Genomic DNA, 55,889 nt, shown 5'->3' with positions numbered 1-55,889 from the left:
GTGCGGCCGTAGGGGTCGTAGGTGGTGGCGGGGCCGGTGTCTTCGCCCCGCAGGATCTGCATCGAGACCTGCACGCGGCGCTGGTTGCGCTCGATCAGGCGGGCATTGCCCTGGTTGAGCTGGTTGCAGCGTTCGATGGTCGCGCGCAGTGCCTGCCAGCGATCGTTCAGGTGCTCGCCACCTTCCAGGCGCGCGAACAGACGCGCCACCCCTTCCGGAGTGAACGCGGCATCGTGCCCCTCGATCCATTCCTGCTGTCGGCGGGTTTCGGCTTCCAGGGCCCGGAGCAGATCCTGCTTGCGCTGGACCGCGGCCTGCAGTCGCTCCGGCTCACGCGATTCAATCGCCCGGGTCTCCTCCAGCAGGATGTCCTCCAGCCGTTGTCCGAGGCGGATGGATTCCTCCAGGGACCGACGAAACTGCGCTTCGTCCGTCACGGCCGGATCACCGCAGCAGGCCCTCGAGCTCCATCATGCGATCGGCCAGCTCCTCGTTGTCGATAGGGTAGTTCCCCTGAGCGATGGCTTCGCGGATCTCGGCGACCTTCGCCTCGTTGAACGGCGCGGCCTCGCTGGCTTCGCCGCCACTGTTCATGGCCTGGGCGGCACCGGTCAAGGTGACGGAGTCACCGCTGGCGGCTTCCCCGCTGCCGGGGCGGGCCGCACCGTTGCCGGTACGCGGATCGTCTTCGCGTCCGCGAACCCCGCCGTTCTGGCTCTCGGGGCGCAGCCCGTTGATGTTGGGGCCCTTGATGTCCATGGCTATGTCCTGTCGTTTTGCTCGTCTATCGCGTGTAACGGCCGGAATGACCGGAACTGTAGGCCAGGAAGTGAATTCGCGTCACGTTTTTCACAAGGGTACGCGGATCGTGCCCGATTCCAGAACCTCGCCTTCGACCTCACGGCCGGAAGAGGTGTTACGCACCCGGATGTGATCGCCGGCGACTGCATCTTCCAGGGCCTCGCCCTGCATGCGGATGGCGACACTCCCGTTCTCTGCCATGATGGTAACTCGCTGGCCTCGGCGAATCACCTGACGTTCATTGACATGCTGCTGTCCGATGATCTGCCCCTGGCGTAACGCGCGCCGGGTCTGCAGCCCGACCACCTCCGACATGTCCTCGAAGTAATGGCTGGCCTGGCGCGACGTTTCGATGCGTTCCATGCGCAGGTCGCCCTTGCCGAGAGTCTGCTGGCGCGAAAGGTTGCGCCGCGCGACGACAACCCTGGCGTGACGTTCGACCGTCGCCGGGACATAGAGGGACCAGGTCACCGGTCCGGCGCAGCGGATGTTGACCGCGGTGTTGCCGTCGGGCCGCCCGCCTGGCGGCAGGGAGGCCTCCAGGGGTTCTTCACAGCGGTGCAGGCGCAGGCGTTCGTCCACCCGGCCGATTTTGACCTCCACGTCGTCTCCGTCGGCCCCCAGCTGCCCGGCAAGGAATTCCTCGGCGGCGTCGCGTATGTGGTCGACGGGTTCGATGTCGGCCTGCGCGACCGGGGACAGCAGCAGGAGCAGCAGCATCACGGGCATCATGCTGCGACGGCGAGGGCCGGGCTGTAGTAATTTGAAAGTGTGCATGTCCGTCGACGTTGACCGTTCAGAGATGTCCGCCGGAATTTATGCAGCATTCATGCCACTGACTGTGGCGGCACGGGGCGGGTCCGGCTCAAGCTCTCGCCGGGGCCGCCGTTAGACGGGGCAGTAACGCAAGGGGCCGGGACCGTGAGCCAGTTCATTGACGATGTAAACCAGCGCACGCAGATGGTCGGGCAGAACCGGATGGAGCTGCTGTTGTTCTATCTGGGCGGTACCCAGACCTTCGGGATCAACGTGTTCAAGGTGCGCGAGGTGATCCCGCTGCCGCAGCTGCGCCAGATTCCCGGCGCCGCCGGCGTGGTGCGCGGGGTCACCACGCTGCGCGACAAGACCGTCCCGATCATCGATCTGGCGCGCGCGATGGGCATGTCGGCGACGCGCGCGGGTGCGGATGGCCAGCAGAAGGTGGTGGTGACGGAGTTCAACCGCTCGGTCCAGGGCTTCATGGTGTCGGCGGTGGACCGCATCGTGAACGTCAACTGGGATCAGGTGAAGTCCCCGCCGCGCGGTACCGGGCGGGAGTCCTTTCTGGTCGCGGTCACCGAGATCGACAACAAGCTGGTCGAGATCATCGATGTGGAGCGGGTGCTGTCGCTGGTCAACCCGTTGCCGACGGAGGTCTCGGAAGATGTCCGCTCGGCGGTGGAGAAGCAGGCGCCGGAGCGTCGGGAAATCGTCATCGCCGATGATTCGGTGGTGGCGCGCCGACAGATCGAAAGCGCCATCCAGGGGCTGGAATGGCCGTATGTCCTGTGCAAGGACGGGCGCGAGGCCCTGGAATATCTGGAAAAACGCGCGGAGGAGGGCCCGATCCAGGACAGCGTGGAGCTGGTGATATCCGATATCGAGATGCCGCGCATGGATGGCTACACGCTGACTGCGCGGATTCGCGAAAACGAACGGCTGCGCCCCCTGCGCGTGCTGCTGCATTCCTCGCTCAGTGGTGAGTTCAATACCGACATGGTGCGTCGAGCGGGCGCCGACGCGTTTCTTTCCAAGTTCAACCCGGATGAACTCGCCGGTGCGGTCCTGGAGCAGATCAATCAGGCCCGCTGACGGCGGCGCCCGGCTGCCGCGCCGGCGGCCGGCAGCGGCCGGGTCTTGCCGGCCGGGCCGTTCGGGCGGGCTCCCGCAAAGCGGGTCCGAGCCCCTATACTGTGGCGGCATGGAACCCATGAAACGTTCGACCACCGGGTGGCGGGTCTCCGGCACGCGACCCGCAGTGGAGTCCCGCGCGTGATCGATTCCCGCGACTACGAAGAATTCGCCCGATTCCTGTCGGAGTGCTGCGGCCTGGTGCTGGGCGACAGCCGGCAGTATCTGGTGTCCAGCCGGCTCTCGAGACTGCTGGACGAATTCGGCTTCAAGGACGTGCCGGAGCTGCTGCATGCGTTGCGCAAGGCTCCCAGCCCGAAGCTGCGCACGCGCGTGATCGACGCGATGACCACCAACGAAACCTCCTGGTTTCGCGATGGTTTTCCGTTCGAGATTCTGCGCCACGTGATCCTCCCGGAGCTCGCCGCCAGCCGTTCGTCGATCAAGGTCTGGTCGGCCGGCTGTTCCAGCGGCCAGGAGCCCTACAGCATCTCCATGGTGGTCTCGGAATGGGAGGCCTCGCGCCCGCGGCGGGTGGTTCCCGTCAGCATCCTCGGCACGGATCTCTCCGAGGGCGTGCTGGAAGACGCGCGCAAGGGCGTCTACGACGGCTTGAGCATCGTGCGCGGGCTCAGTGAGTCGCGCCGCGCGCGCTTCTTCCAGACCGTGCCCGAGGGGCACAAGATCATCCCCGAGGTGCAGCGTCGCTGCCGTTTCCAGAAGCTCAACCTGGTCGACAGCTACGCGGCGCTGGGCAAGTTCGACATCGTGTTCTGCCGCAACGTCCTGATCTATTTCTCGGCCGAGACCAAGCGTCAGGTCCTTGACGGTATCGCGAAGCAGCTGAACCCCGGCGGGTATCTGTTTCTTGGCGCTTCCGAGACGGTCGGGCCCTACAGCAAGGCCTACGAAACCGTGCGGACCGAGTACGGTTCGGTACTGCGTCTGAAGGGCTGAAGCCCGCCCGCGCCGGGCCTGTAACGGGGCCGGCGATTTCTTTCTTCTCTCTCCCCCGGTCCTGCCGCCCATGCGTGGCACGGCGATTGCATCTCTGCGTTCAGGCAACCAATGCCCGCCATGCGCGGGCCGGACGACACCGGATGAGCATATCGCTGGAGAACGCCCTCGGGATCCTGCCGCAGTCGGTCGATCTGCGCGCGCAGCGCATGGAGGTGCTGAGCTCGAACATCGCCAATGCGGATACCCCCGGCTACAAGGCACGGGATCTGGATTTTCGCAGTCAGCTGGAGGCGGCCGCCGGTGGCGGTGGCGGGCAGCTGGCCATGAGCCAGACGTCGGCCGGCCATCAGGATGGCAGCGGTGGCGCGGGCGGCGCCGGCGGGGCGGAGATGAAATACCGCGTGCCGTCGCAGCCGGCGCTGGATGGCAACACCGTCGACCCGCAGATGGAACGCGCGGCCTTCGCGGAGAACTCGGTCAAGTACCAGAGCAGTCTCGAATTCCTTAACCGCCGGGTTTCCGGCATTCGCGATGCCTTCCGGGGCGATCGCTGAACCTGACGGGAGGCCATTGCCGTGAGTGATCTGTTCAACCTTTTCAATACCTCGGCCTCGGCGCTGACGGCGCAGTCGGCGCGGCTGAATACGGTGTCCTCGAATCTGGCCAACGCCAACACGGCGGCCGGCAGTGCCGAGGAGGCCTATCGCGGAAAACACGTGCTGTTTCAGGCGGTGATGGACCAGGCCAACCGCGACGGGACGGCGACGCCGGTGCAGGTGGCGGGCATCGAGGAGTCGGATGCCGAGCCGCACATGCACTACGAGCCGAACCATCCGAAGGCGAACGAAGAAGGCTACATCTTTCGGCCCGCGGTCAGCGTGGTGGAGGAGATGGCCAACATGATGTCGGCGTCGCGCAATTACGAAGCCAACGTCGAAGTCATGGACACCACCCGCCAGCTGATGCAACGCACGCTACAGATGGGCGGACAGGGCTAGGAGAACGCAGATGAACGGACTGACTCCCGACATGCTGGAAGGGGCAGGGATTCGTACCGACCGCCAGGCCCAGCGCGATCGCCAGGCCACCGAGGGGCCGAATGATGAGCTGGGGCAGGAGGACTTCCTCAAGCTGATGACCACCCAGCTGCAGAACCAGGACCCGTTCGAGCCGATGGAAAACGGGGACTTCATCGCGCAGATGGCGCAGTTCTCCAGCGTGACCGGCATCCAGCAGCTGAACGAGTCCTTCGAGGGCTTTGCCCAGTCGATGGGCCAGAACCAGGCGGTGCAGGGCGCCAACCTCGTTGGCAAGGACGTGCTGGTGCCGGTGGAGTTCGGCCAGCTGGGGCCCGAGGGCGGCATGAGCGGCGCGTTCGAGCTGGGGGCCTCGGCCGAGTCGGTGGAACTCGAGATCCTGAACGGGGCCGGCGAACGCGTGCGCAGCATGAATCTCGGCGCGATGGGCGCCGGGCTGCAGGACTTCCAGTGGGACGGCCTGACCGACAACGGCCAGCACGCACCGCCCGGGGTCTACGAGGTGCGGGCCACCGCGCGCAGTGGCGAGTCCACCGAGTCGCTGGAGACCTTTCTCAACCAGCGCGTGGACAGCGTCTCCATGGGCGGCGGCAAGAATGGCCTGGCACTGAATGTGCAGGGTGTGGGCGAGATCGACTTTTCCGACGTACGCCGGATCTCCGGCTGACGTTCGACGAAAAACCTGACGGAGGAACGGAACATGCCCTTCAACATCGGATTGAGCGGACTGAACTCGGCCCAGGCCGACCTGGACGTGACCGGCAACAACATCTCCAACTCGGGGACCACCGGGTTCAAGCAATCGCGTGCCGAATTCGGGGACGTCTATGCACAGTCCTTCGGCGGGACCGCGCAGACCGCCACCGGTGCCGGGTCGCGCCTGCTGGCGGTGACCCAGCAGTTCACCCAGGGGCAGACCGAGTTCACCGAGAACGGTCTGGATCTGGCGATCGACGGGGAGGGGTTCTTCCAGCTCAATGACGGCGGCAACACGCTCTACTCGCGCGCCGGCGAGTTTCAGGTGGATCGCGAGGGCTTCCTGGTGAACAGCCAGGGCCAGAACCTGCAGGGGTATATCGCCGAGGACGGTGATACCGATCCCGCGGATCTGGGCGGTACTCCCGGCAATCTGCAGCTACAGACCGGTGAGGGGGCGCCTCAGGTGACGTCCGATATCGAGGCCCGGCTGAATCTGCAGTCCGATGCGCCGGTGATCGATGACGCATTCGAGATCGACGATCCGGAAAGCTACAACTTTTCGACTTCACTGACCGTGTTTAACGGACAGGGCGAGGCGCAGGACGCGGAGATCTTTTTCACCAAGACCGACAACAACGAGTGGGACGCCAACGTCGCGATCAATGGTGAGGTTGTCAATGAGGAACCCAAGGAGCTGGTGTTTGATGCCAACGGCGAACTGGATATCGATGATACCGGGCTGACCATCGAGTTCGACGCGGACCACGAGATCTTCGAAGAAGGCCATGAGATCACCATCGATTTCGCCGGTTCGACCCAGTACGGCTCGGATTTCGGGGTGACCGACCTCAATCAGGACGGGTTTGCGCCGGGCACGCTGACCGATATCGATATCGACAGCGAGGGCGTGGTGTTCGCGCGGTTCAGCAACGGGCAGTCGGACGTGCTGGGACAGGTGGTGCTGGCCAACTTCGACAACCCGCAGGGCCTTGAGCAGCTGGGCAACAACAACTGGGCGGAGACCTTCGCCTCCGGCGGACCCACGGTGAACGCGCCGGGTGCGGGCGGGACCGGGCAGATCCAGGCCGGGGCCCTGGAGGCCTCCAATGTGGATATTGCGCAGGAGCTGGTGAACCTGATCACGGCCCAGCGCAACTTCCAGGCCAATTCCCAGACCATCTCCACGGCCGACACCGTGACCCAGACCATCATCAATATCCGCTAGGGCGGTAACCGGAGGATCCTGCGGGAGGCCGAACCATGGACCGTTTTCTCTACATCGCGATGTCCGGGGCCCGGGAAACCGAGCACGCCCAGTCCGTCAACAACCACAACCTGGCGAACGCCAATACCGATGGCTTCCGTCAGGCGCTGGCAACGGCAGACACCGTGCCGGTGCGCGGACCGGTGTACGACACCCGCGACTACGTGCAGGTGGGGACCGAGGCGGCGGACTTCTCCAAGGGCACGCTGCGCAGCACCGGGCGCGATCTCGACGTGGCGATCAACGGCGATGGCTTCATCGCGGTGCAGGGCCCGGACGGTCAGGAAGGCTATACCCGCGCCGGCAATCTGCAGGTGGACGGCTTCGGACTGTTGCGCACCGCCGACGGCATGCAGGTGATGGGGGACGGCGGCCCGATCGCGATCCCGCCATCGGAGAAGGTCGAGATCGGCACCGACGGTACCATTAGCGTGCGCCCGCAGGGGGCGCCGGCCGATGCGCTGGCGGCAGTCGAACGCATCCGCCTGGTCAACCCGGACGTGGAGGACCTCGAGCGCGGGGATGACGGCCTCTTCCGCATGGCGGACGGCGGCGAGGCGCCGGCGGACGCCGACGTGACGCTGGTCTCCGGCTCGCTGGAGAGCAGCAACGTGAACACCGTGGAGGCGCTGACCCGGATGATCGAGCTGTCCCGGACCTACGAGACGCAGGTCAAGATGATGGACACCGCCAACACGCTGGAACAGAGCAGCAACCGGCTGCTCGGCATCGGCTGACCCGGGGTCCCCCCGGAGTCGCCGCGACTGACAGGAGAAACGCCATGAACCAGGCACTGTGGATCGCCAAGACGGGACTCGACGCGCAGGACACGCGCATGTCGACCGTGGCCAACAACCTGGCCAATTCGAGCACCACCGGCTTCAAGAAGGACCGGGCGGTGTTCGAGGACCTGATCTACCAGACCGTGCGCCAGCCCGGCGCCCAGGCCACTCAGGACCAGCAGCTTCCCTCGGGGCTGCAGATCGGGACCGGGGTGCGCACGGTCAGCACCGAGAAGCTGTTCGAGCAGGGCAACCTGCAGCAGACCGAGAACTCGCTGGACGTCGCCATCGAGGGCGACGGCTTCTTCCAGGTGCTGATGCCCAATGGCGACATCGGCTATACCCGCGACGGCAGCTTCCAGGTCAATTCCGATGGCCAGGTGGTGATGTCGAACGGCTATCCGCTGCAGCCGGGTCTGTTCGTCCCGGATGACGCCGAGTCGATCGAGATCGGCAAGGACGGAACGGTCAGTGCGCGCATCACCGGTCAGGCCGAACCGGTGGATCTGGGCCAGATCCAGCTGGCGGACTTCGTGAACCCCGCCGGCCTCGAGGCGGTGGGCGAGAACATCTTCAAGGAGACCGCGGCCTCCGGAGTGGCGCAGCAGGCCAATCCCGGGCTCAACGGCGTGGGCACGGTGATCCAGGGTTCGCTGGAGACCTCTAACGTGAACATTGCCGAGGAGCTGGTGAACATGATCGAGACCCAGCGGGCCTACGAGGTCAACTCCAAGGCCATCTCCAGTGCCGACCAGGCCCTGCAGTTCATCAACCAGACCATCGGGTGACGCCATGAATGCCGCGATTCCCGTCGCCTTTCGTCGCCTGGCGGTCCCCGTGGCCTTTCTGCTGCTGGGCGGCTGCACCAGCATGCCGCACGACGAACGCCCCGGCGATGCGCCCGAATATCAGGCCGTGGCGCCGCCCGAGCCGGTCCCGCAGGCGGAGAACAACGGCAGCATCTTCCAGGCCTCGCAGTCGCAGGGACTGTTCACCGACACCACCGCGAGTCGGGTGGGCGACGTGCTCACCGTGATCCTGGCCGAGAGTACGGATGCGCAGAAATCCTCCTCGACCAGCACCTCCAAGGACTCGGAGCTCGATCTCGGCAATCTGGAGGCGTTCGGCGGCGAGGCCACGCGCTCCGGGCGTCCCCTGTTCGGCGCCAGCAACAACAGCTCGCGGGAATTCGACGGCGGAGGCGATTCCAGCCAGAGCAATCAGCTCGAGGGCGAGATCACCGTCACCGTGGCCGAGGTGCTGTCCAACGGCAACCTGGTGGTGCAGGGCGAGAAATGGCTGGGCATCAATCAGGGAGAGGAATACGTCCGGGTGCGCGGGATCGTGCGTCCGCAGGACGTGAGCGCCGACAACACGGTGCTCTCCGGCCAGCTCGCGGACGCCCGCATCTCCTATGGCGGGACCGGCTTCATTGCTGACAGCAACACCCCCGGGTGGATCACCCGGTTCTTCAACAGCCCGATCTGGCCTTTTTAGCATAAGGACGAGGTGACGCATGCAGGCAGGAATCCGACAGGCGATGCGCGGGAGGCTGCGGCGGGTCGCGGTGGCGGCCCTCTCCGCCGGGCTGCTGGTCACCCTCGGTGGCCAGGGGGTCTCCGCACAGTCCGCGATTCAGCAGCAGGCCCAGCAACAGGCCGGAGCCCAGCAGGGCGGCTCCGGCATCGTGGAAAGGGTCAAGGATCTGGCCAGCGTGTCCGGGGTGCGCGAGAACCAGCTGATCGGGTACGGTCTGGTGGTGGGGCTGGACGGCACCGGCGACCAGACCACGCAGACGCCGTTTACCGTGCAGAGTCTCAACAACATGCTCACCCAGCTCGGTCTGAGCCCGGATGAAGCGGCCAATCCCCAGCTGCAGAACACCGCGGCGGTGATGGTCACCGCCGACCTGCCGCCGTTCGCCCGGCCCGGGCAGGATATCGACGTCACCGTGTCGTCGATGGGTAATGCCGACTCCCTGCGCGGCGGTACCCTGCTGATGACCCCGCTGAAGGGGGCCGATGGCGAGACCTACGGCATCGCCCAGGGCAACCTGATCGTCGGCGGCTTCGACGCCGAGGGTGCCGACGGCTCCAGCATTACCGTTAACGTGCCCAGCGTCGGGCGGATCCCCAACGGAGCCACGGTGGAGCGCGAGGTCCCCACCGCGTTCGCCGAAGGGGACACCGTGACCCTCAACCTCAATCGTCCGGACTTCACCACGGCCACGCGCCTGACCGAGGCGGTCAACGAGACCTTCGGTGCCGGGACCGCGCGTGCCGAGGACGGTACGTCGGTCACCGTGCGGGCTCCCACTGATCCCAGCCAGCGGGTCAGCTTCGTCGCCGAACTGGAAAACCTGCCGGTGGAGCGCGGCGAGGCCCCGGCGAGGGTGATCGTCAACTCGCGTACCGGCACCGTGGTGATCGGATCCAACGTCCAGGTGTCGCCGGCAGCGGTCTCGCACGGCAGTCTGACCGTGACGATCACCGAGGCCCCGGAGGTGGTGCAGCCGCTACCGCTGGCGCCGGGCGAGACCGTGATCCAGCCGGAGACCGACATCGTGATCGAGGAGGAGAACAACCCGATGTTCCTGTTCGACGCGGGGACCTCGCTGGACGAGATCGTGCGCGCGGTGAACAACGTGGGCGCGGCCCCCAGCGACCTGGTGGCCATACTGCAGGCCCTGCGCGAGGCGGGCTCGCTGCGGGCGGAGCTGGTGGTGATCTGATGATCGGACCCAGCGACCAGGGCCGGATGCAGGCCAGCCAGGCGATGGCGTCCGATCCCTCGGGCCTGCACGATCTCACGCGGGCCGCGCAGGATGGCAGCCGCGAGGGCATGGAGTCGGTTGCCCGCGAGTTCGAGGCCATGCTGGTCGGTCAGATGCTCAAGCAGATGCGCGAGGCTTCGCTCGGCGACGGGATCTTCGAGAACGAACAGACCGAGATGTATCAGGAGATGTTCGACCAGGAGGTCGCGCGTTCGGCCAGCCAGGGCGACGGTCTGGGCCTGCGCGAGGTGATCATGCGCGAGCTCGAACAGAACGCGCCCACCGATCCCGAGGTGCTGCACGACCCCGAACGGCTGGACAGCCTGGAGGCACCGCGGCGTAACGATTCGCTCCCGCCGCGCCGCGGCGTCGATGACGACGCCAGCACGCAGGTCGATCCCGCCGAGGCCCCCGCCGAAACGCCGATCGAGGCGCCGGCCGCTGCCCCGCCGGCTTCCGGGGCCGACCGTCCGGAGCCCGCGGCGCGGCCGATCCCCGCCGGCGACTGGCCACCGCGCAGCCCGGAGGAATTCGTGGACCGCCTGGGGCCGCTGGCGGAGGAGGCCGCGGAGGAGCTGGGCGTCGACCCATCGGTATTGCTGGCGCAGAGTGCGCTGGAGACCGGCTGGGGCCAGCACATGCCGAGTCGGGGGGACGGTGACCCCAGCTTCAACCTGTTCGGCATCAAGGCCGACCGCTCCTGGGACGGGGATGCGGTGTCGGTTGGGACGCTGGAATTCCGTGACGGCGTGGCCCGGCGCGAGCAGGCCCGCTTCCGTGCCTACGACGGTCCGGAACGGTCGTTCGCCGATTACGTTGATTTCATCCGCAGTAACCCGCGTTACGAAAAGGCGCTGCAGGCCGGCGATGACGCCACCTACGTGCGTGAGCTGCAGGCGGCGGGGTATGCGACCGACCCGGAATACGCGGACAAGATCCTGGACCTGCGCGAGCGGGTCACGCAGGTGCGCGAACCCGCCCATGCTCAAGTTTCGGCGGGCCCCGCCGATAACCCGGCCGAGGGGTAGAACATGCGTAACGGTGACAGATTGATCAGTGAACCCCGCGGGTCACGGAGGATGGCGTCATGAGCTCCCTCAATATCGGGACGTCGGGTCTGCTGGCCTACCAGCGGGCCATCGGCACCACCAGCAACAACATCGCCAATGCCTCCACCGAGGGGTATTCGCGCCAGGAGACCTCGCTGGCCAACCGCCCGCCGCAGTTCCTGGGGGGCAACTTCCAGGGCCAGGGGGTGCAGGTCGACAACATTCGGCGCATCTCCGATGAATTCGTGAACCGGCAGCTCACCGACGCGACCACCGCCGCCTCCGCTGCCGAGACCCGGGTGCAGATCGCCAACCGCATCGACGATCTGCTCGCGGACGAATCCTCGGGGCTGCAGCCAGTGCTGGAGAGCTATTTCGCCGCGGCCCAGGACGTCAGCAGCGATCCGACCTCCAGTTCCGCACGCGAGGTGTTCCGCACCGAGGCGGAATCGCTGGTGGAACGCCTGGGTTCCATCGACAGCCGCCTGCAGGAGCAGCGCGACATCGTCAATAACCAGATCAAGACCGGGGTGCAGGAGGTCAACGACCTTGCCGAGTCGGTGGCCGACGTGAACCGTGCCATCGTCTCCGGTTCCACCCAGGGATCACCCAACGATCTGCTCGACCAGCGCGACCGCCTGATCAACCAGCTGGCGGAAAAGGTGGACGTGCGCACCGTGGAGCAGGACGACGGCGCGCTGAACGTGTTTGTTGGCAATGGCCAGTCGCTGGTGCTCGGCGGGGATGCGCGCGAGCTGCGCGCCGAGCCGCTGTCGGGGGACCCCGACCAGCTGGATATTGGCGTGCCCAGCGGCGAAGGCACCGCCAGCATCTCGCGGTTCATCCAGGGTGGCGAGCTGGGTGCACTGCTGGAGACGCGTGGCGGCCTGATCGACGAGGCGCAGAACACGCTCGGCCAGATCGCGCATTCGCTGGGTGACAGCTTCAACCGGCAGAACCAGCTGGGGCTGGATCTCAACGGCGAGCAGGGCGAGGCGATCTTCTCGCTGGGCGAGCCGCGGGTGTGGGGCGTCGGGGATCCGAAGCCGGAGAGCAATCCCGAGGTGAGCATCGAGGACGCCGGGGCTCTGACCACCAATGACTACCGCTTGCGGCGCGACGACAACGGAGAATACGAGGTGCGTCGGCTGCCGGACAATCGGGTGGTTGATCAAGATGATTACGAGATCGACGACGATAACGACGAGATTCGTGTGGACGGCGTGGTCATCGACGTCGGCGAGCTCGAAGGCGGGGATGGCATCACGGGGGAGTGGCTGATCCAGCCCACGCGCACCGGCGCCAGCCAGATCGAAGTGCAGATGCAGGACGGTGACGAGCTTGCCGCGGCGGCAGCCCTGCGGGCCCAAACGGGGGAAGACAACTCAGGCTCGTCCGATGTCAGCCGCATCGAGGCCATCGACCCCGGCGGCTCGGCGTTTGATGCGGATGTAGACGGTCTGGAAATCACCTTCGTCAATGATGAGGAGGGTGAGGATGGTGTGTTCAAGCTGGACCCGGATGACGACGACGAGGACGGTGTTCCTCTGGGCGATGACGATACCGTCGAACTGGGCGTTAAACGTGACGGGGACAGCTACATTCTCGTCCCGAAGGATGAGGATAACGAATGGGCTGAAGAAGGCGTCGAGTGGGTTGTGGAGATCCGCGGCATGCCCGATGACGGCGATAGCTTCCAGGTCTTCACCAACGAGAATCGCGAAGGCGACAACCGCAACATGAAGGCGATGAACGCGCTTGCCGAGGCCGATCAGGTTGAGGGGCGGCGCAACTTCGGCGATGCCTACAACAGCCTGATCGCGAGCGTCGGCACGCAGACCCGTCAGGCGCAGGTGGCCGAGGAATCGGCCAGCGCCCAGCTGGATCAGGCGCGCGAGCAGCGCGAGGCGGTCTCCGGCGTGAACCTGGACGAGGAAGCGGCGGATCTGCTGCGCTATCAGCAGGCCTATCAGGCCTCGGCACAGGTGATCCAGATCGGCAACAGCCTGTTCGACAGTCTGCTGGGCGCGGTGCGCGGCTGATGGGCCCGCGTCCGACCGGCGGTTTACAGCAGTTGACGGGATGCCGCGGCATCCGGGGATGACACCATGCGCATATCGACCACACAGATCTTCCAGACCGGGATCGACCAGATCCAGCGCAACCAGTCGGAGCTCAACCGCACGTCGCTGCAGCTGGGCTCCGGCGAGCGGATCCTCAGGCCCTCCGATGACCCCAGCGGCGCGACCCAGACCAACCAGTTCGAGCGCATCATCAAGGCTACCGAGCAGTACCAGCGCAACATCGACAACGCGCAGCCGCGCCTGAAACAGCAGGAGTCGCTGCTGCAGTCGGGCACCGATGCCCTGCAGCGGGCGCGCGAACTGGTGGTGGCCGGCAACAACGACAGCCAGACCGACGAGACACGGCGCTACCAGGCGAACGAGCTGCGCCAGCTGCGCGACGAGCTGTTCGAGATCGCCAATACCCGCGATCCCAACGGCGAGTACATCTTCGCCGGGACCAATTCGCTGGAGCAGCCGTTCAAGCAGGACGGTGCGGGGGAGGTGCGTTACGAGGGTGCCGAGGGCACCGGCAGCGTGCGTGAGGTCGAGATCTCGCCGACCCGCTCGGTGCCGATCGGCGACACCGGCGCGGACGTGTTCATGAACATCCCGGAGAATGACGGCCGGGTCACCGCCGAAATTGGTGGCGAAAATGGACTCGGAGACGGCAGCTCGCTGGTGATCGACAAGGCCGAGGTGTACGACGTTCGCGAGCTGGACCGCAACGACTACATCATCAGCTTCGCCGAGAACGATGAGGGTGTGACGTACACGGTGGAATTCGAGGAAGGTCCGGATGATCCACCTGACCTTCCGGCAAATGAGACCTTTGTCCCGGGCGAATCCATCGAATTCGCCGGCCGCTCGGTGACGATCAGTGGGGATCCGGTCGATGGTGACGAGGTGGTGTCGCGTCCGGCCGAAAACAAGGACATCTTCTCCACCCTGGATGACATCATCGCCGCGCTGGAGGACGGCACCGGTACGCGGGAGAACCGGGCCAACCTGGCCACCGCCACCAATACGGCCCTGGCCGACATGGATGCGGCGCTGGAAAACTTCAACGAGGTCCGGGCCGACGTGGGCTCGCGGCTGAAGACCATGGACGACCAGACCGAGCTCAACGACGATCGTCTGCTGGATCTGGAGACCGCGGTCTCGGAGATCCGCGATCTCGACTATGCCGAGGCCATCAGCCGCTTCAACCAGCAGCAGGTCGCGTTGCAGGCGGCACAGCAGACCTACACCGAGACCAGCCGGCTGTCGCTGTTCGATTTCATTTGACGCGCCGCGACCCGGCGGCGACGATGCCGGCGGACCTACACCGAGACCCCTGACATGGCCCAACGCGATTCCACCGGCAAGGGTGTGGCCGGCTCCACCGGGCGCCCGCCGCGCTACCTGCTGATCCTGCTCGGCCTGGCGATCATCTGGGCCGGATTCTGGGGCTGGGTGCAGCTGCAGTCGGGCGAGCCGAAGTCCGTGGAGCTGGATGTCGAGGAGCAGCAGGCGCTGGACGACAAGCTGCAGGCCCTGGAGCGCACGCGTGAGCCGGCCGTGCCGCGTCCGGATGCCGAGCACGGCGGGGCGATCGTGGAGCTGGACGACCCGGACGCCGAGCCGCTGATCCCCGAACTCTACGAGGAAGACGCCGCCGCGCGCCGGATCGCGTTCTCCGAACGCGAACTCAACGCGCTGATCGCGCGAGATCCGGACCTGGCTGACCGCGTTTCGGTGCGACTGACCCCGGGGCAGGTCAGCACCCGGGTGCGGGTGGATGTCCCCGCCGACGTGCCGCTGCTGGGCGGACGCACCCTGAACGTCAATTCCGGGGTGTATTTCGAGACCAGCGAGGACGAGGGCGTGCGCGCGCGTCTGGTCGGGGTCAGCGTGGCCGGGATCCCGCTGCCGGATGCCTGGCTGGGCGGTCTGAAGGACGAGGATCTGCTGGCCCTCGAGCCGTTCCGGGGCCTGCAGGCGGGGATCGAGTCGGTGGAGGTGGACGAGGGGGCGATGACCCTGCAGCTCGCCCCCTGACGGGTCTGGCGGGTCGGGTTAATCCATGGATCAAGCCATGGATCAGGTGATTACGTCGGGACCCTCACGGCCGGTCAGCGCCGGGATGTTGCCCAGTTCGCTGGCGGCCTCGATCAGCGGGCGCAGTACCTCCTGCGCGTCCAGGGCAAGGCGGTCCGGAGCGGTCTCGTGCTGCTCGATGTACAGCCGCAGGGTCGCCCCCTCGGTGCCAGTGCCCGACAGTCGAAACACGATGCGCGCGCCGCTCTCGAACAGCACTCGCAGGCCCTGACCTTCGGCCACCGATCCGTCCACCGGGTCGGTGTAGGCGAAGTCGTCGGCGGTGCGGATCGTCTGTCCGGCGAGCGACTGCCCGGGCAGGGTGGCCAGTCGGTCACGCACGCGTTCCATCACCGCTTCTGCATGTTCGCTGCGGATCCCTTCGTAATCGTGCCGGGTGTAGTAGTGTCGGCCGAAGCGCTCCCAGTGTTCACGCACGATGGTCTCCACCGACTGCCGGCGTACGGCCAGCAGGTTGAGCCAGAAGAGCACAGCCCAAAGGCCGTCCTTCTCGCGCACGTGATCGGAACTGGTGCCGAAGCTCTCCTCGCCGCACAGGCGGATGCGCCCGTCGTCCAGCAGGTTGCCGAAGAATTTCCAGCCCGTGGGCGTCTCGTAGCAGGGGATTTCGAGGGCCTCGGCGACGGTGTCCACCGCCTGGCTGGTCGGCATGCTGCGGGCGACCCCGCGCAGGCCATCGGCAAAGGCCGGGATATGGTGGGCATTGGCCGCCATCACCGCGAGGCTGTCGGACGGCGTGACGAAGAAATGCCGTCCGAGGATCATGTTGCGGTCGCCATCACCGTCGGAGGCAGCACCGAAATCCGGGGCGTCGCGTCCGAACATCGCCTCGCGCAGCAGCCGCGCATGGGTCAGGTTGGGGTCCGGATGACCGCCGCCGAAATCGCCAAGCGGCTCGGCGCGCAGGATGCTCTCTGGGGCGGCCCCGAGGCGGTCCACCAGCAGGGCCTCGGCATACGGGCCGGTCACCGCGTGCATGGCGTCGAAACGCAGGCGGAAGTCGCCGGCCAGCAGTTCACGGATCGCGTGGAAATCGAACAGTTCGTCCATCAGGTCGGCGTAGGCGGCGACCGGGTCGATCACTTCCACGTCCATGCCGTTCAGGGTGGTCGCGTGCAGGTGATCGAGGTCCACGTGCACCGCTTCCTTGAGGATGCGGTAGTGGGTGATGGCCTGGCTGCGGGCGTGGATGGCGTCGGTGACCGAGGGCGGGGCCGGGCCGCCGGCGGCGGTGTTGAACTTGATGCCGAAGTCGCCCTCCGGCCCGCCAGGATTGTGCGAGGCGGACAGGATCAGGGCCCCGGCCGCGCCACGGCTGCGGATCAGGTGACTGGCCGCCGGCGTGGAGAGCAGCCCGCCACGCCCGACCACCACCCGGCCGACGCCGTTGGCGGCGGCCATGCGCAGGATGGTCTGGATCGCCTCGCGGTTGTGGAAGCGCCCGTCCCCGCCCAGCACCAGCTCGGCACCTTCCAGCGAGGGCTGGCTGTCGAAGACCGACTGGACGAAATTCTCCAGATAATGCGGCTGACGAAAACGCGCGACCCGCTTGCGCAGGCCGGAGGTCCCGGGCTTCTGGTCCTCGAACGGGTGGGTGGTTACGACGCTGATGTCCATGAAGGTGACTTCCTTTTTTTGCAGCCGAAATTATCAGAAAGCCCGGCGGGTGTCTGCTGCCGCGTTGCGGATCGTCCCACGCCGAATGCGGTGGTCGGAAGGGGGTGTCCCGGCCTGATAGACTCCGGCCCCATGTTGCTCGACACCCGCACGCCCGCGTACCTGCAGCCGCGCCCGGTCACCTTCGCCGCGCTGATGGAGCTCTACGAGGACAACTACCTGCAGCTGCGCCGGCTTTGCCCCGAACCGCCAGCGGCGGGTGCGGCGCGGGTCTCGAGGGTGAACGGGGCGCTGGATCTGCACCTGGAGGTGCTGGAACGTACGCGCTACACCCTGACCCTGCGCCTGACCTATCGCTTCGGCGAAGGCGACGGCCACGTGCGCGAGCAGCCCGATCTGCGGCTGCGGATGTTCCATGACGCGCGTCAGGCCGAGGTGCTGGGGCGTTACTGCCGGCGCACCGGCGAGGACCGCATGATCGATACCCTTGCCGGCCAGCCCGGGCTGGGTTGTCGCTGGCGCCACAACCGTTTCCTCAACAAGTGGCTGCGTTACTGCCTGCGTCAGGGGCACCGGTTCGCGGATGCCGGAGGGGCTTTGTCTGCGCGTGCCGAGGACGCCGGCGACGCGCATCCGGAGCTTCCGGCTCAGCCCGGCGAGTAATCCAGCGGCAGTGCCGTGCGGTCGAGCACCCGGCGCAGCACGAAGCTGGAATGCACGCTGTCCACCCCCTCCAGCCGGGTGATCCGGCGCAGCAGGAATTCCTGATAGGCATCCATGTCGGGGACCACCACCTGCAGCATGTAATCGGCCGCCTGGCCGGTGATCAGGTAGCAGCGCTGGACCTCGGGGTAGGTGGCCACCGTCTCCTCGAAATGGGCGAAGCGTTCCGGGGTGTGCCGGTCCATGCCGATATGGATCAGCGCGGTCAGCTCCAGGCCCAGGCGACGCCGGTCCAGCAGCGCGACCCGCTGCACGATGATCCCCGCGTTCTCCAGTGCACGCACCCGGCGCAGGCAGGGCGAGGGGCTCAGCCCGACGCGCTCGGCCAGGGCCTGATTGGAGAGGCCCGCGTCTTCCTGCAGGATCTCGAGGATCCGGCGGTCGTAGCGATCGAGACGGTACGGTTCGATATCCATGGGATAGATATTGCGCTTATGAATCAAGCTGCGCAATGTTGTGTCGCAAAAGGGTCGTCGGACCGCTAATTCGCAATTCCCTGCGGCGAACTCTGCGTTATTCTGTTGTCTCAACAGGAAAGCCGCAGCATTCGCATTCAGGAGAGCGATCGTCATGAGTTTCGATCACACCAAGTACGCCCCCTTCCCGCCGATCGACAAGGCGGACCGGCGCTGGCCGGCAAGCCGCACGACGGAGGCCCCGCGGTTCTGCGCGGTGGATCTGCGTGACGGCAACCAGGCGCTGGTGCACCCGATGAGCGTGGAGCAGAAGATGCGCTTCTTCGAGGTGCTGGTGGACATCGGGCTCAAGGAGATCGAGATCGGCTTTCCGGCCGCCTCGCAGATCGACTTCGACTTTACCCGCCGGCTGGTGGACGAACAGCGCATCCCCGAGGGCGTGTACGTGCAGGTGCTGACGCAGGCGCGCGAGGATCTGATCGCCCGCACCTTCGAGGCCCTGGAGGGCGTGCCGCGCGCGGTGGTGCATGTGTACAACTCTACCAACCCGGCGCAGCGCGAGCAGGTGTTCCGCATGGACCGCGACGGCATCCGCGGCATCGCCGAGAACGGCGCGCGCTGGGTGCGCGACTACGCGGCGCAGTACCCGCAGACCGAGTGGATCTTCCAGTATTCGCCGGAGAGTTTCTCCACCACCGAGCTGGACTACGCCGTCGAGGTGGTTGACGCGGTCAATACGATCTGGCGCCCGGATCAGGGCCAGAAGGTGGTCATCAATCTGCCGGCCACGGTGGAATCGGCGACGCCCAACGTGTTCGCCGACCAGGTCGAGTGGTTCTGCGACCACGTGCAGCACCGCGAACACATCTGCGTGTCGCTGCATACGCACAACGACCGCGGTACCGGCGTGGCGGCGGCCGAACTGGGCCTGCTGGCCGGGGCCGACCGCCTGGAGGGCACGCTGTTCGGCAATGGCGAGCGCACCGGCAACATGGACCTGGTCACCGTCGGCATGAACCTGTATTCGCAGGGCATCGACCCGACCATCGACCTGTCCGACATGGAGCGGTTGATGGAGGTGTACAAGGAGTGCACCGACATGCCGATCCATCCGCGCCATCCGTGGGCGGGCGAGCTGGTCTACACCGCGTTCTCCGGCAGCCATCAGGACGCGATCCGCAAGGGCCTGGCGCACTACCGCGAGAACGGCGGCCACTGGAACGTGCCCTACCTGCCGATCGACCCGGGCGACCTGGGACGGCGTTACGAAGAGGTGGTGCGCATCAACTCGCAGTCCGGCAAGGGCGGGGTAACCCACGTGCTGGAGCGCGACTACGGCATCGAGCTGCCGCGCTGGCTGGCGGTCGAGTTTGCCCGTATCGTGCAGCAGGACGCCGAGGCCTCCGGCGAGGAGGTCACTTCGCAGCGCATCCACGAGCTGTTCGAGAAGCACTACCTGGCACCGGTCCCGGGCTGGGATCTGGTCCGCTACGAGATCGAAAAGGAGGGCCCGGTGGTGCGCCTGGATGCCACCGTGGGCCCGCCCGGACAGGAGACCCGCCTGAACGGGGCCGGCCACGGCGCGGTGGAGGCGCTGGCCGAGGCACTGCACGCCAGCCGCGGCGTGGAGGTGCGCGTCAGCCACTTCGACGAACACGCGGTGGAGGCCGGGACCGAGGCGCGCGCGATGGCCGCGGTGGATGTCTCGGTGGACGGCGAGCGCTCGGTGGGCGTGGCCCTGGGCGAGGACACCACGGCCGCGACCCTGCAGGCTGTGCTGAACGCCGCCGGCCGGCGTCTGGGCAACGAGGCCCCGCGCATCCCGGATGCGGTGATGGCCGCGGCCAGCGCCTGAATGTCCGTCATGTGACGGTCCCGGGGGTGTTCACCGCAAACCCCGTGTCGCGCGAGCGATGCGGGGTTTTTTTGTTGTTTGGCGCCTTTGTTCCGTTGAGTGGTCTAACCTCTCGGAGAAGCGGCCGGAGGTCGCGCAACGGAGGGAGGTGAAATATGCAACGCTGGATTCTGTTTGTGCTGCTGCTGGGCTGGGCTCCGGTCCTGATGGCCTCGGCGCCGGACGACGCGCAGGAACCGGAACTCGATCGTGAAACGCTTCAGCAGCTGGTTCAGGACAGTGCCGAGGTTTTTCGGATCGAGGACGGTGTGAGCGTCGAGGAAGCCGTCGAGATGATGCAGTTGCGGGCCAACATGCGCAACTTCCAGGAAGTGGCGGATCTGCCACTGTCCGAACAGGTGACGGCCATGGGCGGCGAGGGCAACTACATGCGCATCCTCGCGTTCTGTGATGCCCTGATCGCCAACGAAATGGTGCAGCACGACATCATCTTCGCCAGCTTCCTGCCGTGTCGTATCGCAGTGGTGGAGGATGACGAGGGCCAGGGCTGGATCGTGACCACCAACATGGACATGATGCTGCATGCCACGGACCTGCCCGAGGATCTGGAAGAAACCGCCCGCGAGGTGAGGGACACGATCTACAGCATCGTCGAGGCCGGAAAAACCGGCGATTTCTGAGCATGAGTCGACGGCCACGGCGGGGTGCGTGTTGCCCCGCCGTGGCGTAATGCGGCGTTCATGCTTTTTCCCTACACTCCCCGCCGCGATGAGCAAGGCGGCCCCCAGGGAAATACTGATTCATGTACACGCTCGCGTTGGCACCCCGGGTTTTCGCAGACAAGGCGCGCTGCGCAGCGGGTAGTGGTTCTACCGGCAAGGGCCGCAACGCAGGATCGGGGAACCCGGGGTGCCAACGCCGAAGGGGCTCGGCCGGTTTTGTGCGCGCACGGCGTTGCGGCTCCCTTGTGCAGAATGACTGCACGGCGGTCCCCGCGCCTTGTTCGCACGCAAAAGCGACTCGAGCGCGAGCGTGTGCATGAATCAGTGTTTCCCGGGTCCCGATCCTGACGCTTCGCCGGTACTCGGCGTGGGCGCCTACGCGCGCATCACCGCGAACTACTGGGCGTTCACCATCACCGACGGCGCGATCCGCATGCTGGTCGTGCTGTTCTTCCACCAGCTGGGTTACAGCCCGCTGGAGATCGCCTTCCTGTTCCTGTTCTACGAACTGTTCGGAGTGATTACCAACCTCACCGGTGGCTGGCTGGCCGCGCGGCTGGGGGTGAACACCACGATGATCGGCGGGACGCTGTTGCAGGTCGCCGCGCTGCTGATGCTCACGGTGCCGGAGGCGTGGCTGGGCGTGGCCTACGTGATGTTCGCGCAGGCCCTGTCGGGGATCGCCAAGGACCTGAACAAGATGAGTGCGAAATCCGGCGTGAAGCTGGTCGCCGGCGACGGCGAAGGGCGTTTGTTTCGCTGGGTCGCGCTGCTCACCGGCTCCAAGAACGCGCTGAAGGGGGTCGGATTCTTCGTCGGTGGTGCGCTGCTGTACTCGGTCGGGTTCCAGCTGGCGCTGGTGATCCTCGCCGGGATGCTCGCCGTGGTGATGCTGTTCTCGGTGGTCGGGCTGCCGCGTGGCCTTGGCAAGGTCGGCGGCAAGCCGAAGTTCACCCGGATGTTCTCCAACTCCAGCGCGATCAACGTCCTCTCGGCCGCGCGCTTTTTTCTGTTTGGGGCGCGTGATGTCTGGTTCGTGGTCGCGTTGCCGGTGTTCCTGAGCGCGACTCTGGACTGGAACCACATGCAGGTAGGGGCGTTTCTGGCGCTGTGGGTGATCGGCTATGGCATCGTGCAGGCCTCGGTGCCGTACCTGCTGGGGCGCGGCGGGCTGCATCCAACCGGGCTGACCGCGCGCCTGTGGGCGTTCGTTCTGATGCTGCTGCCGCTCGCCATCGTGATCGGCCTGGAGGCCGGCCCGGACCCGGCGTGGGTGCTGATGGTCGGGCTGGGCGTGTTCGGTGTGGTGTTCGCCATCAACTCCGCCGTGCACTCGTTCCTGATCCTCGACTACGCCGAGGCCGATCGGGTCGCGATGAAGGTCGGCTTCTACTACATGGCCAATGCCGGTGGGCGTCTGGTCGGCACCGTCGCCTCCGGGGCCATCTTCATGATCTGGGGCCTCGAAGGCGCGCTCATTGCTTCCACTCTGTTCATTCTGGCCGCCTGGATGATTTCTGCCCTGCTCCCCCGCGAGGCCGCACGCGCCTGAGGTATCCGTGCGTCACACACCGTCGTGTCCCTCTGGCGCGCAAGCCGCAGGCGTGGGATCCTCGCCCGTTCGATATCCGTTTACAGGGGGAGCCGGTGACGGACCACCCGCGCCACACGCTGCATGGCAGTCTTCCCGTGTCGTTGCCGCGGCCGTCGCGCTGGACGGGCGGCTTTGCGGATGAGGAACTGGAAGCGCGCTTTCGCAGTGAACGCTCGCGTGCGATGCGTCGGACCTTCCTGGTGGTTCTGGCGTTGATCCTCGTCATGCTGGCGGCGCTGGTGCCCCTGGACCTGACCCGCCTCGAGGACGAAGGGCTGGGGGCTGCACTGGCGTTGCGGGCGGTGTTTGCCGGGCTGCTGGTGACCGCAGCGGTGATGGTCTGGCGGCGGCCGGAGCGGCTGATGAACGTGGCGCCCGGTACCGGGGTCGGGGTCACGATCCTCACGGTGGCGCTGACCTTCGTCTACGGGCTGGAACACGCCAACCCGGTGCTGGACATCAGCCAGTTTGCTTTCATCGGCCTGGTGTTCGTGCTGTTGCTGCCCAATACGGGTCGATGGCGGTGGGCGTTGACCGGGATCCTGCTGCTCGCTGTCTGGGTGGTGGCATACGGCAAGACCGATGCGGGCACCGGGGCCGAAGCCGAACTGGCGGGGCTGTTCGTCTCCGGTGTGCTGCTGGCCCTGCTGGCGATTGCCCATCGCGAGGATGTCCTGCGGCGCTGGCAGTTCACGGCGATCGATCGCCTGATGCGCATGTCCACCGCCGATCCCCTGACCGGCGTCAGCAACCGCCGTGGCTTCTTCGACGCGGCCGAGGCGGCAAGGCATCGGAGCCGGTTGGCGGACGAACCCCTGTCGGTGGTGCTGCTGGACCTGGATTTCTTCAAGCGCGTGAACGATCAGTACGGCCATGCCGTGGGCGACGAGGTACTGCGGCGTGTCGCTCGGGTGCTCGGAGACGCCCTCAAGCCCGGCGAAACCCTGGCCCGGCTGGGAGGGGAAGAATTTGCGGTGCTGCTACCGGGGTTGCCGCTGGAACGGGCAGAAAGGCGTGCCCATGCCTTGCGGGCCGAGGTCGAGGCGCTGTGCATTCGCAGTGGCGACCGGGTGGTGCGCATGACTGCCAGCGTTGGTGTGGCTTGCTGGATGCCCGAGGAGTCCATTGATGCCGCGCTGGCCCGCGCGGACCTAGCGATGTACGAGGCCAAGGCCGATGGCCGCAACTGCGTCCGTCGGGAAGTGGCGCGCACGGCCTGAGCCGGCGTCGCGCAGTCGCACTCAGGGCGGACCGGAGCCCTCCAGCTCGGCGATGACCGCCTGCTGGGCTCGCGGTCGGTAGCGCGTGGCGTGGCGCACCCAGCCGAGCGAGCGCCGCACCGGCGGGCCGGGCCACGGGAGAATCGTGAGTTCGTCGGTTGCCATGTCGCGCGGGAGGAAGCCGATGCCCAGTCCCGTGGCGATCATCATGCGGATCACCTCCAGATACGGGCTTTCCTGCGCCGCCGCCGGATGCAGGCCACGCAGGGTCAGTGCGCGGTCGATCGCGCGGCGCGTGGTGGAGTCCGCGGGCGGTAGGATCGCGGGCCAGCGGTGCAGCCGTTCCAGCGTGTCCGCGGGCGTGGAATCGGCGCGTCCGCGCGCGACCATGGGCAGCAGCTCGTCGGTCCACACCGCGCGTGCCTCGGCCTCCGCAGGCAGGTCGTCGGGCAGGGTGGCCAGGGCGAGATCGGCGTCACCGTGCAGCACCGCCTGGATACCCGCTTCGGAATCCATGAACGCCAGTTCCATTTCGACGCCCGGATAGCGCCCGCGCAGTGTCGCCAGCGGGCCGGGGAGACGGTGCAGCGCGATGTGGTGCGACGTGGCCAGCCGCAGACGGCCGTGGACCGCGCGATCGAGATCGGCGATCTGCTGCTCGATGGCTCGCAGCCGGGCGAGGATCTCGCGGGCCTCGGGCAGCAGGCGTTCGGCGACCTCGGTCGGACGCACGCGCCGCCCCTGGCGTTCGAACAGCGGGCGTTCCAGGGTGTTCTCCAGGCTCTGGATCCTTTTGCTGATCGCCGGCTGGGTCAGATGCAGGTGCTCGGCCGCTACCGAGAACGCGCCGGTGTCCACCACCGCGACGAAGGCCTGCAGGGCTTCGATGCTCAGTTGTTCCGGACGCATTCGCGGTCTCCGTGGGACGACGGCGGCGGACGAATGTCACGCCGGATCATCAAGGTATAACCAAGTGGAATATAAAAGATAATAAAGCGGATTTGAAAGAATGGAAGCGGTGCCGCAGACTGGCAACGTGATCGGCATTCTCTTTTGCAGGAGGCCAGCGGGCTGGCTTCCTGCGGGGCTTTAACGGCCGCAGGAGCAGGCAATGGCAGGCAAGACACTGTACGACAAGCTGTGGGAGACGCATGTGGTGCGCGAGGAGCCGGATGGCTCCACGCTGCTCTACATCGATCGCCATCTGGTGCACGAGGTGACCAGTCCGCAGGCCTTCGAGGGTCTGCGTCTGGCCGGGCGCGAACCCTGGCGCGGGGATTCCGTGCTGGCGGTGCCGGACCACAACGTGCCCACCACCAATCGTGACGCCGGGATCGAGGATCCGGTCTCGCGCACCCAGGTGGAGACGCTGGAGAGCAACGTGTCCGGCTTCGGGCTGAAGTTCTTTCCGATGGCCGACGTGCGCCAGGGCATCGTGCACGTGATCGGGCCGGAGCAGGGCGCGACCCTGCCGGGCATGACCGTGGTCTGTGGCGACTCGCACACCTCCACCCACGGTGCGCTGGGCGCGCTGGCCTTCGGCATCGGCACCTCCGAGGTGGAACACGTGCTGGCCACCCAGTGCCTGTGGCAGAAAAAGACGAAGGCCATGCAGATCCGCGTGGAGGGCGAGCTGCGCCCGGGCGTGACCGCCAAGGATATCGTGCTGGCGATCATCGGCCGGATCGGCACCGCGGGCGGCACCGGCTATGCGATCGAGTTTGCCGGATCGGCGATCCGCAGCCTGTCGATCGAGGGCCGCATGAGCATCTGCAACATGTCCATCGAGGCCGGGGCCCGCGCGGGCATGGTGGCGGTGGACGAGAAGACCATCGAGTACGTGCGCAACAAGCCACAGGCGCCGACCGGCGAGATGTTCGAGCGGGCCGCCGAGTACTGGCGTACGCTGGTTTCCGATCCGGATGCCGAGTTCGACGCGGTGGTGGAGCTCGACGCGGCCGAGATCGCGCCGCAGGTGAGCTGGGGCACCTCGCCGGAGATGGTCGCGCCGGTCGACGGCCGCGTGCCGGATCCGGCGGCCGAGTCCGATGCGGTGCGCGCCGAGGGCATGCAGCGCGCCCTGGAATACATGGACCTGCAGCCGGGCACGCCGATCACCGAGATCCGCCCGGACAAGGTGTTCATCGGCTCCTGCACCAACTCGCGCATCGAGGACCTGCGCGCCGCCGCCGAGGTGGTGAAGGGTCGCAGGAAGGCCGACAACATCAAGCTGGCGATGGTGGTGCCGGGCTCCGGGCTGGTGAAGCAGCAGGCGGAACAGGAAGGGCTGGACCGGATCTTCCTGGACGCCGGCTTCGAGTGGCGCGAGCCGGGCTGCTCCATGTGCCTGGCGATGAACGCCGACCGGCTGGAGCCGGGCGAGCGCTGCGCCTCCACCTCGAACCGCAACTTCGAGGGCCGCCAGGGGCAGGGCGGGCGTACCCATCTGGTCAGCCCCGCGCTGGCGGCCGCGGCGGCCGTCGCCGGGCATTTCATCGAACCGTCGAAGCTGGGGGGCTGAGCGATGCAGGCCTTTACCGTTCACAAGGGGATCGTCGCGCCGCTGGACCGCTCCAACGTCGATACCGACGCGATTATCCCCAAGCAGTACCTGAAGTCGGTGAAGCGCACCGGCTTCGGCCCCAATGCGTTCGACGACTGGCGCTACCTGGACCCGGGCGAGCCGGGCATGGACCACTCGCAGCGCCGGCCGAACCCCGACTTCGTGCTCAACCGGCCGCCGTATGACCAGGCGACCATCCTGCTGGCGCGCAAGAACTTCGGCTGCGGCTCCTCGCGCGAGCACGCGGTGTGGGCGCTGACCGACTTCGGCTTTCGCGCGGTGATCGCGCCGTCGTTCGCCGACATCTTCTTCTCCAACAGCTGCAAGAACGGGCTGCTGCCGGTGGTGCTGGCCGAGGACGAGGTGCAGAACCTGTTCGAGCAGGTGGAGGCGAATCCGGGCGCGCAGGTCGAGGTGAACCTGGAAGAGATGACCGTGACCGCGCCGGACGCGACGGTGTTCCGCTTCACGCTGGACGAGGACCGCCGCCATCGCCTGCTGCACGGGCTGGACGACATCGCCCTGACCCTGCAGCATGCCGACGACATCCGCGCCTACGAAGAACGTCTGCGGCAGGACCGGCCGTGGATGGTGGAATAAGGTCCGGCCGACCGGGCGCCGGGACGGGATTGCCCCCGGCAGGCGGCCAGCCCTCTGGCCGAGCGCGTTGGCGGGGGATCGCCTCGAGGGCTCGGCTCCCACGGGGTGCAAGGAATCATTGATCGTTTGAACCGAGTGTTAGGAGAGGTTTGTGAACCGAATTCTGGTATTGCCCGGTGACGGGATCGGGCCCGAGATCGTGGCCGAGGCGCTTAAGGTTCTGGACCGGGTGGCTGCGATCGGCGGACTGGACCTGGAGGTCGAGCAGGGCCTGATCGGCGGGGCCGCGCACGACGCGGCAGGCCATCCGTATCCCGAGGCAACGCGGGAACAGGCGCGGCGCGCCGATGCGATCCTGCTGGGCGCGGTGGGCGGCCCGCAGTACGAGTCCCTGGAACGCGATCTGCGCCCCGAGCGCGGACTGCTGGGGATCCGCTCCGATCTCGAGCTGTTCGCCAACCTGCGCCCGGCGATCCTCTATCCGCAGCTGGCCGCGGCCTCCACCCTCAAGCCCGAGGTGGTGAGCGGGCTGGATCTGCTGATCGTGCGCGAACTGACCGGCGGGATCTATTTCAGCCAGCCGCGCGGAATCGAGCAGCGAGACGGCGAACGCTACGGCTTCAATACCGCCGGTTATCGTGAATCCGAGATCGAGCGCATCGCGCGGGTCGGCTTCGAGGCCGCGATGAAGCGCAACAAGCGCCTGTGCTCGGTGGACAAGGCCAACGTGCTGGAGGTCTCCGAGCTGTGGCGCGAGGTGGTCGAACGCGTCGGTCAGGAGTTCCCCGAGGTCGAGCTGTCGCACATGTACGTGGACAACGCGGCCATGCAGCTGGTGCGCGATCCGAAGCAGTTCGACGTGATGGTGACCAGCAACATGTTCGGGGACATCCTGTCGGATGCCGCCGCGATGCTGACCGGCTCCATCGGCATGCTGCCCTCGGCCTCGCTGAACAGCGAGGGCGTGGGTCTGTACGAACCGATCCACGGCTCGGCGCCGGACATCGCCGGCCAGGGCAAGGCCAATCCGATGGCGACCGTGCTGTCCGTCGCCATGCTGCTGCGCCACAGCCTGCATCGCAACGATCTCGCCGAACGCCTCGAAGCGGCGGTGGGTCGGGTCCTGGATCAGGGCCTGCGCACCCCGGACATCCACGGCGAAGGCATGCAGCTGGTCTCCACCCAGGGCATGGGTGACGCGCTGGTCGCGGCCCTGGACGACGCCTGAACCCCTTTCAACCACAGGATCCCGATAATGAGTGACCGCAAGTTCAACGTGGCCGTGGTCGGTGCCACCGGCGCCGTCGGCGAGACCCTGCTCTCCATCCTGGCCGAGCGTGATCTGCCGCTGGGCCAGGTGCATGCCCTGGCCAGCGAACGCTCGGCCGGCAGCACCGTTTCGTTTGGCAATCGCGAGTTGATCGTCGAGGACCTCGCGCAGTTCGATTTCTCGCAGGTGGACATCGGCCTGTTTTCGCCGGGAGCCTCGGTGTCGAAGGAATACGCTCCGAAGGCGGCCGCTGCCGGTTGCGTCGTGATCGACAACACCTCGCAGTTCCGTTATCACCCGGAGATCCCGCTGGTGGTTCCGGAGGTAAATCCGGATGCGGTGGGCGACTACGAACGCCACGGGATCATCGCCAACCCCAACTGCTCCACCATCCAGATGCTGGTCGCGCTCAAGCCGCTGCACGACGCGGTGGGCGTGGAACGCGTGAACGTGGCGACCTATCAGGCCGTTTCCGGTACCGGCAAGGACGCCATTGAGGAACTGGCCCACCAGACGGCCAGCCTGCTCAACGGCCGTCCGGTGGAATGCAAGGTGTATCCCAAGCAGATCGCCTTCAACGCGTTGCCGCACATCGATGTCTTCCAGGACAACGGCTACACGAAGGAAGAGATGAAGATGGTCTGGGAGACGCGCAAGATCATGGGCGACGACTCCATCCAGATGAACCCCACGGCCGTGCGTATCCCGGTGTTCTATGGCCACTCGGAGGCCCTGCATATCGAGACGCGGGAGAAGCTCACCGTCGAGCGCGCCCGCGAACTGCTGGCCGCCGCCCCCGGGATTGAGGTACTGGATCGGCACGAGGATGGCGGCTACCCCACGGCAGTCACCGAAAGCAGTGGCACCGACGCGGTTTACGTCGGCCGGATCCGCGAAGACATCTCTCATCCTCGCGGTCTCGACATGTGGGTGGTGGCCGACAATGTGCGCAAGGGCGCAGCTCTGAACACGATTCAGATCGCCGAGGTTTTGATCCGCGACTACCTGTGATTAAATCCCACAATAAGCCGGGGATCTGATAACCTCGCTGCAAACAGGGCCGGGCAACTGTCTGTAATCCGCGGGACGTGCGGATCGCCCGGACAGAAAACACGCACACACAGGGGGACGTCCGTGCGCAAGTTACTCTTCGGGCTCATTATTCTTTTGCTTGTGGCGCCGGCCGCGTCCAGCTCGGTGGGGCTCTCGGAGCCCGAAATCCGCTCGACGCTCAACCAGGCGCTGGACGTCCGCATCCCGTTGCGTGGGGAAAGAGCCAGGGATGACTCGGTAACGGTGCGCCAGGCCTCCGAAGAGCGCTATCGCCGCGAGGGCCTGGATCGCGGCCGGGTGCCCGGCGATCTCCAGATCGAGGTCGAGGACGCCGAAGTGCAGCTGCGCACCCGTCAGCCGATCCGCGAACCCTACATCGGCCTTCTGCTGGAGGTTCGTTGGGACGGCGGTCGCAGCTATCGCGAGATCAGCCTGCTGTTTGATCCGCCGGGGACCCTGCCGGACGCCGCGGCCCCGCGCGCCACCGCCGAGCCGGCGGATCCCGCCCCGGCTCCCGAGGATTCCTACCGCGTGCGTTCCGGCGACACGCTCTACACGATCGTCCAGCGGGCCGGTCTGCAGGGCGTGAGTTCGGAACAGGCGATGCTTGCGTTCCTGCGCGAAAATCCCGATGCGTTCGTGGACGGCAACGTGAACGCGCTGCGCGCCGATACGGAGCTGCGCACCCCGGACCGTGATGCTCTGGAAGCGGTCAGTGCGGCCGAAGCCCGTGAAGAGATCCAGCGTCAGACCGGGGAGTGGCAGGCCCGTACGCGCCCCGAGCCGGAGCCCGAAGAGGAGGAACCCGTCGAAGAAGAGCCGGCGCCTGAAGAAGAGGTGGTGGAAGACGACGAGGTGCGCGACGAACCGGAAGACGAGGAAGAGCGGGACGAGGATGAAGCCGTCGCCGTCGAAGACGACGAGCCGGTGGTGGACGACCGACTCGAAATCGTCGCCGACGTGCTGCCGGAAGGCGAGGATGCCGCTGTTGTGGCCGATTCTCCCGAGGTGGTGCAGGAGGCCCTGCTGTCGCAGCGGGCCGAGATGGAGGAGATGCAGGAAGAGATCTCGCGCATGCGCGAGACGCTGGATGCCAGCCAGCAGGTGGCCGAGGTGGCCAGCGAGGAACTCGCTGCGCTGGAACAGCAGCTGGCCGACATCCGTGACGAGCGCGCCGAGCTGCGTGAGCGCATGGAAGAGGCGGAGGCGGAGCGGGACGCCCCGCTGCATCAGCGGATCATGAACGATCCGCTGCTGTTGATGATGGCGATTGCGCTGCTGGTGCTCGTGGTGCTGCTGTTGCTGGCCTTTGCCCGCGGCGGGCGTGGCGGTGGCGGTCCGGGTGGCGATGGCTCGGGCCGGGTGGATAACTCCGGGGTGAAGCTGTCTCCGGACCCGCGTACCGGCTACGAAGCGCGGGAAGGGATGGCCGAGAGCCCGGCGACCTCTGCATCCTCGATGGCCGGTGCTGGTGCCGCCGGGGCGGCAGGTGCCGTGGCCGCGACCGCGGCCGGCACCGCCGGGGCCGCAGAGGAAACCCCGGCGGAGCCGGCGCGTCCGGGCAGCGGTGATGAGCCGGCGGCTGTCGAGGCGGAGGAGTCGGTGGGCGAACCGAGGGTCGCGGACGAGAGCGTCGGCTCGGCCGGCGCCGGCGCCGGCGACACCGGCATGAGCGCCGATGATGTGCTTGCCGAGGTGGATGTCTGCCTGGCCTACGGCATGAACGATCAGGCGGTGGATACGCTCCAATCGGCGATCGATGGCGATCCCGACAACCTGCAGTACCGCCTGAAGCTGGTGGAGGCCTTTTCCGCGCAGGGCAGCGAGTCGGAGATGCGGCAGGCTGCGGGCAGCCTGCGCGAACGGCTGGGTCCGGAAGACGGAGAAATCCGTGACAAGCTGGCCGAGCTGGAGGCTGGTTCCGGCGATACCGCCGCATTGGCGGGTGGTGATGCCCCGGCGGATACGGGCGCGGATGGCGGTGAAGACGTCGGCGAGTTCGACCTCTCCGGCTTTGCCGAGGGTCCGGACGAGTCGCTCTCCGGTGAAGGCGCAGAAGCGGATGCCGGGACCGAGGACCTCTCCGGCGGCATGGACTTCGAGGCCGACGAGGGCCTGGATGACGAGCTCGCCGCGGCGGCCGCCCGCGATCAGGATTCCGGCGGTGGCGCCGGGGATCTGGATGATCTTGGCGATCTCTCCTTTGATATCGAAGAATCCGATCTGCCTTCCGCGGATGACAGCGCACCGGCCGGCGGAGACGCCGGCAGCGATATCCCGTCCATGGATCTGGACGAGCTGCTGGGTGACGAAGGCGACTCCGCGGCGGCGAGCGACCAGGGCGCGCCGGAACTGCCGGAGATCGGGGAGTCCGGGGGCGATGAGGCCCCCGCCCCGGCCGCCGGGGGTGAGGACGACAACGAGACCCGGCTGAACCTGGCCCAGGCCTATGCGGACATGGGCGACCAGGAAGGTGCGCAGGACCTGATCGACGAGATCATGGCCTCCGGGTCGGAGGAGGAGCAGGAGCGGGCCCGGGCGATCCGGGACCAGCTGAAAGACTCCTGACGGGCGTTCGGCTCGCGGTTCCATCCGTGAGCCCGGGAACGGACCGGCGAGAGGGGCCTGCGGGCCCCTTTTCGCGTTTGGGCGAGGTGAGGATGCGTTCGGCGACCGGAGGCCTGGCGGCCGTGGTGTTGATTTCGGCGGCGGTGATGACGGCGGCGCCGGTCGCGGTGGTGGTCACGGGCCTGGCGCTGTTGCTGGTGCCGGGCTTGCGGCGGTTTCCCTGGGCGCGAGCCCTGCGCATGTGGTGGCGCATGAAGTGGTTCTATCTGTCGCTGGCCCTGTTTTTCGGGCTGTGGCCGGTGGACGGCGGCACTGCGTCGGGGCTGGTGGAGGCCGCGACCCGCATCGCGGCACTGATGCTGGTGGTGCTCGCCGTGGTGTGGCTGACCGACCGGCATCCGCGGGAAGAGCTGGTCGCCGCGCTGGGTCGCGCGCTGGGGGGGCGTCCGGGATCTCGTGTGGGGGCCGGACAGCGGTTCGCGCGCCGGCTGTTCCTGGCCCTGGAACATTTTGAACGGGATCGCCCCGGGCTCGAGGGACGTCGTGCGGGTCTGGGCGGCAGTCGGCGGGTCCGAATGGCTGCGGTGCGCGAATGGCTGGTCGGACGCCTGGCGGCGGCGCTGGACGCCGGCGATGGGCCGGCGTCGGATCCACCGGAAACGGGCGAAGGCAAAGTGGAGGAAAAGGGCCGAGAGTGGCCCGGGGCTGCCGGGCGCGGACTGGAGACGGGCTGGTTGATGCTGGTCGCGCTGGTCGCTCTGGGGCTGCAGTGGGCGGCGGGTCTGCAGGGCATCTGAGCGGGTGGACCATTGAACGGGGCGATACGGGTACGGAATGGACGACACGCGAGAGAGAGACGGGGGCGGCCAGCGGTGGGCGCTGGGGGTCGAGTATGACGGTACGCCGTGGCTGGGCTGGCAGCGGCAGAAGGACGGCCCCGGCGTGCAGGAGAAGCTCGAGCGCGCCCTGGGATTTGTCGCGAATCATCCGCTGGAACTCACCTGTGCCGGACGCACCGACGCGGGCGTCCATGCCACGGCGCAGGTCGTGCATTTCGATACCTTCAGCCGGCGTGAGGCCCATGCCTGGATCCTCGGGGGCAACAGCAATCTCCCGGACTCGATCGCGATCCGCTGGGCCCGTCCGGTGCCACGGGCGTTCCATGCGCGGTTCGCGGCCTATTCGCGACGCTACCGGTACGTGATCGCGAACCGCCCGGTGCGGCCCGGTCTGGGGGCGGGGCGGGTGGCCTGGTGGCGGCGGCCGCTGGATGCGGAGCGGATGCAGGCCGCCGCGCGGCATTTCGTGGGCGAGCAGGACTTCACCAGCCTGCGTGCGTCGGCCTGCCAGGCGAAGTCGCCGGTGCGGCAGGTACACGAGGTCAGCGTGCAGCGTCGCGGCGAATACGTGCTGCTGGACGTACATGCCAACGCCTTCCTGCACCATATGGTGCGCAACATCGCGGGGGTGCTGCTGGCGGTGGGGGACGGTCGCGCCGAGCCGGAATGGCCACGCGAGGTGCTGGCGGCGCGGGATCGTCGTCAGTCGGGGATCACCGCTCCGGCGGGCGGGCTGTATTTCGTGCAGGTCGAATATCCGCCGGAGTTCGGGCTGCCGGACCAGGAGGGCCCGGTGCTGGGGCCGGTGCCGGCAAGCGTGGAGGCCTGATGCGGGCAGGGGATCGGGTCCGGGTCGGGGCGTTCTGGTAGGCTGCCCGAATGCGTTACCGGATCAAGATCTGCGGGGTCACCACGCCGCAACAGGCCGCGGCGGCTGCGGCCGCCGGGGCGGATGCGGTAGGACTGGTGTTCCACCCGGGCAGCCGGCGCTGTGTGAGTCCGGAGCAGGCGGCGGCGATCGCCGCTGCGCTGCCCCCGCTGGTAGGGACCGTCGGCCTGTTCGTCGATCCGGAACCGCAGCGGGTGGAAGAGGTCCTGAACACAGTGCCGCTGGAATGGCTGCAGTTTCATGGCGGGGAGGCTGCCGCCGACTGTACCCGTTACGGGCGGCCCTATCTGAAGGCGGTCGGCATGGCCGACGGTGCCGATCCGCGCCGCGAGATGGATGCCCATCCCGCGGCGCGTGGATTTCTGCTGGACAGCCATGGTGGCGGCCGTTCCGGGGGCAGCGGACATCGGTTTGACTGGTCGGCGATTCCCGATGACCTGCCGCGGCCCTGGTTGCTGGCCGGGGGGCTGGACCCCGAAACGGTGGATGCGGCGCTGAAGATGACCCGGCCCTGGGGGGTCGACGTGAGTTCCGGGGTGGAATCGGCACCCGGGATCAAGGAACCGGAACGCATGCGCGCCTTCGTGCGCGCCGTGCGACGCAACGAGGTGACACTGAATGACTGAAGCAATCGACTGGGCCGCGTTCCCCGATAACCGCGGGCATTTCGGGGTGTATGGCGGGCGCTTCGTGTCCGAGACCCTGATGGGCGCGCTGGACGAGCTGCAGGACGTGTACGAACGTTACATGAAGGATCCGGCGTTCCTCGCGGAGCTGGATCGTGACCTGCGCCAGTTCGTCGGGCGGCCCAGTCCGCTGTATCACGCCGAGCGGCTGTCGCGCGAGCTGGGCGGGGCGCAGATCTATCTCAAGCGCGAGGATCTCAACCACACCGGCGCACACAAGGTGAACAACACCATCGGCCAGGCCCTGCTGGCACGACATCTCGGCAAGAAGCGCATCATCGCCGAGACCGGGGCCGGGCAGCACGGCGTCGCGACCGCGACGGTGGCCGCACGCCTGGGCCTGGAATGCGTGGTCTACATGGGCGAGGAAGACACCCGCCGCCAGGCCCCGAACGTCTACCGCATGCGTCTGCTGGGTGCCGAGGTGGTGCCGGTGACCTCCGGGACCCGCACCCTGAAGGATGCGCTGAACGAGGCGATGCGCGACTGGGTCACCAACGTCGATGACACCTTCTACATCATTGGCACGGTCGCCGGCCCGCACCCGTATCCGTCCATGGTCCGCGATTTCCAGGCGGTGATCGGACGCGAGGCCCGCGAGCAGCACGTGGAGGCCACCGGTCGCCTGCCCGATACCCTGGTAGCCTGCGTGGGCGGCGGTTCCAACGCCATCGGGCTGTTCCATCCGTTCCTCGCTGACGAGGGGGTGGAGCTGATCGGCGTGGAGGCCGGTGGCGAGGGCGTGGATACCGGGCGCCATTCCGCACCGCTGGGTGCCGGGCGCCCCGGGGTGCTGCACGGCAACCGCACCTACCTGATGGAAGATGAAAACGGCCAGATCATCGGCACTCACTCCATCTCCGCCGGCCTGGACTATCCCGGCGTGGGGCCGGAGCATGCGTGGCTGAAGGACATCGGCCGGGCGAGCTACGTGTCGGTCACCGACGATCAGGCACTGGCCGGCTTCCATCGTCTGACCCGCACCGAGGGCATCATCCCGGCGCTGGAAACCAGCCACGCGATCGCGCACGTGCTCGAGCTGGCGCCCACCATGCGCCCGGACCAGAGCATCATCGTCAACCTGTCCGGCCGCGGCGACAAGGACCTCGCCACCGTGGCCGACCGCGAGGGGATCACGCTGTGAACCGCATCCAGCAACGTTTCGAAGAATGCCGTGGGTCCGGTCGAGCGGCCCTGGTGCCCTACATCACCGCGGGCGACCCGGAGCCGGGCGCGACGGTCGACCTGATGCACGCACTGGTGGAGGCCGGCGCGGACCTGGTCGAGCTGGGGGTCCCGTTTTCCGACCCGATGGCCGACGGGCCGGTGATCCAGCGTGCGCATGAACGGGCCCTGCAGCACGGCACCGGCCTGCGTGACGTGCTGGAAATGGTCCGTCGTTTCCGCGAGCGTGACGCGGAGACTCCGGTAGTGCTGATGGGATACCTGAATCCGGTCGAGCGCATGGGGTTCGAGACCTTCGCCACCGAGGCCGCGGCTGCCGGGCTGGACGGTCTGCTGACGGTGGATCTGCCGCCGGAGGAATGCGACGAGGTAACCGCATTGCTCGACCAGGCCGGAATCGATCCGATCTTCCTGGTAGCCCCGACGACCTCGCGCGAGCGGATCGGGCACCTGGCCCGTGCCGCGCGGGGCTTTGTGTATTACGTCTCGCTCAAGGGCGTGACCGGCTCGCAGAGCCTGGACCCGTCGGCCCTCAACGAGCGCCTGGACGCGATTCGGGAGTTCACCGATCTGCCGCTGGGCGTGGGTTTCGGCATCCGTGATGCGGAGTCCGCCGCAGCGGTGGCGCGGGTGGCCGACGCCGTGGTGGTGGGCAGCGCCCTGGTGAGTCTGGTCGAGGCGCATCCCGGCGACAGCGCCGGATTCATCCGTGCGGCGGCGGACAAACTGAGTGGCATGCGTCGCGCCATGGACGAGGCGCGCTCCCCGAGTGCCGCCGGGTCGGTGTAGAATAAGCGCTTTGCGTCCGTGACGGAGTCGGGATGAGCTGGTTCGAAAAGTTGATGCCCTCGCGCATCCGCACCGACAACGCGAACAAGCGCGGGGTCCCGGAAGGGCTGTGGGTGCGCTGCGAAGGCTGTGATGCCACGCTTTACCGCCCCGAGGTGGAGCGCAACCTGGACGTGTGCCCGAAATGCGGCCACCACCGGCGCATGCATGCGCGGCGGCGTCTGGAGACCTTCCTCGACGAGGACGGGCGCGAGGAGATCGCCGAGAACATCGAATCCTCCGACGTCCTCAAGTTCCGCGATTCCAAGAAATACAAGGATCGCCTCGCCGCCGCGCAGAAATCCACCGGCGAACGCGATGCTCTGGTGGTCATGGAAGGGCGGCTTCTGGGCCGCCCGCTGGTGGCCTCGGCATTCGATTTCCGCTTCATGGGCGGCTCCATGGGGTCGGCGGTCGGCGAGCGCTTCGTGCGGGGCGCGGATCGTGCCCTGGAGAAACGGATCCCGCTGGTCTGCTTCAGCGCCTCCGGCGGCGCGCGCATGCAGGAGGCGTTGTTCTCGCTGCTGCAGATGGCCAAGACCAGTGCGGTACTGGCCCGAATGCATGAGGAACGCATCCCCTTCGTCTCGGTGATGACCGACCCGACCATGGGCGGTGTCTCGGCCAGTCTGGCGATGCTGGGCGACATCAACGCGGCCGAGCCGCAGGCGCTGATCGGCTTCGCCGGGCCGCGGGTGATCGAACAGACGGTGCGCGAGACCCTGCCCGAGGGCTTCCAGCGCTCCGAATTCCTGCTGGAACACGGGGCGATCGACATGATCGTGGATCGCCGCGAGATGCGTACCCGCATGGCGTCGGTGCTGGGCATGATGATGCATGCGCCGGCACCGGGCGAAGACCCGGAGCCCGCCGGTGGCGAGGCCGGAACGCCCGCGGAAGAGACCGCCGGGGCCACCGACGAGGCCCGCGGGCGATCCGCCGACTGAGGCCGTGCGTTTCGATCGACTCGAAGACTGGCTGGCCTGGCAGGAGACCCTGCACCCGGTCGCCATGGACCTGACCCTGGAGCGCGCGGCCGTGGTGGCCGACCGCCTGGGCCTGCGCAGCGATGTCCCGCGTACCGTGATCGTCGCGGGTACCAACGGCAAGGGCAGCGTGGCGACCCGGACGGCGGCGCTGCTGCAGGCGATGGGGCTGCGTGTCGGTCTGTTCACCTCGCCGCACCTGGTGCGCTACAACGAACGTATCCGTATCAACGGGGCCGAGGCCGACGATGGCTTGCTGTGCCGCGCCTTTGACGCGGTGGACCGCGCGCGCGGCGAAGACTCCCTGACCTATTTCGAATTCGCCGCGCTGGCCGCCGGCTGGCTGTTTCGCGAGGCCGCGGTGGACGTGCAGGTGCTGGAGGTCGGGCTGGGCGGGCGGCTGGACGCGGTCAATATCTGGGATGCCGACGTCGCCGTGATCACGGCGGTGGATCTGGATCATCAGACCTGGCTCGGGGATACCCGCGACGCGATCGGGATCGAAAAGGCCGGAATCCTGCGCCCCGGGCGTCCGTTGATGCTGGGAGATCCCGATCCGCCGGCCAGCGTGTCGGCACGCGCGCGCGAGCTGGAGGCGCCGGTGCGTCGCGTGGGCGAGGACTACGATCTCGCGCCGGCGAGCGACCGGGACGACACCCTGGTCTGGCATTTCGACGGCAAGCAACGGACCTTGCAACTGACGCCGGAGGCTTTTGCCGCGCTGGACGGGGCCGGGCGCATGAACCTGGCCACCGCGCTGGCTGCGGTCGCCGGCCTGGGCCTGGACGACCGGCTGGATGGCGCGGTGCTGGAGGCGGCCCTTCGGAGTCAGGCGCCCGGACGGCTGCAGCAGCTGCGTCCCGGCGGCGGCGAGCCCGAATGGCTGCTGGACGTGGCTCATAATCCGCACGCGGTCGTCGAGCTGGCGCGCTGGCTGCGGGCCCGCCCGGTGGCGGGGCCAGTGGTGGCCGCGGTGGCGGTCATGGCGGACAAGGAACGCGCGCCGATGTGGGAGGCCCTGCGGGGTGCGGTCGATGTCTGGGTGCCCATGCCACTGGAGCTGCCACGCGCGCTTCCTGCCGCGGATCTGGCGCGCGAGCTGGAGGCATCCGCCGGGGGCACCGTGTTGCCGGCGGCCGCCGACCCGGCCGCGGCGCTGGAACAGGCGCGCCGCGAGGCCGGAACCGACGGTCGCGTGGTGGTGTTCGGTTCGTTCCATACCGTGGCGGCCGCGCTGACCGCGGGACCGGCCTTCCTGGCGCAGGCGGCGGCCAGCGCGACCCGTCCGGTGGATGCGGTTGCGGTCGAGGGGGTGGTTGCGTGAGTGACCAACCGGTGGTGCGGTACCGCCTGATCGGCGCGGTGGTGCTGATCGTGCTGGCGGTGATCTTTTTGCCCTGGCTGTTCGACGGGGCCGGACATCCTTACATGAGCGGCGCCGAGGACCCGGTGCCGGACGCGCCGGAGTTCGCCGAGCCGGATCTGCCGCTGCCCTCCGAACGCCGCGCGCGCCTGCGCGACGAGATCCCGCAGGATGAGGTCGAGACGGCCGAGACGGATGATGCGGGAATCGATGTCGATACCGAGGATGCGCAACCGGCAGTGCCGGAAGAGGCGCCTCAGCCGCTGCCGGCCGAGTCCGGGCCGACTGCCGATGTGACCAGCGGCTGGGCGGTCCAGGTGGGCAGCTATCGTGATGGCGACAATGCGCGGGACCAGGAGCGGGCCCTGCGGGATGAAGGGATCGATGCGTTCGTCGAGGATCGCGATGTCGATGGCGAGACCATCTACCGGGTCAAGGTCGGACCGCGTGCCGACCGGGACGAGGCGCTGAGCCTGCGCGACCGGCTCGAGGAAGAACACGACCTGTCCGGCATCGTGGTGACCTTCCCGTGAAACCTGGCTACGTGTTCAACCGAACCCTGGGATAGACTGTTGCCGTGAACTGGATCGATCTTGTCATCATCATTCTGATTGCGATCTCCGCGGTCATCAGTCTGTTCCGCGGATTCGCGCGCGAGGTCTTCTCGCTGGCGACCTGGATCGTGGGCGTGTGGGTCGGTATCCGCTTTGCCGCCGATGTGGCCGTGATCCTGCCGGATGCGATCCCCGACGAAACCGTGCGGCTGGGGATCGGCTTTGCGGTGCTGTTCATCGCGGTCCTGATCGTGGGCGGACTGCTGGGCGTGCTCGCGGGCAAGCTGGTGAAGGGGACCGGGCTCACAGGCACCGATCGCGCGCTGGGGGTGATCTTCGGCGGGCTGCGCGGTGTGGTCCTGGTCGCCATGCTGGTGTTTCTGGCCTCGCTGACCCTGATGCCGGACGAGTCCTGGTGGGATCGCAGCATGCTGATCCCGCATTTCGAACGCATTCTCGACTGGATGCTGGGGCTGCTGCCCGAGGACTGGCAGGCCCACCTCGACGACCTGCTTTCCGGTGGTGAGGCGGCCAATGACGCACCGCAGTCGCTGCCCGACACGGGCGAGGAAGACGGTCTGCCCTTCGGGCCCGGGTCGGAAGCGGAGCCGGAGGCGGAACCCGGGCAGTAGTCGCGCGCCTCTTCACGCAGTTACGGGCCCGATCGGCAAGGGCCACCTCGAACCCCCTGGAGTCAGTATGTGCGGAGTTGTCGGAATCGTTGGCCGTTCCCCGGTCAATCAGCCCATTTATGATGCCCTGCTGGTGCTGCAGCACCGCGGCCAGGACGCGGCCGGCATCGTGACCTGCGACGATGGCGGAAGGCTGCATCTGCGCAAGGACAATGGGCTGGTGCGCGATGTCTTCCACAGCCAGCACATGCAGACGCTGACCGGGAACATGGGCATCGGGCACGTGCGCTATCCGACGGCCGGTTCGTCCTCGTCGGCCGAGGCCCAGCCGTTCTACGTGAACTCGCCGTTCGGGATCACGCTGGGCCACAACGGCAACCTGACTAACGCGCGCGAGCTGAAGCATGAGCTGTTCGCCACCGACCGCCGGCATATCAACACCGATTCCGATTCCGAGATCCTGCTCAACGTCTTCGCTCAGGAGCTGCTGCGCTTCATCGATAACGGCCTGAACCCCGATGCGGTGTTCGACGCGGTGGAGCGGGTGCACCAGCGGGCGCGGGGCGCTTACGGCGTGGTCGCGATGATCGCCGGCCGGGGACTGCTCGCGTTCCGCGATCCGCAGGGGATCCGGCCGCTGGTCTACGGCTCGCGCGAGGCCGACGAGGGGCCGGGCCGTGAATGGATGGTGGCCTCCGAGAGCGCCGCGCTGGAATCGCAGGGTTTCGAACTGGAGCGTGACCTGGCCCCGGGCGAGGCACTGTTCATTACACCGGAGGGCGAGGTCCACGCGCGGATCTGTGCCGAAAAAACCCGTCTGACGCCGTGCATGTTCGAGCACGTGTATTTCGCGCGGCCGGATTCGGTGATCGACAACGTGTTCGTCCATCGCGCGCGCATGCGCATGGGGACCGCGCTGGGCGAGAAGATCCGTCGCGACTGGCCCGACCACGACATTGACGTGATCGTGCCGATCCCGGACACCGGACGCACCGTGGCCCTGGAGATGGCCCACGAGCTGGACATCAAGTATCGCGAAGGCTTCATCAAGAACCGCTACATCGGCCGAACCTTCATCATGCCGGGGCAGACCAAGCGGCAGAAGTCGGTACGGCAGAAGCTCAATGCGATATCGCTGGAATTCCGGGGCAAGAACGTGATGCTGGTGGATGACTCCATCGTGCGCGGGACCACCTCGCGCGAGATCGTGCTGATGGCGCGTGAGGCGGGGGCCAGGAAGGTCTACTTCGCCTCGGCCGCGCCGCCGGTGCGCTATCCCAACGTCTACGGGATCGACATGCCCGCCGCGCACGAGCTGATCGCCCACGGGCGCGACGAGGACGAGGTGTGCGAGGCGATCGCGGCGGATCGGCTGATCTATCAGGATCTCGACGACCTCAAGGCCGCGGTCTGGCGCGGCAACCGCGCGATCGACGAATTCGACTGCTCGGTGTTCACCGGCGAATACGTGACCGAGCTGCCGGAGGGTTACCTCGACCAGCTGGCCGCGGCCCGCGCCGACGGCGTGAAAAACACCCCGGTCGCGGGCGAAGTCCTCGACCTGGCCAACAAGAAGTAGGAACCGTGACCTTGCCCGCGCTCGAATGGATCGAACCGGTGGCAGAGGAGGCCCGCGAACGGGCCCGGGCCGCCGCCGACCTGCCCGTGGTGGTGGTCCGCGTGGACCAGCAGCGCCTGTATGTGTGGGAGCATGGACGGGTGACCGACATCTTCGACGTGTCCACCGCCGAGAACGGGGTGGGCAGCGAGGAAGGCAGCCTCAGGACCCCGCCGGGGTTGCACCGCATCGCCGAACGCTTTGGCGAGGACGCGCCGAAGGGGACGATCTTCCGCGCGCGCGGCGACACCGGTCAGACGGCCGAGATCCTCACCGGCCCGGACGAACGCAGCGCGCGCGACAACATCACCTCGCGGATCCTGTGGCTGGAGGGTCTGGAGGACGGCGTGAACCGGGGCGAGGGGATCGATTCGCTGCAGCGCTACATCTATATCCATGGAACCGACGAAGAGGGCCGCATCGGTCAGCCGGCCTCGCACGGGTGCGTTCGCATGCGCAACGACGAGGTCATCGAGCTGTTCCCGCGTCTGCCGGTGGGCACCCCGGTCCTGATCCTCGCCGACATCGACTTCGCCTACGTCCCGCGGCCGCGGGACTGACACGCCCGGACTGCTTGTTTCTGTCTGCGGGGCGGCGCCGCCCCGGCGCCGGGCGTTTCCCCGCATAAACCCCGAACGGGCCAAGGAAAAAAATCCCTCAAAACACTGGAACTTTGACCAATTCCGAATATCCTAATGGACAGCACCGTTAGAAAAGCGTGAAATCTGCCAAAACGCTTGTTAGGATAGCGGAATTAAAACCGACCCATGCGGTCAGGAACTAGGAACGGATTCCGTTGCCATAAGGACTGGAGAAGGGAATCTGGGCGACATAACCGACCACGTTTTCGGAGGCGAAAAACATGAAACTCTCGACCAAGGGCCGTTACGCGGTGACGGCGATGATGGATCTGGCGATTCACGACCGTATCGGTCCGGTGACCCTCGCCGACATTTCCCAGTGCCAGGGGATCTCCCTGTCCTACCTGGAGCAGCTGTTCGCGAAGCTGCGCAAGGCCGGGCTGGTGGAAGGTGTGCGCGGCCCGGGCGGTGGCTACCGTCTGGCCAAGCGGGCCGATCAGATCAGCGTGGCCAACATCATCACGGCGGTGGATGAATCGGTGGACGTGACCCGCTGCAAGGGCCACAAGGATTGCCAGGAAGGCGACCGCTGCCTGACCCACGAGCTGTGGGACGAGCTGAGCCAGCAGCTGTACGATTTCCTCGACGGCATCACTCTGGCGCAGTTCGCCAACCGGCCGGAGGTGCAGAAGGTGGCGCGTCAGCAGGACGAGCGTCGCGGCGCACGCCATCACTTCATCTTCCGTAACGACGCGGCCTGATCACGTCATCCCCGCGCCGGCGGCCTGCCGGTGCGGGGAGCCGGAACGTGGTCCGGCAGCCATTGTCTCCGCCCCGGCGGTGCCTCTCCCCCGTGAGGCCGCCGGGGCGGTCCTGTTTCCGCCGCGGGCGTACGCGCCGGGGTTTCAGTCGTCGTGCGGATTGCAGGCCGGATCCAGCAGGCCGTCGATGACATCCGCCAGATCGCCTGCCAGCCCGGCTCCCGGCTGACCGCAGAGGTTTTCGTCCCCGGCCTGATACTTGCCTGTCTGCACCAGGCAGGCGGCCATGCCCGCGTCCAGGGCGCCTTCGACGTCGGAGGTCACGTCGTCGCCCACCATCAGGACCTCCTCCGGCCGCAGGCCCAGGTCGGCCACGGCCGCGTGGAACAGCCGCGGGTCGGGCTTGCCGAAGTTCTCCGCGGTGACACCGGCCGCGTACTCCAGTGCCCGGGCGAACGGACCCAGATCCAGCGACAGGCCGTCGCCTTCGCGGAAATAGCGGTTCATGCCCATCGTCCACAGCGGCGCGCCATGCATCATCCGGCGGAAGGCGCGGTTGAGATGCGCGTAGTCGAAGGCCTCGCCCATGTCGCCGAGCACCACGACATCCGAGCCGTCGCCGGCAAAGTCCTCGAACTCGGGTTCCAGGTCCGGGGTCAGCAGGAGCAGGGGATTCAGGCCCTCGGCCTGCAGGCGGGCACGGATGGCGGTGGGGGCGGTGGCCAGATGCTCCGGCGGGATATTGAAGCCCAGCGCGGCCATCTCCCGCACGATGCGTGCCCGTGAGTGCCGCGTGGTGTTGGTGATGTAACGCACCGGGAAGCCGGCCGCCTGCAGGCGTTCAAGGGCCTGCGGGACGCCGGGCAGGGTCTGCTGACCCACGTACAGGACGCCGGAGAGGTCCAGGAGCACCGCGCGGGTGCGGTCGAGACCACTGGGGGGCTGCAGGAACATGGTCACCTCCCGGCCGCCGGGCGGCCCGTGTCAGCGCCGGATCAACCGGCGCAGGATTTCATGCTTGCCGTTGAAATGCTCCGTGGCTCCGGCGTCGTCGCGCCAGATCCAGTGCTCCTCGGGAAACAGTGCCTGCATGTCGGCCAGGGCGCAATGATAGGGCGGCCCGCCTTCGCGCCCGGTCTGCATGAAACAGGCGAACAGCTCGCCACCCGGGCGCAGCCAGCGCCGCAGGCGCTCGGCGTAGGCCTCCCACTGCGCGGGAGGCAGGGCACACAGCGACGTCTGTTCGTAGATCGCGTCCGCCGGCGCCTCCGGCATCCAGTCGAGCATGTCGGCCTGTACGGCTGCCGCGTATGCCTGCAGGCCCCGGCGTTCCAGCACCGCCTGCAGGTGCTCCACCGGGGTGGGGGCCACGTCCAGGCCGGTCACACGGAAGCCGCGTTCGGCCAGGGCCGGCACCTCGTGACCATAACCGCAGCCCGGCACCAGCACATGGGCCCCGGGCGCGAGATCGGTGAGCGCCAGCCAGCGATCCAGAGAAGGGCTGGGTTCGCCCCGGTCCCAGCGGGTCGAACCCGCATCATAGCGGGCCTGCCAGTGCTGTTCGGGGGATTCGGCTTCGGGCGCGGAACTTTGCATGAACGTTCGGGATTCCACAGGATACGGGTTTGAACCCCCATGGTAGCCGGCCGGCATTTCGGGCCGGAATCGCGACAGCATTACCACGGACATCATCACGGAGACAGCCAATGCCCCAGTCGAGTGCGCTTCCCTACCGGATCCACCGCCAGGAACTCGGTCCCATGGAGAACTTCGTCTACCTGATCGAGGACGTGGGCAGCCGGCGCGCCGCCGTGGTCGACCCTGCCTGGGACCCGGAGGCCATCCTGCGCCAGGCGCGGGAACAGGACGTGGAGATCAGCGACATCCTGCTGACCCACAGCCATCACGACCACATCAATGGCGTCGAGGCGATCCTCGAGTACAACCCCTCGGCGCGTCTGCACCTGCTCAAGCCCGAGGCCGAGTTCTGGGGACGCGACCTGGAACAGCCGCAGCTGCACCACGGTGGCGACCGTTTCATGCTCGGCGACACCGAGATCCGCCTGCTGCACACCCCCGGCCATACCCCGGGCTCGACCTGTTTCTACATGCCGGCCGGGGACGACCTGATCACCGGGGATACCCTGTTCGTTTTCGGCTGCGGGCGCTGTGACCTCCACGGCGGCGACCCCGAGCAGATGTTCCACACCCTGAAGGGTCTGCGCGAGGGCCTGCCGGAGCACACCTGCATCCATCCCGGCCACAACTACGCGGAAAAGCCCGAATCGACGCTGGCCGAGGAAGAAGAGGGCAACCCGTTCATGCACTTCGAGGCGGTGGACGACTTCGTGCACTATCGCATGCACGAACACGACCGGATCCGCAGCCAGCCGTACCGGCCGGTGCCGCGCGGGCACGCAGGCGGGGACTGACCTGCCTGTTGCCGGGTGACCTCCAGCCCGGGTCCGTTTGTTCCGATTGGCTCGTTTGAAGTGTAAGGGGCCTCAGGCGCCGGTCTTGCGCAACACCCACATTTAGTTGACGCTCATGGGTTGTGACAGCCGCGGCCGCCGGTTGAGCGGGTTGACCATCACGCCGGCCTGCGTCACGGGTTCCAGACCGTTTCGGGCCAGCCGCTCCCGCGTTTACCGGGGGTGGGCTTGATGAAGCGCGTTTGCTGAGAGGGGTGTCCCCGGAGCAGGATGCGGAACAGGTACTCCGTCCCGTCGATCGCCCCCGCGAACAAGACCGGATTGCGGTTAGTGGTGGCCAGGGAGGTGTGGCCACCGGGCCGGAGCATGTGGTTGACGCTGCCGATGAACCCGGGGAGGGCGGCAACGTGCTTGACCAGCTCCATGTTGAGGGTCCGTCGAATTTCTCCCCGCGTTCGGCAAGGGCCTCTGTATTCGCCGCACAGGGCGTTCAGCACGTGCAGCGGCCAGAGTTTGCCATCCGGTTGCCATCACCTGTCGGTGAGGACGCGGTAGCGTTGCTCCTCCTGTTCTTCAGCCGTTGGCCGGCGGTTCATCCGGCCGGGGCGCGCTCTCGGTCTCCAGACGGTTGCGGCCGTTGGCCTTCGCCCTGGAAAGCGCCTGATCGGCCCGGTGCAGGGTCTCTTCAAAACCCTCGCCGCGTCGCAGGGTCGCTGCGCCGATCGATACGGTGATGTTGAACACCGGCGATGTGTTGGCCACCTCGATGGAAGCGGTCGTCTCCACAATCCGGTTCCCCAGGCTGACCGCGCCCGCCAGGTCGGTTTCCGGCAGCAGGATCACGAACTCCTCGCCACCGATACGGCCGATCCGATCGCTGGTCCGCAGCAGCTCCGTACAGACCTGCGTGAAGCGCCGCAGGGCCTCATCCCCCCGGGCGTGCCCGAAGCGGGAATTGATGCTCTTGAAATGGTCGATGTCCAGGATGAGCAGGGAGAGCGGGTGTCCGTAGCGATGGGCGCGCTCGACTTCGCCGTGGGCCTGTTCCAGCAGCGCGCGGCGGTTCGCAATCCCGGTCAGCGGATCGGTTTCCGCAGCTGTGCGCCAGTACTGCTCCAGTTGCTTGCGCGGGGTGATGTTGACCGCGACCCACAGCACGACGGGTTTGGGGTGATCGTAGCTGGGCAGGGGCAGGACACGCCCTTCGAAATACTGTTTGCCCGGATCACTGGCGCTGGCTCGAACGTGGGGAGGCAGTGGCTGGACTTCGTCCACCCCCAGTTCGTACTCCAGAAACTGCATCTCTCCCGTCTGCAGGGCATCCCGGACCACATGCAGAAAGCGACGGCCGATCTCGTCGGGGAGGGCCTCCTGGAGGGTCGTGCCCTCCAGAGGTTTGCCACTGACATACATGGCTTGGTTGGCCCCGCCGATGACCCGGACGTACAGGCCGTCCTGGTCGATCACGAACGAGATGTCGGGCAACGCCCTGAGCAGGGTGAGGAGCTGATCGCGCTCGGCCTTCAGACGGGCGATCAGGGCCGCCTGGTCCGTTGGTGAAGTCTCGTCCATGGGCCTTCTCCCGGGCGTGGCGACGGTTGTCCGGTCAGCGGTTGTCGGGGTCGTCTTTTTCGGCAGCAGGCGTCTCCGAGTCCTCCGGCCTTTGGAGGACATCAAACCCGGCGGCGGCCTGGCTGTCACTGCGCCGTTGCATGTTCTCCCGGCGCCTGCGCAGTTCCTCTTCCTCTTCGTGCCGGCGGGCTTCCCTTCGTGATTCGGTCATGGCGAGGCCCCTTCCAGATAGACAAGAGATCGGGAGTTTCCTGTGCCATCGTCGGTCATGGCGTTCGGGGTTGCAATCTGCAGGAGAAGGCACACGGGTGTGTGCAGGGGATCGTGCCATGTGGCCGGGGCCGCGCCGTGCACCAGCAGCCGCGGGCGGATGGCTCGGGATCATGATCCTGTTGAAATGTGTCCGACTCGGACTCGCGGCAAAGGGCGCCGCCGGAGTCCGCCTACAGGATCTCACGCCCGGACGTCGACCCGGTGATGTTGCTGAATGTTGAGCGATAGCTCGTTCCCCTGGCGGTCGGTCAGGGTCAATTGCTGACTGCCGCCAAAGAGCTTGACCCGCTCTTCGTGATGCACCCGCTGGCCGTCGATCACCGCCACCGTGCCCTGGATGTTGCCGTTGTTCAGCGAATAGCTGGAGGCTGCGGGCGGCAGTGCGGATGCCGTGGTGCTGGATTGCGGGGTGACCCGCTGCAGCAAGGCAGGATCGGCGAACAGGTTTCCGGACAGCATTTCGATTCCTCAGGGAGAGAATATGCGGACTCCCTGAATCGATAACGGCCAGTCATGGCAGGACTTGAGCGGACCCGGGCCGGCCAGGCAGCCTCCGTGGCTGGGGCCGCGCGGAGGCCGGGAACGGCACGGAACAGGATTCTTCCGGGGGCTTGCATCACTCGGTCCGGATCCTCATAATCCGCGTTTCAATCGACGCGCCCGTAGCTCAGCTGGATAGAGTACCTGGCTACGAACCAGGCGGTCGGAGGTTCGAATCCTCCCGGGCGCGCCATTATTTCGAGAAAGGGATCAGTGACTTGCAGTCGCTGGTCCCTTTTTCATTTGGGGCCTTCCAGGGCTGTGGGACAGTTCTGGGACACCTGTGGGACAGTCGCCGTCTCCGCCCTGGTGTGCGCCCCTGAAAATGACCGCCTGTCCATGGGACACATGGCGCCGTCACTTCTCTTTTCCCGCCTCGGCTCCGCAGCCTTCCTTCAGTCCGTATCCCCTTCTCGATTCTCGTCGTCAACGAATTCCAGTAGTTCCTCGATACGGCACCCGAAAAACTTGCACAGCCGGTCGATCGTCTCGGTGCCGACGTTCTGCGCACGGTTATGCGCAATCTTTGAAAGCGTGACGCGATGGATCCCCGTTTGCGTGGAGATCTCCTTCATCGTCACGACTCGCCCTTCCCGGTACTCCTTCTCCGCGACGAGCTCTTTAAGCCGGATTCGGATCGCCATGTACACCCCAGGCATCAAACGTAGTTGACAGGCTACATTTTTTGTGTAGAGTCGGAGTTGTGTGAAGCGCACAGGCTACACACGAAACTTGAATGTTTCATTGATACGGAGGAAGGATACATGGGGTACACCTACCTGACCACTGAAGGACTGGCCGAACGGATCCAGTACACCCCCCGCACGATCCGGGACAGTCTGAAAGACAGCGTGCTCATTGAAGGGATCCACTACATCCGGCCGTTCGGCGGCCGGAAGATCCTGTACATCTGGGAGACCATCGAAAGGGATATGACCGGCATGGCGGCCGAAGACGACGACCTGACGATCCCGATGGCGGGAGGGGGTGCCTGCCATGGTTAAGGTCCGTGAACGTAAAGAGACGGGTAAGCTCTATTTCGACTTTTTCTACAAGGGACGACGGTGCAGGGAATACAGCTCGTTGCCGAACACCCCGGCCAACCGGCGGAAGATGGAGAAGGTGGCGAAGAAGATGGATGCCGAGATGACCCTCGGCACCTTCGCCTACCGCGAGTATTTTCCGCAGAGCCGTCGGCTTAAGGAGTTCGAGGCCCTGGAACGGGCCCCTGAAGCCGAAGCCGAGGCGGAGGCAAGCGAGCCCGAGTCGGATGTTCCACTGTTCCGCGATTTCGCGGAGCAGTGGCTCCAGGAGAACGAGGTGCTCTGGCGCTTCAAGACGCTCGAGAGCAATCGAAGCGCTCTCAGACGACACCTGATCCCCCAGTTCGGTGACTGGAAGGTCAGCGACATCAGCAAGGCGGACGTTCTTGCATTCCGGTCGACACTCGCCAAAGTCCCCGGCCGGAAGGGCAACGCTACGCTCTCGCCCAAGACCATCAACCACACCCTTGGGGTGCTGTCGATGGTGCTCGCCGAGGCCGCTGACCGTTTCCAGTTTACGTTCCCGCTGCAGAACCTGAAAAGGCTGAAGCAGCCCAAGCGGGAGATTCAGCCGTTCAGCTGGGATGAGGTCCAGCGGATCCTCGAGCACGTGCGGCCCGATTACCGGAACTACTTCGTGGTCCGCTTCTTCACCGGGCTGCGTACCGGGGAAGTGCATGGCCTCAAGTGGCGCCACGTGGATTTCGACAACGGCCTCATCCTGGTGCGCGAAACCTATAACCGGGGGAGGACGGAGTACACGAAGACCGATGGCTCGCAGCGGGACGTCATGATGTCCTCAGTGGTCGCCGATGCCCTGCGGGCACAGCGTGAGGCGACCGGTCGCAGCGACTACGTCTTCCACACGGCGAACGGGCAGCCACTGGATACCAAGAACGTGGCCGAACGGGTCTGGTATCCGCTGCTCCGCCATCTGGGGCTGGCGTTACGTCAGCCCTACCAGTGCCGGCACACCGCCGCCACATTGTGGCTGGCGGCCGGGGAGAACCCCGAGTGGATCGCGCGGCAGCTGGGCCATACCAACACGGAAATGCTCTTTCGGGTCTATTCGCGATACGTGCCCAACCTGACGCGCCAGGACGGTTCGGCGATGGACCGTCTGTTGCGCGCGCGTTTCCACGGAGAGACCGACAACGAGGGCAAGGAGGTCCGGGATGAAGGCTGAAACGGTGGAACAGGTTCTGCGGATGCGGGACTTCGAAGACATGGCGTGTCCGGAGCCCGTTGAGTTGTCGGCGCGCGTGGAAGTGGAGAACGAGGGGGTCGCATCTTCGGGCGAACGGGTCTTCCGCTTCCAGCTGTATGACACGACGGGGAGCGCGCGGGCGTACGGCCTGCGCCGCGACTGGGACGGGCACGGTCTAGTGAACGGGCAGCATCGGGATGTTTCCCTGCACACAGCCGTCAATCCGCGCGGGGAACGGGTGCTGGTGGCGCATCCCCTGTACGGCAACCGGCCGTGTGAACGGGATGCGCTGGAGCTGCTGCCCGTTCATCGAGCGCCTTGCCCGGAAGATCTCGGTCGACTCGTACGGCTCGCGGAAAGCTTGAGGGTCGAGGCCTACCGAGACTTCCTGTGCACCGTCTTTGGTGATCCGGCGTTCACCCTGAGTTTTGTGACGGGCCGGGCCTCCGGGGACTGTCATCACCGGGAGCCGGGTGGTTTGCTGGCCCATAGCCTGGAGGTGGCCGAGGGGGTGATGGCCGCCACGGACACTATGAGTCTGGACCTTTATTCCCGGGAAGCCGGCATCCTTCTCGCGCTGTTCCATGATGTCGGCAAATGCGTCACTCCGGATGCGCACCGTATTCCGGAAAAGCGCCACGAGCGCCTGATTGACTACTATCTGCAGGAGCCGATGGCCACGCTGCGGCACCGGGATCGGGACGCCCATGACGCGCTGTGGCGGGTGATTGATGCCTATCGCAGTGGTGACGACTACGGCGCGCCCATGGCGGCCCTGGTGCGGGGCCTCGATCAGTGTAGCGCCCACGCCGATGTTGCGGCGCAGGCACTTCAGGCGCGCCGCAACGGATACTGGCATCGACTCTGCGGCGGGCGTCCTGTGTGGTTGTCGCCGAGGGATCCCGAGCGGCCACCCGGTCGGCTGGGGCGTGCATGACGTTGAGCGGAAAAGGCGGGGCAGGTCCCCGCTTTTTCTTTTGGGTAATCGAAAACTCCGGAGATGCGGCTTCGCATGAGGATCCCGGGCGCAAGGGGGAAGCGACCGCCATCCCGTACGGCTCGCGCGGATCTCGTGGCATGCTGGCTTCATGTGCGGACGAATGACGCGTTACAGCGCGACCAGCGAGCTGGCCATGCGCTATTTCCAGGTGCCGGTCGATGCGGGTTTCGACGCACCGCGGTACAACGTCGCGCCGGGGACGGAGCTGGAAGGGTTCCGTGCGGGCGACGATGGACGGGCCGCCTTCCAGCCGATGTTCTGGGGCTTTCGTCCGCAACGGGTGGAGGAGGGCCCCCGGCCCATCAACGCGCGGGCCGAGAAGGTGGCCACCAGTCCGTATTTCCGCTCGGCGTTCGCGCATCGCCGCTGCATCGTGCTGGCCGACGGCTGGTACGAGTGGCGGCGGACGGAGCAGGGCAAGCAGCCGTACTACATCACCCTGGCCGAAGATGCGCCGCAGGACGTGCTGATGATGGCGGGGATCTGGGAACCCACCGCCGACGGCGGCGCCTGCTGCGCCATCATCACCGAACCCGCATCGGACCGTCTGGCGCACATTCACGAGCGCAAGCCCCTGGTGCTGGATGCGGCCTGCCGCTGGGACTGGCTGGACCCGGCACTCTCCGAACGGGAAGTGATCCGGGCACGGACGCAGCGCCTGCACCCGGACGCGCTTCGATATCACCCGGTGTCCACCCGGGTGAACCGGCCCGCCGAGGATGATCCGGCACTGATCGAGGCCATCGCGTGATATGCCTTGTAGCTTGGCCCCGAAATCGGGTTTCGGTCGAGGATCTCCGTTACTCCGCTGACTGAAGCGGTCATCTTGGACAACGTGTTGGGGTCCCGGCCTCCGGGGGCTCCGATGAGAGGGTATTCACGCGCGAGCAAAGAGTTCCGGGTCCAAGGGTGGCGAAGGCGCGCGTTCGTGGCGGCCTGGAAACTGGCCCGATACCATGGGCCGGCATTGGCGCGACGGCTGTTGTCGCGCAAAGCGGCGAGACTGACCGGCCAGCGCAGTTCCAACCCGTTACCCCTCACGCGATTCAAGGATGGCCCCTGAATGATCCTCACCCTGAACCAGCTCGAACGGCACCTGTTCGCGGCGGCGGACATCCTCCGCGGGCGCATGGACGCCTCGGAGTTCAAGGAGTACATCTTCGGCATGCTGTTCCTGAAACGCTGCTCGGACGTGTTCGAGCAGCGGCGGGAAGAGGTGCGCGACAACCTGCGCGCCAGCGGCAAGAGCGAGGAAGAGATCGCGAAGCTCGTCGAGATGCCCAGCTGGTACAAGGCGGACTTCTACGTGCCGCCCAGGGCGCGCTGGGAGTACCTGCTGAACGAGGCCCACCAAGGCGTGGGCAACGAACTGAACAAGGCGCTGGCCGGGCTGGAAGAGCACAACCCCAGCCTGGCCGGGGTGCTGGAGCACATCGACTTTACCCGCCAGGTGGGCCCCACCAAGCTGCCGGACAAGAAACTGCGCGACCTGATTGTCCACTTCAGCGAGTACCGCCTGCGCAACGAGGACTTCGAGTTCCCCGTCCTGCTGGGGGCGGCCTACGAGTACCTGATCCGCGACTTCGCCGACTCCGCCGGCAAGAAGGGCGGCGAGTTCTACACCCCGCGCCCGGTGGTCCGCATGATGGTGCGGCTGATGGATCCGCAGGAGGGCCACAGCGTCTACGACCCCTGCATGGGCTCGGGCGGGATGCTGATCCTGTCCAAGGAGAACCTGGAAGAGCAGGGCGGCGACTCGCGCAAGCTCAACCTGTTCGGGCAGGAGGCCTCCGGCTCGGTCTGGGCCATCGCCAAGATGAACATGCTGCTGCACGGGATCAGCAGCGCCGACCTGCGCAACGAGGACACCCTCACCGACCCGCAGCACGTCGAGGGCGGCGAGCTCAAGCGCTTCGACCGCATCCTCACCAACCCGCCGTTCTCCATCGGCTACACGCCCAGCCCGCACTTCCCGGAGCGCTTCCACTACGGCAGCGTGCCCGAGGGCGCCAAGAAGGCCGACCTGATGTTCCTGCAGCACATGGTCGCCAGCCTGAACGCCAACGGCCGCATCGCCACCGTCATGCCCCACGGCGTGCTGTTCCGCGGCGGCGACGAGAAGCGCATCCGCGCCGGCCTGCTGGAAGACGACCTGGTGGAGGCGGTGATCGGCCTGGCGCCCAACCTGTTCTACGGCACCGGCATCCCGGCCAGCATCCTGGTGCTGCGCGCCAGGGGCGCCAAGCCCGAGGAGCGCCGGGGCCGCGTGCTGTTCATCAACGCCGACCGCGAATACCACGAGGGCCGCGCCCAGAACCACCTGCTGCCGGAGCACATCGAGAAGATCGTCAGCACCTGGGATGCCTTCGAAGACGTGCCCGGCTTTGCCCGCGTGGTGCCGCTGGAGGAGCTGCGCGAGAACGACTACAACCTGAACATCCGCCGCTACGCCGACAACACCCCGCCGCCCGAGCCCCAGGACGTGCGCGCCCACCTCAAGGGCGGCGTGCCGGTGAAGGAGATCGAGGACCGGCGCCCCCTGTTCGACGCCCAGGGCCTCGACCCGATGCACCTGTTCACGCCCCGGCCGGACGATCCCGACTACGTGGACTTTGCCGAACATCTGAACGAGAAGCGCGATCTCAAGCCCGCCATCGAGGCCGACACCGGCCTGCAGGAACGCGAGGCCCACGTGCTGGCCGCCTTCGAGGCCTGGTGGACGGAGCACGGCGCCAGCATCACCGCGCTCTCCGGCAACGGCGGCCGCCTGACCCAGCTGCGCGACGAGCTGCTGGGCAGCTTCTCCGCCGCCCTGGAGCCCACCGGCATGCTCGATCGCTTCGCGGTACGCGGCATCATCGCCGGGTTCTGGTTCGACAACAAGAACGAATTCCGCACCCTGCAAACCCGCGGCTGCCTCGGCGTGGTGGACGCCTGGCGCACCACCATCATCAGCCAGCTGGAAGACGACCAGAACAAGACCAGCCCGCTGGACCACCGCCTGGTGCACTTCCTGCTGCAGGACTACGTGGCCGAACTCGAAGAACTGGCCGCCCGCAAGGCCGAGCTGGACGCCCGCATCAAGGCCGCCGAGGCCAAACCCGAAGGCGACGACGACGCCGAGGCCGAAGCCACCAGCGAGGACGAGGACGCCCCGACCCCGGCTGAGATCAAGGCGTGGAAGAGCGAACGCACCCAGGTGAAGAAGCGGCACAAGGCCAAGGTGGCCAGCTTCGAGACGCACCTGAACAACGCCGTGGACGCCCTGGACGAGCCCGCCGCCGCCGAGCTCGTGGGCAACATCCTCCACAATGACCTCAAGGCCATCCTCGAACGCCACATCCCCCAGCAGCGCCAGCAGGTCATCGCCGCCTTCGAGACCTGGTGGGACAAGTACCGGGTGACGCTGGCCGACATCGAAGCCGAGCGCGATGCCGCCGCCAGGGAGCTGCAGCAGTATCTGGAGGGGTTGGGGTATGTCTGATTACCAGCAGCTGCTCACGGAATTGCCGAGTGACTGGAGCACCCTTCCTATTAAAGAAGTTGGAGAGGTTATAAGCGGCGGCACCCCAAGTCGAAATAACCCCAGTTGCTGGGGAGGGGATATCCCTTGGGTGACGCCAAGTGAAGTGACAGGTCTCGCGCTATCTGTCAAGGTAGATGTCGCCTGATGGAGTTCAGGGTTCTTTAACAACGGGCGGCTGTCTGCGGGTTGAGGGTCACCGTCTCTGGCAGACCGAAGTCCCGGATGGGGCCGGACCAACGCTCGGGATGGGCGTCACGTGCCCGCTCGTATGTGGCTCGGCGGCGTTCCAGGATCCGATCGGCCTCGCCGTTGTGGCGCTGGGCGGGGGTCACGTAGTTCAACGCGCTGTGACGATGCTGCTCGTTGTACCAGTGCACGAAGCCGAGCATCCATTCACGAGCCTGTTCGAGAGTGGCAAAGCCCTTCGACGGGAAGCCCGGGCGGTATTTGAGCGTACGGAACAGCGACTCGGAGTAGGCGTTGTCATTGCTCACCCGAGGGCGGCTGCGCGAGGGCGTGATCCCGAGGTCGTAGAGCTTCTGCAGGAACGTCGCCGCCTTCATGGGGCTGCCGTTATCCGAGTGCAGGATCAACGGCTTGTCCATGGCGGCCAGGTGTTCGCGCCAGTAGGCCTTCTGGAGGAGGTCACCGGCCAGCTCCCCGGTCTCGGCGGCGTGGACCTCGTGACCGACGATCTTGCGACTGAACACATCGACGATCAGGTACAGATACCACCAGGTGCCGCAGGCCGGCCCGGGCAGCCACGAGACGTCCCAGGACCACAGCCGGTTCGGCGTATCGGCCACGTGAGTGGTCGGTGGGCGCCGGCCTTCCGGGGCCTTGTGGCGCCCTCGGTGATGGTTCTGATCGGCGTCGCGCAGTACGCGGTAGAACGTCGCCTCCGAAGCGAGATAGCGACCCTGGTCGGCCTGGTCCGCGACGATGTACGCTGGCGGCCGACTGCGATAGCGGGGCTCGTTGCACAGATCGACGATCACGGCGCGCTCCCGGTCGGAGAGTTTGTTGTGAGGCACCGGCCGCGAAGCCTCCGTGCGGCCATCCGGATGCGCGCCTTCGGGCGTGCTCCAGCGCTGATAGGTACGGACACTCACGCCCACCACGGCGCAGGCCCTGTCCAGCCGGGCACCATCGCGTCGAGCCTGTTCGACCAGAGCGATGGTGTGCTGGCGATCCGGGAGGCTGGTCAGTCGTCCTCGTCGTTGCGGCCCCAGATCGCCTCGGCTTTTTTTGACAGCGTCAGCAACGCCGCCGTCTCCGCCAGGGCCTTGTCCTTGCGCTGGAGTTCGCGTTCGAGCTTCTTCATGCGCTTGTGCTCGGCCTTGCGTTCCTGACGCGAGCGCTTGTCCTGCTCGGCGGCCTGTGCGTTGGCGTCCATGCACGCCTGCCGCCAACCCTCGACCTGCTCGGGGTAGAGCCCCTTCTGCCGGCAGTATGCGCTGAACTCCGCCTCGGTCATCGACGCGGTGTCGAGCACGACACGGAACTTGTCCTCGCTGCTCCAGCCTTCCGGAGTGGATCCTCGTGATGGCAAAACCTGTCCTCGCTCGCGGGCCTGTTTGCGCCACGGTACAGAGTCGCCGTCGAGATCCCTTCGGCCTCGGCCACTTCGGGGATCGTCCGGTTGGCCGGCGGGGCGAGCTTGCGCAGGACGGCCTCCTTACGCTCGCTGGAATACTGCTTCATGGTTGTCACCTGTCGGTTGCGTTGAGGCGACAACTACGTTGACTGATAGGG

56 protein-coding genes, 1 tRNA gene and 1 pseudogene (1 of these 58 running past the window's edge) are annotated in these 55,889 nt (G+C 66.8%); 44 read left to right on the top strand and 14 right to left on the bottom strand.

The annotated features are described in order from the left end of the window. The 3 genes from D571_RS0107660 to flgA all read right to left on the bottom strand — a co-directional run. Positions 1-437 carry the 5' portion of a flagella synthesis protein FlgN gene (locus D571_RS0107660; RefSeq protein WP_018936095.1) on the bottom strand. Its footprint begins 43 nt before the window's first position, so only the first 437 of its 480 coding nucleotides appear in the window; its start codon is at positions 435-437; the stop codon falls past the left edge of the window. Between the two features lie 7 nt (positions 438-444). Then, a complete protein-coding gene (flgM, locus tag D571_RS0107655; RefSeq protein WP_018936094.1) occupies positions 445-759 on the bottom strand; it encodes a flagellar biosynthesis anti-sigma factor FlgM in 315 nt (104 codons plus the stop codon). Between the two features lie 90 nt (positions 760-849). Continuing rightward, entirely contained in the window at positions 850-1,530 is a 681-nt protein-coding gene (flgA, locus tag D571_RS0107650; RefSeq protein ID WP_026287694.1) for a flagellar basal body P-ring formation chaperone FlgA, read from the bottom strand. 192 nt (positions 1,531-1,722) lie between these two features. Between flgA and D571_RS0107645 the strand changes: the two genes are divergently transcribed. The 14 genes from D571_RS0107645 to D571_RS0107580 all read left to right on the top strand — a co-directional run bounded on the left by D571_RS0107645 (position 1,723) and on the right by D571_RS0107580 (position 15,358). Beyond that, positions 1,723-2,652, top strand: a complete 930-nt coding sequence (locus tag D571_RS0107645) for a chemotaxis protein (protein ID WP_018936092.1) — start codon at positions 1,723-1,725, stop codon at positions 2,650-2,652. Positions 2,653-2,832: 180 nt separating this feature from the next. Next, positions 2,833-3,648, top strand: a complete 816-nt coding sequence (locus D571_RS0107640) for a protein-glutamate O-methyltransferase CheR (RefSeq protein WP_018936091.1) — start codon at positions 2,833-2,835, stop codon at positions 3,646-3,648. A gap of 143 nt (positions 3,649-3,791) precedes the next feature. Continuing rightward, a complete protein-coding gene (gene flgB, locus D571_RS0107635; protein WP_018936090.1) occupies positions 3,792-4,205 on the top strand; it encodes a flagellar basal body rod protein FlgB in 414 nt (137 codons plus the stop codon). Positions 4,206-4,226: 21 nt separating this feature from the next. Beyond that, positions 4,227-4,649 carry a flagellar basal body rod protein FlgC gene (flgC, locus tag D571_RS0107630; protein ID WP_018871222.1) on the top strand — a complete coding sequence of 141 codons (423 nt, stop codon included), beginning with the start codon at positions 4,227-4,229 and terminating at the stop codon, positions 4,647-4,649. 10 nt (positions 4,650-4,659) lie between these two features. Next, the gene (locus D571_RS0107625; protein WP_018936089.1) at positions 4,660-5,355 is read left to right on the top strand and encodes a flagellar hook assembly protein FlgD; all 696 of its coding nucleotides are present in this window, start codon (positions 4,660-4,662) and stop codon (positions 5,353-5,355) included. Positions 5,356-5,388: 33 nt separating this feature from the next. Further along, positions 5,389-6,612 carry a flagellar hook protein FlgE gene (flgE, locus tag D571_RS0107620; RefSeq protein WP_018936088.1) on the top strand — a complete coding sequence of 408 codons (1,224 nt, stop codon included), beginning with the start codon at positions 5,389-5,391 and terminating at the stop codon, positions 6,610-6,612. A gap of 35 nt (positions 6,613-6,647) precedes the next feature. Then, a complete protein-coding gene (gene flgF, locus D571_RS0107615) occupies positions 6,648-7,388 on the top strand; it encodes a flagellar basal-body rod protein FlgF (protein WP_018936087.1) in 741 nt (246 codons plus the stop codon). A 44-nt stretch (positions 7,389-7,432) separates the two neighbouring features. Next, positions 7,433-8,221, top strand: a complete 789-nt coding sequence (gene flgG / locus D571_RS0107610; RefSeq protein WP_018936086.1) for a flagellar basal-body rod protein FlgG — start codon at positions 7,433-7,435, stop codon at positions 8,219-8,221. Positions 8,222-8,225: 4 nt separating this feature from the next. Continuing rightward, positions 8,226-8,930, top strand: a complete 705-nt coding sequence (gene flgH / locus D571_RS0107605) for a flagellar basal body L-ring protein FlgH (protein ID WP_018936085.1) — start codon at positions 8,226-8,228, stop codon at positions 8,928-8,930. Between the two features lie 19 nt (positions 8,931-8,949). Continuing rightward, positions 8,950-10,164 (top strand): flagellar basal body P-ring protein FlgI, encoded by a 1,215-nt coding sequence (locus D571_RS0107600; RefSeq protein WP_026287692.1) that lies wholly within the window; start codon positions 8,950-8,952, stop codon positions 10,162-10,164. Then, positions 10,164-11,234 (top strand): flagellar assembly peptidoglycan hydrolase FlgJ, encoded by a 1,071-nt coding sequence (flgJ, locus tag D571_RS0107595; RefSeq protein ID WP_018936083.1) that lies wholly within the window; start codon positions 10,164-10,166, stop codon positions 11,232-11,234. The genes D571_RS0107600 and flgJ overlap by 1 nt, the downstream gene beginning before the upstream one ends. Before the next feature lie 59 nt (positions 11,235-11,293). Continuing rightward, the gene (gene flgK / locus D571_RS0107590) at positions 11,294-13,297 is read left to right on the top strand and encodes a flagellar hook-associated protein FlgK (protein ID WP_018936082.1); all 2,004 of its coding nucleotides are present in this window, start codon (positions 11,294-11,296) and stop codon (positions 13,295-13,297) included. Between the two features lie 66 nt (positions 13,298-13,363). Beyond that, the gene (gene flgL / locus D571_RS0107585) at positions 13,364-14,605 is read left to right on the top strand and encodes a flagellar hook-associated protein FlgL (protein WP_018936081.1); all 1,242 of its coding nucleotides are present in this window, start codon (positions 13,364-13,366) and stop codon (positions 14,603-14,605) included. Positions 14,606-14,659: 54 nt separating this feature from the next. Beyond that, complete coding sequence (locus D571_RS0107580; RefSeq protein ID WP_018936080.1) at positions 14,660-15,358, top strand: hypothetical protein; 699 nt, start codon at positions 14,660-14,662, stop codon at positions 15,356-15,358. Between the two features lie 42 nt (positions 15,359-15,400). On the opposite strand, the gene D571_RS0107575 is transcribed toward D571_RS0107580, so the two are convergent. Then, positions 15,401-17,035, bottom strand: a complete 1,635-nt coding sequence (locus D571_RS0107575; protein ID WP_018936079.1) for an alpha-D-glucose phosphate-specific phosphoglucomutase — start codon at positions 17,033-17,035, stop codon at positions 15,401-15,403. Between the two features lie 132 nt (positions 17,036-17,167). On the opposite strand from D571_RS0107575, the gene D571_RS0107570 reads away from it, so the two are divergent. Next, on the top strand, positions 17,168-17,698 hold the full coding sequence (locus D571_RS0107570) for a DUF1249 domain-containing protein (protein WP_018936078.1): 531 nt from the start codon (positions 17,168-17,170) through the stop codon (positions 17,696-17,698). Here D571_RS0107570 and D571_RS0107565 read toward each other — a convergent pair. Continuing rightward, complete coding sequence (locus D571_RS0107565) at positions 17,683-18,174, bottom strand: Lrp/AsnC family transcriptional regulator (RefSeq protein ID WP_018936077.1); 492 nt, start codon at positions 18,172-18,174, stop codon at positions 17,683-17,685. The genes D571_RS0107570 and D571_RS0107565 overlap by 16 nt on opposite strands. A 154-nt stretch (positions 18,175-18,328) precedes the next feature. Between D571_RS0107565 and D571_RS0107560 the strand changes: the two genes are divergently transcribed. From D571_RS0107560 to D571_RS0107545, 4 genes are all read left to right on the top strand, one after another. After that, on the top strand, positions 18,329-20,029 hold the full coding sequence (locus D571_RS0107560; protein ID WP_018936076.1) for a 2-isopropylmalate synthase: 1,701 nt from the start codon (positions 18,329-18,331) through the stop codon (positions 20,027-20,029). Between the two features lie 155 nt (positions 20,030-20,184). Continuing rightward, positions 20,185-20,709 (top strand): DUF302 domain-containing protein, encoded by a 525-nt coding sequence (locus D571_RS0107555; protein WP_018936075.1) that lies wholly within the window; start codon positions 20,185-20,187, stop codon positions 20,707-20,709. A 358-nt stretch (positions 20,710-21,067) separates the two neighbouring features. Beyond that, positions 21,068-22,303: an organoarsenical effux MFS transporter ArsJ gene (gene arsJ / locus D571_RS0107550; protein WP_018936074.1), complete on the top strand. Its 1,236-nt coding sequence runs from the start codon at positions 21,068-21,070 to the stop codon at positions 22,301-22,303. A gap of 95 nt (positions 22,304-22,398) precedes the next feature. Further along, complete coding sequence (locus tag D571_RS0107545; RefSeq protein WP_018936073.1) at positions 22,399-23,565, top strand: GGDEF domain-containing protein; 1,167 nt, start codon at positions 22,399-22,401, stop codon at positions 23,563-23,565. Between the two features lie 21 nt (positions 23,566-23,586). On the opposite strand, the gene D571_RS0107540 is transcribed toward D571_RS0107545, so the two are convergent. Then, positions 23,587-24,474 (bottom strand): LysR family transcriptional regulator, encoded by an 888-nt coding sequence (locus D571_RS0107540; RefSeq protein WP_018936072.1) that lies wholly within the window; start codon positions 24,472-24,474, stop codon positions 23,587-23,589. A 202-nt stretch (positions 24,475-24,676) separates the two neighbouring features. Between D571_RS0107540 and leuC the strand changes: the two genes are divergently transcribed. From leuC to iscR, 17 genes are all read left to right on the top strand, one after another. After that, entirely contained in the window at positions 24,677-26,086 is a 1,410-nt protein-coding gene (gene leuC / locus D571_RS0107535) for a 3-isopropylmalate dehydratase large subunit (RefSeq protein ID WP_018936071.1), read from the top strand. 3 nt (positions 26,087-26,089) lie between these two features. Further along, positions 26,090-26,728: a 3-isopropylmalate dehydratase small subunit gene (gene leuD, locus D571_RS0107530; protein ID WP_018936070.1), complete on the top strand. Its 639-nt coding sequence runs from the start codon at positions 26,090-26,092 to the stop codon at positions 26,726-26,728. 151 nt (positions 26,729-26,879) lie between these two features. Beyond that, positions 26,880-27,956 carry a 3-isopropylmalate dehydrogenase gene (gene leuB / locus D571_RS0107525; RefSeq protein ID WP_198003791.1) on the top strand — a complete coding sequence of 359 codons (1,077 nt, stop codon included), beginning with the start codon at positions 26,880-26,882 and terminating at the stop codon, positions 27,954-27,956. A gap of 27 nt (positions 27,957-27,983) precedes the next feature. Continuing rightward, positions 27,984-29,009, top strand: a complete 1,026-nt coding sequence (locus D571_RS0107520) for an aspartate-semialdehyde dehydrogenase (protein ID WP_018936068.1) — start codon at positions 27,984-27,986, stop codon at positions 29,007-29,009. 123 nt (positions 29,010-29,132) lie between these two features. Then, positions 29,133-31,619 (top strand): FimV/HubP family polar landmark protein, encoded by a 2,487-nt coding sequence (locus D571_RS0107515; protein WP_198003789.1) that lies wholly within the window; start codon positions 29,133-29,135, stop codon positions 31,617-31,619. Positions 31,620-31,711: 92 nt separating this feature from the next. Beyond that, the gene (locus tag D571_RS0107510; RefSeq protein ID WP_018936066.1) at positions 31,712-32,416 is read left to right on the top strand and encodes a hypothetical protein; all 705 of its coding nucleotides are present in this window, start codon (positions 31,712-31,714) and stop codon (positions 32,414-32,416) included. 37 nt (positions 32,417-32,453) lie between these two features. Next, the gene (gene truA / locus D571_RS0107505; RefSeq protein WP_018936065.1) at positions 32,454-33,287 is read left to right on the top strand and encodes a tRNA pseudouridine(38-40) synthase TruA; all 834 of its coding nucleotides are present in this window, start codon (positions 32,454-32,456) and stop codon (positions 33,285-33,287) included. A gap of 50 nt (positions 33,288-33,337) precedes the next feature. Further along, entirely contained in the window at positions 33,338-33,973 is a 636-nt protein-coding gene (locus tag D571_RS0107500) for a phosphoribosylanthranilate isomerase (protein ID WP_018936064.1), read from the top strand. Beyond that, complete coding sequence (gene trpB / locus D571_RS0107495; protein WP_018936063.1) at positions 33,966-35,177, top strand: tryptophan synthase subunit beta; 1,212 nt, start codon at positions 33,966-33,968, stop codon at positions 35,175-35,177. Before D571_RS0107500 ends, trpB begins: the two co-directional genes overlap by 8 nt. After that, positions 35,174-36,007, top strand: coding sequence for a tryptophan synthase subunit alpha (gene trpA / locus D571_RS0107490; RefSeq protein ID WP_018936062.1), 834 nt, complete (start codon positions 35,174-35,176; stop codon positions 36,005-36,007). Before trpB ends, trpA begins: the two co-directional genes overlap by 4 nt. A gap of 32 nt (positions 36,008-36,039) precedes the next feature. Next, complete coding sequence (accD, locus tag D571_RS0107485; protein ID WP_018936061.1) at positions 36,040-36,993, top strand: acetyl-CoA carboxylase, carboxyltransferase subunit beta; 954 nt, start codon at positions 36,040-36,042, stop codon at positions 36,991-36,993. A gap of 4 nt (positions 36,994-36,997) precedes the next feature. Beyond that, entirely contained in the window at positions 36,998-38,356 is a 1,359-nt protein-coding gene (locus tag D571_RS0107480) for a folylpolyglutamate synthase/dihydrofolate synthase family protein (protein WP_018936060.1), read from the top strand. Next, positions 38,353-38,928 (top strand): SPOR domain-containing protein, encoded by a 576-nt coding sequence (locus tag D571_RS0107475; RefSeq protein WP_026287690.1) that lies wholly within the window; start codon positions 38,353-38,355, stop codon positions 38,926-38,928. The genes D571_RS0107480 and D571_RS0107475 overlap by 4 nt, the downstream gene beginning before the upstream one ends. Before the next feature lie 44 nt (positions 38,929-38,972). Further along, on the top strand, positions 38,973-39,581 hold the full coding sequence (locus D571_RS0107470) for a CvpA family protein (RefSeq protein WP_018936058.1): 609 nt from the start codon (positions 38,973-38,975) through the stop codon (positions 39,579-39,581). Between the two features lie 67 nt (positions 39,582-39,648). Then, complete coding sequence (purF, locus tag D571_RS0107465; RefSeq protein ID WP_018936057.1) at positions 39,649-41,160, top strand: amidophosphoribosyltransferase; 1,512 nt, start codon at positions 39,649-39,651, stop codon at positions 41,158-41,160. A gap of 5 nt (positions 41,161-41,165) precedes the next feature. Further along, positions 41,166-41,759 carry a L,D-transpeptidase gene (locus D571_RS0107460; RefSeq protein WP_026287689.1) on the top strand — a complete coding sequence of 198 codons (594 nt, stop codon included), beginning with the start codon at positions 41,166-41,168 and terminating at the stop codon, positions 41,757-41,759. Positions 41,760-42,061: 302 nt separating this feature from the next. Then, positions 42,062-42,541 (top strand): Fe-S cluster assembly transcriptional regulator IscR, encoded by a 480-nt coding sequence (iscR, locus tag D571_RS0107455; RefSeq protein WP_018936055.1) that lies wholly within the window; start codon positions 42,062-42,064, stop codon positions 42,539-42,541. A 144-nt stretch (positions 42,542-42,685) separates the two neighbouring features. On the opposite strand, the gene D571_RS0107450 is transcribed toward iscR, so the two are convergent. Together D571_RS0107450 and D571_RS0107445 are read right to left on the bottom strand one after the other, a co-directional pair. After that, positions 42,686-43,495, bottom strand: coding sequence for a TIGR01458 family HAD-type hydrolase (locus tag D571_RS0107450; RefSeq protein WP_018936054.1), 810 nt, complete (start codon positions 43,493-43,495; stop codon positions 42,686-42,688). A 30-nt stretch (positions 43,496-43,525) separates the two neighbouring features. After that, positions 43,526-44,137 (bottom strand): methyltransferase domain-containing protein, encoded by a 612-nt coding sequence (locus tag D571_RS0107445; protein ID WP_018936053.1) that lies wholly within the window; start codon positions 44,135-44,137, stop codon positions 43,526-43,528. A 110-nt stretch (positions 44,138-44,247) separates the two neighbouring features. Between D571_RS0107445 and D571_RS0107440 the strand changes: the two genes are divergently transcribed. After that, positions 44,248-44,973: an MBL fold metallo-hydrolase gene (locus tag D571_RS0107440; RefSeq protein WP_026287688.1), complete on the top strand. Its 726-nt coding sequence runs from the start codon at positions 44,248-44,250 to the stop codon at positions 44,971-44,973. 173 nt (positions 44,974-45,146) lie between these two features. On the opposite strand, the gene D571_RS14615 is transcribed toward D571_RS0107440, so the two are convergent. The 4 genes from D571_RS14615 to D571_RS0107420 all read right to left on the bottom strand — a co-directional run bounded on the left by D571_RS14615 (position 45,147) and on the right by D571_RS0107420 (position 47,277). Beyond that, the gene (locus tag D571_RS14615) at positions 45,147-45,398 is read right to left on the bottom strand and encodes a hypothetical protein (protein WP_018936051.1); all 252 of its coding nucleotides are present in this window, start codon (positions 45,396-45,398) and stop codon (positions 45,147-45,149) included. Between the two features lie 148 nt (positions 45,399-45,546). Next, on the bottom strand, positions 45,547-46,545 hold the full coding sequence (locus tag D571_RS0107430) for a sensor domain-containing diguanylate cyclase (RefSeq protein ID WP_018936050.1): 999 nt from the start codon (positions 46,543-46,545) through the stop codon (positions 45,547-45,549). Positions 46,546-46,579: 34 nt separating this feature from the next. Next, positions 46,580-46,756 carry a hypothetical protein gene (locus D571_RS14440; protein ID WP_198003787.1) on the bottom strand — a complete coding sequence of 59 codons (177 nt, stop codon included), beginning with the start codon at positions 46,754-46,756 and terminating at the stop codon, positions 46,580-46,582. A 242-nt stretch (positions 46,757-46,998) separates the two neighbouring features. After that, on the bottom strand, positions 46,999-47,277 hold the full coding sequence (locus D571_RS0107420) for a hypothetical protein (RefSeq protein ID WP_018936048.1): 279 nt from the start codon (positions 47,275-47,277) through the stop codon (positions 46,999-47,001). A gap of 197 nt (positions 47,278-47,474) precedes the next feature. Here D571_RS0107420 and D571_RS0107415 point away from each other — a divergent pair. Then, a tRNA-Arg gene (locus D571_RS0107415) sits at positions 47,475-47,551 on the top strand. Positions 47,552-47,753: 202 nt separating this feature from the next. Here D571_RS0107415 and D571_RS0107410 read toward each other — a convergent pair. Then, positions 47,754-48,002 (bottom strand): helix-turn-helix transcriptional regulator, encoded by a 249-nt coding sequence (locus D571_RS0107410; protein ID WP_018936047.1) that lies wholly within the window; start codon positions 48,000-48,002, stop codon positions 47,754-47,756. Positions 48,003-48,122: 120 nt separating this feature from the next. Here D571_RS0107410 and D571_RS0107405 point away from each other — a divergent pair, with 120 nt between their 5' ends. The 6 genes from D571_RS0107405 (at position 48,123) to D571_RS14070 (ending at position 54,279) form a co-directional block, all read left to right on the top strand. Continuing rightward, on the top strand, positions 48,123-48,362 hold the full coding sequence (locus D571_RS0107405) for a hypothetical protein (protein WP_018936046.1): 240 nt from the start codon (positions 48,123-48,125) through the stop codon (positions 48,360-48,362). Then, positions 48,355-49,587, top strand: coding sequence for a site-specific integrase (locus D571_RS0107400; protein ID WP_026287687.1), 1,233 nt, complete (start codon positions 48,355-48,357; stop codon positions 49,585-49,587). The genes D571_RS0107405 and D571_RS0107400 overlap by 8 nt, the downstream gene beginning before the upstream one ends. Next, positions 49,577-50,545: a hypothetical protein gene (locus D571_RS0107395; RefSeq protein WP_018936044.1), complete on the top strand. Its 969-nt coding sequence runs from the start codon at positions 49,577-49,579 to the stop codon at positions 50,543-50,545. The genes D571_RS0107400 and D571_RS0107395 overlap by 11 nt, the downstream gene beginning before the upstream one ends. Before the next feature lie 163 nt (positions 50,546-50,708). Further along, positions 50,709-51,359 (top strand): SOS response-associated peptidase, encoded by a 651-nt coding sequence (locus tag D571_RS0107390; protein ID WP_018936043.1) that lies wholly within the window; start codon positions 50,709-50,711, stop codon positions 51,357-51,359. 312 nt (positions 51,360-51,671) lie between these two features. Continuing rightward, on the top strand, positions 51,672-54,092 hold the full coding sequence (locus D571_RS0107385; protein WP_018936042.1) for a class I SAM-dependent DNA methyltransferase: 2,421 nt from the start codon (positions 51,672-51,674) through the stop codon (positions 54,090-54,092). Continuing rightward, positions 54,040-54,279, top strand: a complete 240-nt coding sequence (locus D571_RS14070) for a restriction endonuclease subunit S (RefSeq protein ID WP_369773856.1) — start codon at positions 54,040-54,042, stop codon at positions 54,277-54,279. The genes D571_RS0107385 and D571_RS14070 overlap by 53 nt, the downstream gene beginning before the upstream one ends. A gap of 16 nt (positions 54,280-54,295) precedes the next feature. Here D571_RS14070 and D571_RS0107380 read toward each other — a convergent pair. After that, a pseudogene (locus D571_RS0107380) lies at positions 54,296-55,838 on the bottom strand (IS3 family transposase). Positions 55,839-55,889: the final 51 nt, after the last annotated feature.

The sequence above is a fragment of the Thioalkalivibrio sp. ALJ24 genome, assembly GCF_000377785.1.
In the GTDB taxonomy this organism is placed as follows: Bacteria; Pseudomonadota; Gammaproteobacteria; order Ectothiorhodospirales; family Ectothiorhodospiraceae; genus Thioalkalivibrio.
This window is presented reverse-complemented; position numbering and strand designations above follow the sequence as displayed.

What these genes read in the sequence shown, in the direction of transcription:
- D571_RS0107540 (WP_018936072.1), bottom strand. Translation starts at nt 24,474, where the DNA reads ATGCGTCCGGAACAACTGAGCATCGAAGCCCTGCAGGCCTTCGTCGCG.
- iscR (WP_018936055.1), top strand. Translation starts at nt 42,062, where the DNA reads ATGAAACTCTCGACCAAGGGCCGTTACGCGGTGACGGCGATGATGGAT.
- flgJ (WP_018936083.1), top strand. Translation starts at nt 10,164, where the DNA reads ATGATCGGACCCAGCGACCAGGGCCGGATGCAGGCCAGCCAGGCGATG.
- D571_RS0107440 (WP_026287688.1), top strand. Translation starts at nt 44,248, where the DNA reads ATGCCCCAGTCGAGTGCGCTTCCCTACCGGATCCACCGCCAGGAACTC.
- D571_RS14440 (WP_198003787.1), bottom strand. Translation starts at nt 46,756, where the DNA reads ATGACCGAATCACGAAGGGAAGCCCGCCGGCACGAAGAGGAAGAGGAA.
- D571_RS0107420 (WP_018936048.1), bottom strand. Translation starts at nt 47,277, where the DNA reads ATGCTGTCCGGAAACCTGTTCGCCGATCCTGCCTTGCTGCAGCGGGTC.
- flgK (WP_018936082.1), top strand. Translation starts at nt 11,294, where the DNA reads ATGAGCTCCCTCAATATCGGGACGTCGGGTCTGCTGGCCTACCAGCGG.
- flgG (WP_018936086.1), top strand. Translation starts at nt 7,433, where the DNA reads ATGAACCAGGCACTGTGGATCGCCAAGACGGGACTCGACGCGCAGGAC.
- D571_RS0107555 (WP_018936075.1), top strand. Translation starts at nt 20,185, where the DNA reads ATGCAACGCTGGATTCTGTTTGTGCTGCTGCTGGGCTGGGCTCCGGTC.
- trpB (WP_018936063.1), top strand. Translation starts at nt 33,966, where the DNA reads ATGACTGAAGCAATCGACTGGGCCGCGTTCCCCGATAACCGCGGGCAT.
- D571_RS0107625 (WP_018936089.1), top strand. Translation starts at nt 4,660, where the DNA reads ATGAACGGACTGACTCCCGACATGCTGGAAGGGGCAGGGATTCGTACC.
- leuC (WP_018936071.1), top strand. Translation starts at nt 24,677, where the DNA reads ATGGCAGGCAAGACACTGTACGACAAGCTGTGGGAGACGCATGTGGTG.
- flgB (WP_018936090.1), top strand. Translation starts at nt 3,792, where the DNA reads ATGAGCATATCGCTGGAGAACGCCCTCGGGATCCTGCCGCAGTCGGTC.
- D571_RS0107600 (WP_026287692.1), top strand. Translation starts at nt 8,950, where the DNA reads ATGCAGGCAGGAATCCGACAGGCGATGCGCGGGAGGCTGCGGCGGGTC.
- D571_RS0107395 (WP_018936044.1), top strand. Translation starts at nt 49,577, where the DNA reads ATGAAGGCTGAAACGGTGGAACAGGTTCTGCGGATGCGGGACTTCGAA.
- D571_RS0107575 (WP_018936079.1), bottom strand. Translation starts at nt 17,035, where the DNA reads ATGGACATCAGCGTCGTAACCACCCACCCGTTCGAGGACCAGAAGCCC.
- purF (WP_018936057.1), top strand. Translation starts at nt 39,649, where the DNA reads ATGTGCGGAGTTGTCGGAATCGTTGGCCGTTCCCCGGTCAATCAGCCC.
- D571_RS0107410 (WP_018936047.1), bottom strand. Translation starts at nt 48,002, where the DNA reads ATGGCGATCCGAATCCGGCTTAAAGAGCTCGTCGCGGAGAAGGAGTAC.
- D571_RS0107560 (WP_018936076.1), top strand. Translation starts at nt 18,329, where the DNA reads ATGAGTTTCGATCACACCAAGTACGCCCCCTTCCCGCCGATCGACAAG.
- D571_RS14615 (WP_018936051.1), bottom strand. Translation starts at nt 45,398, where the DNA reads ATGGAGCTGGTCAAGCACGTTGCCGCCCTCCCCGGGTTCATCGGCAGC.
- D571_RS0107405 (WP_018936046.1), top strand. Translation starts at nt 48,123, where the DNA reads ATGGGGTACACCTACCTGACCACTGAAGGACTGGCCGAACGGATCCAG.
- flgE (WP_018936088.1), top strand. Translation starts at nt 5,389, where the DNA reads ATGCCCTTCAACATCGGATTGAGCGGACTGAACTCGGCCCAGGCCGAC.
- D571_RS14070 (WP_369773856.1), top strand. Translation starts at nt 54,040, where the DNA reads ATGCCGCCGCCAGGGAGCTGCAGCAGTATCTGGAGGGGTTGGGGTATG.
- flgH (WP_018936085.1), top strand. Translation starts at nt 8,226, where the DNA reads ATGAATGCCGCGATTCCCGTCGCCTTTCGTCGCCTGGCGGTCCCCGTG.
- D571_RS0107510 (WP_018936066.1), top strand. Translation starts at nt 31,712, where the DNA reads ATGCGTTCGGCGACCGGAGGCCTGGCGGCCGTGGTGTTGATTTCGGCG.
- flgF (WP_018936087.1), top strand. Translation starts at nt 6,648, where the DNA reads ATGGACCGTTTTCTCTACATCGCGATGTCCGGGGCCCGGGAAACCGAG.
- accD (WP_018936061.1), top strand. Translation starts at nt 36,040, where the DNA reads ATGAGCTGGTTCGAAAAGTTGATGCCCTCGCGCATCCGCACCGACAAC.
- D571_RS0107580 (WP_018936080.1), top strand. Translation starts at nt 14,660, where the DNA reads ATGGCCCAACGCGATTCCACCGGCAAGGGTGTGGCCGGCTCCACCGGG.
- D571_RS0107450 (WP_018936054.1), bottom strand. Translation starts at nt 43,495, where the DNA reads ATGTTCCTGCAGCCCCCCAGTGGTCTCGACCGCACCCGCGCGGTGCTC.
- D571_RS0107520 (WP_018936068.1), top strand. Translation starts at nt 27,984, where the DNA reads ATGAGTGACCGCAAGTTCAACGTGGCCGTGGTCGGTGCCACCGGCGCC.
- D571_RS0107430 (WP_018936050.1), bottom strand. Translation starts at nt 46,545, where the DNA reads ATGGACGAGACTTCACCAACGGACCAGGCGGCCCTGATCGCCCGTCTG.
- D571_RS0107445 (WP_018936053.1), bottom strand. Translation starts at nt 44,137, where the DNA reads ATGCAAAGTTCCGCGCCCGAAGCCGAATCCCCCGAACAGCACTGGCAG.
- D571_RS0107565 (WP_018936077.1), bottom strand. Translation starts at nt 18,174, where the DNA reads ATGGATATCGAACCGTACCGTCTCGATCGCTACGACCGCCGGATCCTC.
- arsJ (WP_018936074.1), top strand. Translation starts at nt 21,068, where the DNA reads ATGAATCAGTGTTTCCCGGGTCCCGATCCTGACGCTTCGCCGGTACTC.
- D571_RS0107570 (WP_018936078.1), top strand. Translation starts at nt 17,168, where the DNA reads ATGTTGCTCGACACCCGCACGCCCGCGTACCTGCAGCCGCGCCCGGTC.
- flgM (WP_018936094.1), bottom strand. Translation starts at nt 759, where the DNA reads ATGGACATCAAGGGCCCCAACATCAACGGGCTGCGCCCCGAGAGCCAG.
- D571_RS0107385 (WP_018936042.1), top strand. Translation starts at nt 51,672, where the DNA reads ATGATCCTCACCCTGAACCAGCTCGAACGGCACCTGTTCGCGGCGGCG.
- leuD (WP_018936070.1), top strand. Translation starts at nt 26,090, where the DNA reads ATGCAGGCCTTTACCGTTCACAAGGGGATCGTCGCGCCGCTGGACCGC.
- D571_RS0107400 (WP_026287687.1), top strand. Translation starts at nt 48,355, where the DNA reads ATGGTTAAGGTCCGTGAACGTAAAGAGACGGGTAAGCTCTATTTCGAC.
- flgA (WP_026287694.1), bottom strand. Translation starts at nt 1,530, where the DNA reads ATGCCCGTGATGCTGCTGCTCCTGCTGCTGTCCCCGGTCGCGCAGGCC.
- D571_RS0107500 (WP_018936064.1), top strand. Translation starts at nt 33,338, where the DNA reads ATGCGTTACCGGATCAAGATCTGCGGGGTCACCACGCCGCAACAGGCC.
- D571_RS0107390 (WP_018936043.1), top strand. Translation starts at nt 50,709, where the DNA reads ATGACGCGTTACAGCGCGACCAGCGAGCTGGCCATGCGCTATTTCCAG.
- flgL (WP_018936081.1), top strand. Translation starts at nt 13,364, where the DNA reads ATGCGCATATCGACCACACAGATCTTCCAGACCGGGATCGACCAGATC.
- truA (WP_018936065.1), top strand. Translation starts at nt 32,454, where the DNA reads ATGGACGACACGCGAGAGAGAGACGGGGGCGGCCAGCGGTGGGCGCTG.